Source organism: Listeria grandensis FSL F6-0971, assembly GCF_000525835.1.
Lineage (GTDB): Bacteria > Bacillota > Bacilli > Lactobacillales > Listeriaceae > Listeria_A > Listeria_A grandensis.
Genome location: NZ_AODD01000015.1, coordinates 57,672 through 115,342, shown reverse-complemented (window position 1 = coordinate 115,342; position 57,671 = coordinate 57,672). Strand labels below are relative to the sequence as shown.

At 42.6% G+C, this 57,671-nt stretch carries 52 protein-coding genes, 6 pseudogenes and 1 other annotated feature; of the genes and pseudogenes, 29 read left to right on the top strand and 29 right to left on the bottom strand.

From position 1 onward, the window contains the following. The first annotated feature begins 57 nt into the window (after positions 1 to 57). The 5 genes from PGRAN_RS10395 (at position 58) to trpS (ending at position 3,629) form a co-directional block, all read left to right on the top strand. Entirely contained in the window at positions 58 to 480 is a 423-nt protein-coding gene (locus tag PGRAN_RS10395) for an immunoglobulin-like domain-containing protein (protein ID WP_036066957.1), read from the top strand. Between the two features lie 8 nt (positions 481 to 488). After that, positions 489 to 770 carry an immunoglobulin-like domain-containing protein gene (locus tag PGRAN_RS10390; RefSeq protein ID WP_036066956.1) on the top strand — a complete coding sequence of 94 codons (282 nt, stop codon included), beginning with the start codon at positions 489 to 491 and terminating at the stop codon, positions 768 to 770. Positions 771 to 783: 13 nt separating this feature from the next. Next, the gene (locus PGRAN_RS10385; RefSeq protein ID WP_036066955.1) at positions 784 to 1,608 is read left to right on the top strand and encodes an immunoglobulin-like domain-containing protein; all 825 of its coding nucleotides are present in this window, start codon (positions 784 to 786) and stop codon (positions 1,606 to 1,608) included. A 214-nt stretch (positions 1,609 to 1,822) separates the two neighbouring features. Next, a complete protein-coding gene (locus PGRAN_RS10380) occupies positions 1,823 to 2,185 on the top strand; it encodes a DUF3899 domain-containing protein (protein ID WP_036067022.1) in 363 nt (120 codons plus the stop codon). Between the two features lie 154 nt (positions 2,186 to 2,339). Continuing rightward, positions 2,340 to 2,575: a binding site (T-box leader), on the top strand. 52 nt (positions 2,576 to 2,627) lie between these two features. Next, positions 2,628 to 3,629, top strand: a complete 1,002-nt coding sequence (gene trpS, locus PGRAN_RS10375; protein ID WP_036066953.1) for a tryptophan--tRNA ligase — start codon at positions 2,628 to 2,630, stop codon at positions 3,627 to 3,629. Between the two features lie 55 nt (positions 3,630 to 3,684). Here the strand turns inward: trpS and PGRAN_RS10370 are convergent, their stop codons facing one another. The 4 genes from PGRAN_RS10370 to PGRAN_RS10355 all read right to left on the bottom strand — a co-directional run bounded on the left by PGRAN_RS10370 (position 3,685) and on the right by PGRAN_RS10355 (position 7,066). After that, positions 3,685 to 4,101, bottom strand: a complete 417-nt coding sequence (locus PGRAN_RS10370) for an organic hydroperoxide resistance protein (RefSeq protein WP_036066951.1) — start codon at positions 4,099 to 4,101, stop codon at positions 3,685 to 3,687. Then, positions 4,085 to 4,552, bottom strand: a complete 468-nt coding sequence (locus PGRAN_RS10365) for a MarR family winged helix-turn-helix transcriptional regulator (RefSeq protein WP_036066950.1) — start codon at positions 4,550 to 4,552, stop codon at positions 4,085 to 4,087. Before PGRAN_RS10365 ends, PGRAN_RS10370 begins: the two co-directional genes overlap by 17 nt. Positions 4,553 to 4,666: 114 nt before the next feature. Continuing rightward, positions 4,667 to 5,908, bottom strand: a complete 1,242-nt coding sequence (gene fabF, locus PGRAN_RS10360) for a beta-ketoacyl-ACP synthase II (RefSeq protein WP_036066949.1) — start codon at positions 5,906 to 5,908, stop codon at positions 4,667 to 4,669. Positions 5,909 to 6,127: 219 nt separating this feature from the next. Beyond that, entirely contained in the window at positions 6,128 to 7,066 is a 939-nt protein-coding gene (locus tag PGRAN_RS10355) for a beta-ketoacyl-ACP synthase III (protein ID WP_036066948.1), read from the bottom strand. Between the two features lie 438 nt (positions 7,067 to 7,504). On the opposite strand from PGRAN_RS10355, the gene PGRAN_RS10350 reads away from it, so the two are divergent. Beyond that, positions 7,505 to 7,693: a YjzD family protein gene (locus tag PGRAN_RS10350; RefSeq protein ID WP_036066947.1), complete on the top strand. Its 189-nt coding sequence runs from the start codon at positions 7,505 to 7,507 to the stop codon at positions 7,691 to 7,693. 43 nt (positions 7,694 to 7,736) lie between these two features. On the opposite strand, the gene gpmA is transcribed toward PGRAN_RS10350, so the two are convergent. Both gpmA and clpB read right to left on the bottom strand, forming a co-directional pair. Continuing rightward, positions 7,737 to 8,426: a 2,3-diphosphoglycerate-dependent phosphoglycerate mutase gene (gene gpmA / locus PGRAN_RS10345; RefSeq protein WP_036067021.1), complete on the bottom strand. Its 690-nt coding sequence runs from the start codon at positions 8,424 to 8,426 to the stop codon at positions 7,737 to 7,739. Positions 8,427 to 8,539: 113 nt separating this feature from the next. Next, positions 8,540 to 11,133 (bottom strand): annotated as a pseudogene (gene clpB, locus PGRAN_RS10340) (ATP-dependent chaperone ClpB). Positions 11,134 to 11,366: 233 nt separating this feature from the next. Between clpB and PGRAN_RS10335 the strand changes: the two are divergent. Both PGRAN_RS10335 and PGRAN_RS10330 read left to right on the top strand, forming a co-directional pair. Next, a complete protein-coding gene (locus tag PGRAN_RS10335) occupies positions 11,367 to 13,706 on the top strand; it encodes a helix-turn-helix domain-containing protein (protein WP_036066945.1) in 2,340 nt (779 codons plus the stop codon). A gap of 420 nt (positions 13,707 to 14,126) precedes the next feature. Next, a complete protein-coding gene (locus tag PGRAN_RS10330) occupies positions 14,127 to 15,185 on the top strand; it encodes an acyltransferase family protein (RefSeq protein WP_036066944.1) in 1,059 nt (352 codons plus the stop codon). Between the two features lie 81 nt (positions 15,186 to 15,266). On the opposite strand, the gene PGRAN_RS10325 is transcribed toward PGRAN_RS10330, so the two are convergent. Next, complete coding sequence (locus PGRAN_RS10325; RefSeq protein WP_036066943.1) at positions 15,267 to 16,469, bottom strand: MFS transporter; 1,203 nt, start codon at positions 16,467 to 16,469, stop codon at positions 15,267 to 15,269. Positions 16,470 to 16,749: 280 nt separating this feature from the next. On the opposite strand from PGRAN_RS10325, the gene PGRAN_RS10320 reads away from it, so the two are divergent. From PGRAN_RS10320 to PGRAN_RS10310, 3 genes are all read left to right on the top strand, one after another. Beyond that, complete coding sequence (locus PGRAN_RS10320; protein ID WP_036066941.1) at positions 16,750 to 17,928, top strand: M20 family metallopeptidase; 1,179 nt, start codon at positions 16,750 to 16,752, stop codon at positions 17,926 to 17,928. 28 nt (positions 17,929 to 17,956) lie between these two features. Beyond that, on the top strand, positions 17,957 to 19,129 hold the full coding sequence (locus tag PGRAN_RS10315; RefSeq protein WP_036066940.1) for an amidohydrolase: 1,173 nt from the start codon (positions 17,957 to 17,959) through the stop codon (positions 19,127 to 19,129). A 333-nt stretch (positions 19,130 to 19,462) separates the two neighbouring features. After that, on the top strand, positions 19,463 to 20,155 hold the full coding sequence (locus PGRAN_RS10310; protein ID WP_338151715.1) for an immunoglobulin-like domain-containing protein: 693 nt from the start codon (positions 19,463 to 19,465) through the stop codon (positions 20,153 to 20,155). Between the two features lie 48 nt (positions 20,156 to 20,203). Here PGRAN_RS10310 and PGRAN_RS17800 read toward each other — a convergent pair. Beyond that, positions 20,204 to 20,305: pseudogene (locus PGRAN_RS17800) on the bottom strand (Bax inhibitor-1/YccA family protein); the annotation flags it as partial. Between the two features lie 358 nt (positions 20,306 to 20,663). Between PGRAN_RS17800 and PGRAN_RS10305 the strand changes: the two are divergent. Then, positions 20,664 to 22,250 (top strand): immunoglobulin-like domain-containing protein, encoded by a 1,587-nt coding sequence (locus PGRAN_RS10305; protein WP_036066937.1) that lies wholly within the window; start codon positions 20,664 to 20,666, stop codon positions 22,248 to 22,250. Positions 22,251 to 22,382: 132 nt separating this feature from the next. On the opposite strand, the gene PGRAN_RS10300 is transcribed toward PGRAN_RS10305, so the two are convergent. Both PGRAN_RS10300 and cas6 read right to left on the bottom strand, forming a co-directional pair. After that, on the bottom strand, positions 22,383 to 23,060 hold the full coding sequence (locus PGRAN_RS10300; protein ID WP_420911974.1) for a Bax inhibitor-1 family protein: 678 nt from the start codon (positions 23,058 to 23,060) through the stop codon (positions 22,383 to 22,385). A gap of 154 nt (positions 23,061 to 23,214) precedes the next feature. Beyond that, on the bottom strand, positions 23,215 to 23,937 hold the full coding sequence (cas6, locus tag PGRAN_RS10295; RefSeq protein WP_036066933.1) for a CRISPR-associated endoribonuclease Cas6: 723 nt from the start codon (positions 23,935 to 23,937) through the stop codon (positions 23,215 to 23,217). Between the two features lie 157 nt (positions 23,938 to 24,094). Here cas6 and treR point away from each other — a divergent pair, with 157 nt between their 5' ends. The 7 genes and pseudogenes from treR to PGRAN_RS10260 all read left to right on the top strand — a co-directional run bounded on the left by treR (position 24,095) and on the right by PGRAN_RS10260 (position 32,422). After that, on the top strand, positions 24,095 to 24,814 hold the full coding sequence (gene treR / locus PGRAN_RS10290) for a trehalose operon repressor (protein ID WP_036066932.1): 720 nt from the start codon (positions 24,095 to 24,097) through the stop codon (positions 24,812 to 24,814). Between the two features lie 69 nt (positions 24,815 to 24,883). Beyond that, positions 24,884 to 25,549, top strand: coding sequence for a response regulator transcription factor (locus tag PGRAN_RS10285; protein WP_036066930.1), 666 nt, complete (start codon positions 24,884 to 24,886; stop codon positions 25,547 to 25,549). After that, positions 25,524 to 26,978, top strand: coding sequence for a sensor histidine kinase (locus tag PGRAN_RS10280; protein WP_051998576.1), 1,455 nt, complete (start codon positions 25,524 to 25,526; stop codon positions 26,976 to 26,978). The genes PGRAN_RS10285 and PGRAN_RS10280 overlap by 26 nt, the downstream gene beginning before the upstream one ends. Positions 26,979 to 27,044: 66 nt before the next feature. Beyond that, on the top strand, positions 27,045 to 28,466 hold the full coding sequence (locus tag PGRAN_RS10275) for an ABC transporter permease (protein WP_036066929.1): 1,422 nt from the start codon (positions 27,045 to 27,047) through the stop codon (positions 28,464 to 28,466). 17 nt (positions 28,467 to 28,483) lie between these two features. Continuing rightward, the gene (locus PGRAN_RS10270) at positions 28,484 to 29,161 is read left to right on the top strand and encodes an ABC transporter ATP-binding protein (RefSeq protein WP_036066928.1); all 678 of its coding nucleotides are present in this window, start codon (positions 28,484 to 28,486) and stop codon (positions 29,159 to 29,161) included. Positions 29,162 to 29,320: 159 nt separating this feature from the next. After that, a pseudogene (gene treB / locus PGRAN_RS10265) lies at positions 29,321 to 30,738 on the top strand (PTS trehalose transporter subunit IIBC). 13 nt (positions 30,739 to 30,751) lie between these two features. Then, positions 30,752 to 32,422, top strand: coding sequence for an alpha,alpha-phosphotrehalase (locus PGRAN_RS10260; protein WP_036066927.1), 1,671 nt, complete (start codon positions 30,752 to 30,754; stop codon positions 32,420 to 32,422). Positions 32,423 to 32,679: 257 nt separating this feature from the next. Here the strand turns inward: PGRAN_RS10260 and PGRAN_RS10255 are convergent. The 6 genes and pseudogenes from PGRAN_RS10255 to hemE all read right to left on the bottom strand — a co-directional run bounded on the left by PGRAN_RS10255 (position 32,680) and on the right by hemE (position 37,528). Beyond that, positions 32,680 to 33,451: pseudogene (locus tag PGRAN_RS10255) on the bottom strand (Cof-type HAD-IIB family hydrolase). Between the two features lie 150 nt (positions 33,452 to 33,601). Next, complete coding sequence (locus PGRAN_RS10250) at positions 33,602 to 33,949, bottom strand: hypothetical protein (RefSeq protein WP_051998574.1); 348 nt, start codon at positions 33,947 to 33,949, stop codon at positions 33,602 to 33,604. Positions 33,950 to 34,299: 350 nt separating this feature from the next. Further along, positions 34,300 to 34,938 (bottom strand): protoporphyrinogen oxidase, encoded by a 639-nt coding sequence (gene hemG / locus PGRAN_RS17505; RefSeq protein ID WP_051998573.1) that lies wholly within the window; start codon positions 34,936 to 34,938, stop codon positions 34,300 to 34,302. A gap of 7 nt (positions 34,939 to 34,945) precedes the next feature. After that, positions 34,946 to 35,515, bottom strand: coding sequence for a protoporphyrinogen oxidase (hemG, locus tag PGRAN_RS17500; protein ID WP_051998572.1), 570 nt, complete (start codon positions 35,513 to 35,515; stop codon positions 34,946 to 34,948). 37 nt (positions 35,516 to 35,552) lie between these two features. Continuing rightward, complete coding sequence (hemH, locus tag PGRAN_RS10240) at positions 35,553 to 36,473, bottom strand: ferrochelatase (protein ID WP_036066921.1); 921 nt, start codon at positions 36,471 to 36,473, stop codon at positions 35,553 to 35,555. Next, positions 36,470 to 37,528 (bottom strand): uroporphyrinogen decarboxylase, encoded by a 1,059-nt coding sequence (gene hemE, locus PGRAN_RS10235; protein WP_036066920.1) that lies wholly within the window; start codon positions 37,526 to 37,528, stop codon positions 36,470 to 36,472. Before hemE ends, hemH begins: the two co-directional genes overlap by 4 nt. 213 nt (positions 37,529 to 37,741) lie before the next feature. Here hemE and PGRAN_RS10230 point away from each other — a divergent pair, with 213 nt between their 5' ends. Then, positions 37,742 to 38,245 (top strand): antibiotic biosynthesis monooxygenase family protein, encoded by a 504-nt coding sequence (locus PGRAN_RS10230; protein WP_036066919.1) that lies wholly within the window; start codon positions 37,742 to 37,744, stop codon positions 38,243 to 38,245. A gap of 54 nt (positions 38,246 to 38,299) precedes the next feature. On the opposite strand, the gene PGRAN_RS10225 is transcribed toward PGRAN_RS10230, so the two are convergent. Together PGRAN_RS10225 and PGRAN_RS10220 are read right to left on the bottom strand one after the other, a co-directional pair. Beyond that, positions 38,300 to 39,517 carry an ABC transporter permease gene (locus PGRAN_RS10225; protein ID WP_036066918.1) on the bottom strand — a complete coding sequence of 406 codons (1,218 nt, stop codon included), beginning with the start codon at positions 39,515 to 39,517 and terminating at the stop codon, positions 38,300 to 38,302. Beyond that, positions 39,507 to 40,256, bottom strand: a complete 750-nt coding sequence (locus PGRAN_RS10220) for an ABC transporter ATP-binding protein (RefSeq protein WP_036066916.1) — start codon at positions 40,254 to 40,256, stop codon at positions 39,507 to 39,509. Before PGRAN_RS10220 ends, PGRAN_RS10225 begins: the two co-directional genes overlap by 11 nt. A 163-nt stretch (positions 40,257 to 40,419) precedes the next feature. Between PGRAN_RS10220 and PGRAN_RS10215 the strand changes: the two genes are divergently transcribed. From PGRAN_RS10215 to PGRAN_RS10195, 5 genes and pseudogenes are all read left to right on the top strand, one after another. Then, entirely contained in the window at positions 40,420 to 40,839 is a 420-nt protein-coding gene (locus PGRAN_RS10215) for an HIT family protein (RefSeq protein ID WP_036066914.1), read from the top strand. A gap of 13 nt (positions 40,840 to 40,852) precedes the next feature. Further along, positions 40,853 to 41,226, top strand: a pseudogene (locus tag PGRAN_RS10210) (YtxH domain-containing protein). Positions 41,227 to 41,463: 237 nt separating this feature from the next. Then, on the top strand, positions 41,464 to 42,006 hold the full coding sequence (locus tag PGRAN_RS10205) for a DUF3267 domain-containing protein (protein ID WP_036066912.1): 543 nt from the start codon (positions 41,464 to 41,466) through the stop codon (positions 42,004 to 42,006). A gap of 11 nt (positions 42,007 to 42,017) precedes the next feature. Beyond that, positions 42,018 to 42,206 (top strand): hypothetical protein, encoded by a 189-nt coding sequence (locus PGRAN_RS10200; protein ID WP_036066911.1) that lies wholly within the window; start codon positions 42,018 to 42,020, stop codon positions 42,204 to 42,206. 145 nt (positions 42,207 to 42,351) lie between these two features. Continuing rightward, complete coding sequence (locus PGRAN_RS10195; RefSeq protein WP_036066909.1) at positions 42,352 to 43,233, top strand: peptidylprolyl isomerase; 882 nt, start codon at positions 42,352 to 42,354, stop codon at positions 43,231 to 43,233. A gap of 46 nt (positions 43,234 to 43,279) precedes the next feature. Here the strand turns inward: PGRAN_RS10195 and PGRAN_RS10190 are convergent, their stop codons facing one another. From PGRAN_RS10190 to iolA, 11 genes are all read right to left on the bottom strand, one after another. Beyond that, a complete protein-coding gene (locus tag PGRAN_RS10190) occupies positions 43,280 to 43,660 on the bottom strand; it encodes a VOC family protein (protein ID WP_036066907.1) in 381 nt (126 codons plus the stop codon). Between the two features lie 76 nt (positions 43,661 to 43,736). Beyond that, the gene (gene fba / locus PGRAN_RS10185; RefSeq protein ID WP_036066905.1) at positions 43,737 to 44,606 is read right to left on the bottom strand and encodes a class II fructose-1,6-bisphosphate aldolase; all 870 of its coding nucleotides are present in this window, start codon (positions 44,604 to 44,606) and stop codon (positions 43,737 to 43,739) included. A gap of 65 nt (positions 44,607 to 44,671) precedes the next feature. Next, the gene (gene iolI, locus PGRAN_RS10180; RefSeq protein WP_036066904.1) at positions 44,672 to 45,508 is read right to left on the bottom strand and encodes a 2-keto-myo-inositol isomerase; all 837 of its coding nucleotides are present in this window, start codon (positions 45,506 to 45,508) and stop codon (positions 44,672 to 44,674) included. Positions 45,509 to 45,531: 23 nt separating this feature from the next. Further along, positions 45,532 to 46,398, bottom strand: a complete 867-nt coding sequence (locus PGRAN_RS10175) for a sugar phosphate isomerase/epimerase family protein (RefSeq protein ID WP_036066903.1) — start codon at positions 46,396 to 46,398, stop codon at positions 45,532 to 45,534. Beyond that, the gene (gene iolG / locus PGRAN_RS10170) at positions 46,382 to 47,425 is read right to left on the bottom strand and encodes a bifunctional inositol 2-dehydrogenase/D-chiro-inositol 1-dehydrogenase (protein WP_036066902.1); all 1,044 of its coding nucleotides are present in this window, start codon (positions 47,423 to 47,425) and stop codon (positions 46,382 to 46,384) included. Before iolG ends, PGRAN_RS10175 begins: the two co-directional genes overlap by 17 nt. A gap of 38 nt (positions 47,426 to 47,463) precedes the next feature. Further along, the gene (locus PGRAN_RS10165; RefSeq protein ID WP_051998571.1) at positions 47,464 to 48,900 is read right to left on the bottom strand and encodes a sugar porter family MFS transporter; all 1,437 of its coding nucleotides are present in this window, start codon (positions 48,898 to 48,900) and stop codon (positions 47,464 to 47,466) included. Then, the gene (iolE, locus tag PGRAN_RS10160) at positions 48,897 to 49,796 is read right to left on the bottom strand and encodes a myo-inosose-2 dehydratase (RefSeq protein WP_036066900.1); all 900 of its coding nucleotides are present in this window, start codon (positions 49,794 to 49,796) and stop codon (positions 48,897 to 48,899) included. Before iolE ends, PGRAN_RS10165 begins: the two co-directional genes overlap by 4 nt. Positions 49,797 to 49,817: 21 nt before the next feature. Then, positions 49,818 to 51,728, bottom strand: a complete 1,911-nt coding sequence (iolD, locus tag PGRAN_RS10155) for a 3D-(3,5/4)-trihydroxycyclohexane-1,2-dione acylhydrolase (decyclizing) (RefSeq protein WP_036066898.1) — start codon at positions 51,726 to 51,728, stop codon at positions 49,818 to 49,820. Positions 51,729 to 51,749: 21 nt separating this feature from the next. Continuing rightward, on the bottom strand, positions 51,750 to 52,727 hold the full coding sequence (iolC, locus tag PGRAN_RS10150; RefSeq protein WP_036066897.1) for a 5-dehydro-2-deoxygluconokinase: 978 nt from the start codon (positions 52,725 to 52,727) through the stop codon (positions 51,750 to 51,752). 16 nt (positions 52,728 to 52,743) lie between these two features. Beyond that, positions 52,744 to 53,556, bottom strand: coding sequence for a 5-deoxy-glucuronate isomerase (gene iolB / locus PGRAN_RS10145; protein WP_036066896.1), 813 nt, complete (start codon positions 53,554 to 53,556; stop codon positions 52,744 to 52,746). Between the two features lie 16 nt (positions 53,557 to 53,572). Continuing rightward, positions 53,573 to 55,039 carry a methylmalonate-semialdehyde dehydrogenase gene (iolA, locus tag PGRAN_RS10140; RefSeq protein WP_036066895.1) on the bottom strand — a complete coding sequence of 489 codons (1,467 nt, stop codon included), beginning with the start codon at positions 55,037 to 55,039 and terminating at the stop codon, positions 53,573 to 53,575. Between the two features lie 293 nt (positions 55,040 to 55,332). On the opposite strand from iolA, the pseudogene PGRAN_RS10135 reads away from it, so the two are divergent. The 4 genes and pseudogenes from PGRAN_RS10135 to bla all read left to right on the top strand — a co-directional run bounded on the left by PGRAN_RS10135 (position 55,333) and on the right by bla (position 57,636). Beyond that, a pseudogene (locus PGRAN_RS10135) lies at positions 55,333 to 56,086 on the top strand (DeoR/GlpR family DNA-binding transcription regulator). Positions 56,087 to 56,110: 24 nt separating this feature from the next. Then, entirely contained in the window at positions 56,111 to 56,500 is a 390-nt protein-coding gene (locus PGRAN_RS10130; RefSeq protein WP_036066894.1) for a tautomerase family protein, read from the top strand. A 217-nt stretch (positions 56,501 to 56,717) separates the two neighbouring features. After that, entirely contained in the window at positions 56,718 to 56,945 is a 228-nt protein-coding gene (locus PGRAN_RS16325; RefSeq protein WP_051998570.1) for a hypothetical protein, read from the top strand. Beyond that, positions 56,911 to 57,636, top strand: coding sequence for a class A beta-lactamase (gene bla, locus PGRAN_RS10125; RefSeq protein WP_077914655.1), 726 nt, complete (start codon positions 56,911 to 56,913; stop codon positions 57,634 to 57,636). Before PGRAN_RS16325 ends, bla begins: the two co-directional genes overlap by 35 nt. The last annotated feature ends 35 nt before the right edge of the window (positions 57,637 to 57,671 follow it).

The window sequence follows — 57,671 nt, the reverse complement described above, 5'->3', positions numbered from 1 at the left end:
TTATTTATGGCTCTCAAACCCAAAATAAACAGATAGAATAAAAAGGAGATTAGACAAATGAAAACAATTTTAGCAGTAACATTAGCAGTAAGTTCCATACTTGGCGTACTACTAGGGGTTATTAATCATCACCCTCAACAAGTTTATGCTCAGCACACCACAAATGATAATTGCCTCCATGGCCGGAAAAAAGAGCTCCAACTTGGACTTATAGGAACAGAAGAACTTGAGTCCTCTACATCCCAAAAAGAAAAAAATGGCTATATTTCAAATGAAAATCTGTTTACAATAACAGCTTCACCCTATCAAATTGGGAATAACTATGTTACTGGTACGTACGCTGGAACAGACCTAAGCTCCATCACCAAAGTAATGCTATTAGTCGACGGGGTTATTGTAAAAAATGGGGCTTTCAATCAGACTGAAAAAACATTTCAAATCCATGCCAGTGGCCTTATTACTGATGCTAGTCAAAAGTAGAAGTCGCTTTGTTTAGCGGAAATACGGAATTGAAGCGGGCATCCGTATCTGTGTCTGTGTCACCCGTCAATGACTATGTTTTGACCCCTTCTCCATATCAAATTGGAAACGCCACTGTTACCGGCACTTACTCAGGCACTAACCTAAATGCTATCACCAAAGTGGTACTATTAGTAGATGGCGTTATCGTAAAGAATGGGACTTTCGATCAGACTACAAAAACATTTCAAGCCTCTGTAGACGATCTTGTTACAGATATTTACCGCAAAGTGGAAGTAGCTTTATTCTGAGGGGAATAAAGAATTGAAGCGGGCGCCTGTTTCAATCGTCAGCGATTATAATTTAGCAATTTCACCGTACCAACTTGGAAACGCATCTATTATCGGCACCTATTCTGGAACTAACTTGAATTATATTACAAAAGTAGCATTATTAATTAATGGAGTCGCTGTCAAGGATGGTACTCTGAATATGGCTGCAAAAACGTTTCAAATACCTATAGATGGTCTTATCAAAGATGTGAATCAAAAAGTTGAGGTAGCTTTATTTGCTGGGAATATGGAAGTGAAGCGTGCCACGGTTTCAATCATTGGTAGCAATGATTTGATTGCTTCATCCTATCAAATTGGGCATTCTTACGTCACGGGTACGTATTCCGGTACTGACGCAGATTTAATCACTAAAATAGTACTGTTAATCGATGGCGTTATCGTTAAAAATGGTAGCTTCAATGCTACTGAAAGAACATTTCAAATTTATGCGGGTGGTCTCATCACTAGTAGCAAACAAAAAGTAGAAGTGGCCATGTATATGGGGAATCTGGAGTTGAAACGCGCATCGGTAACCGTGTCAGGCTACGGCGATTATAGTTTGACAGCTTCGCCACATACGATTGGAAATACCTATGTTACTGGCACACAAAGTGGTGCTTCCTTAGACGTCATCACAAAAGTTGTGCTATTTGTTGATGGTGTTATCGTTAAAAATGGAGCCTTCAATCATACTACTAAAACCTTTCAAATCTATGCAAGTAACCTCATCACTAGTGATACAAAAAAAGTAGAGGTGGCTTTGTTTAGTGACAATACAGAATTAAAACGCGCACCTGTAACCATTAATACGAAGTAATCTATATCACCAAAAGACATAAATGAACAAGACACAGGAAAATATCGCCTTTCCTTCCGATGTATTTCAAAACTTCTAAGTAGAGCTTGTCTCAGAGCACCAGATTGATTGCTTCGAGACAAGCTCATTTTTTAAACTTTATTTTGATATGTACAAAAATGTGATGGTCTTTTCGAGCTTTTTATGATAGAGTGAAGTAAGAATTTTGGATTGGATGGTGACATTTTTGCTCAAACGGGTAACAATTTTTGCGGTAATTCAAGAGATTTTGATTTTCTTTATTATGTTGACGTTTTACTGGCAGGTTTCTCTGCTTTATTATATTAATGTTTCGTTTATTGTATCGGCAACTGTCTTTTTGATTGGGTTAATATTATATGTGATGCAGTCTGGTTTCTTTGATTTAATTCATTCTGGGATGCGTAAGGCTTTAAGACGAATGCAGCGTGAAGAAGAGAATGAATTTGCGAATGTCCCGTTATCGGAATTGATGAACGTTGGTTATGTAAGTTTATTGCTTAGTTCTCTAGCAGTGCTTGCTACAAGCTTTATTGCGCTGGCTTTTTACTATAATTAACAAGTAATAGTGGAAAAAATAGTGAGCGTACAGAATTAAAGCGCGTATCAGTAACAGTGAAGTAGGTAGGAATATAAGAAACAATTCCACCAGTACGCTTATGAAAAGCATTGACGCATGACACATTTCTTGCTATTATGAGGATATATATTTGAAATGTGTTAGCAAAAAGATTAGTAAATCTAGGCCTCGCTTCCTCTAGAGAATCTGTGGTTGGTGAAAACAGATAGTGACCTTTTTTGAATGGACTTTTTGGCATCATTTGTGAACGGTGAAGTAGCAAATGGCGGGTTAGACCGTTATCTCTAGAAATGTTGTTACATTTCGCTAAGTGGCTTCTCGTTCGGAGCACTTAGGGTGGTACCGCGGATTTTAACGTTCGTCCCTATTTTTCATGTAGGGATGGGCGTTTTTTTGTAGTTAATTGAAGGAGGAAATGATGATGAAAAAGACAATTTTTTCGGGAATTCAACCGAGCGGTGATCTAACTTTAGGAAATTATATTGGGGCTTTGAAGCAATTTGGGCAGTTTCAGGAGGATTATAATTGTTTCTATTGTATCGTGGATGAGCATGCGATTACTGTCCCGCAAGACCGCTTGAAACTGCGCCAAAGTATTCGTAATTTAGCGGCGCTTTACTTGGCGGTTGGCCTTGATCCAGAGAAATCGACGCTATTCATTCAGTCGGAGGTTCCGGCCCATGCGCAGGCTGCTTGGATTTTGCAGTGTAATGTGTACATTGGTGAGTTGGAACGGATGACGCAATTTAAGGATAAGTCGACTGGTAAGGCTGGTGTGAGCGCTGGTTTGTTGACGTACCCACCTCTGATGGCTGCAGATATTTTGTTATATCAGACAGATCTTGTTCCAGTTGGTGACGATCAGAAACAACATATTGAATTAACGCGTGATTTGGCGGAGCGTTTTAATAAGAAAAATGAGGACGCAGATGTGTTTGTTGTCCCAGATATTTATGTTGCGAAAGCAGGTGCTCGTGTCATGTCACTGCAAGATCCGACACGCAAAATGAGCAAGTCAGATGAGAACAAGAAGAACGCGATTTTCTTGTTAGATCCGCCCAACGTCATCACGAAAAAAATTAAGAGTGCAATGACGGATTCTTCTGGAGTTGTGCAGTTTGATAAAGAGAATAAGCCTGGTATCTCGAACTTGCTTTCCATTTACTCCGCGATGACTGGCGAATCGATCAAGGATCTGGAAGCCAAGTATGATGGTAAAGGATACGGTGATTTCAAATCAGATCTTGCTGAAGTTGTGGTTGCTGAACTGGCGCCTATTCAGGAACGCTATGCGCATTTTTTGAAGTCGCCTGAACTCGATGATATTTTGGATCAAGGCGCAGAGAAAGCCGCTCGTGTCGCTAATAAAACACTGAAAAAGATGGAAAATGCGATCGGTCTAGGTCGTAAAAGAAGAAAATAAGAAGAAATCCCGTCTTGATTTTTCCAATTGGAGAAGCCAAGACGGGATTTTTAGATTAGATAAGGTTTAATTCTACGTCGATGTTACCGCGTGTTGCTTTTGAATACGGACAAACTTGATGTGCTGTTTCTACTAGCTTTTGCGCGGTTTCGGCATCGACGCCTTCGATATGGACGTTTAGAACAACACCGATTTTGAAGCCGTTATCTTCTGGGTCGCTGTACAAAGAAACGGTTCCTTCTACTGTGCTTGCTGCTTCAATTTTTTGTTTTGACATCACAAGTTCTAATGCGCTGTTAAAACATGCCGAGTAGCCAGCTGCAAATAGTTGTTCAGGATTGGAGCCAGAACCACCTTCGCCGCCTAGTTCTTTTGGTGATGAGATGTCTTGAAAAAAGATATTGTCTGGCGAATGTACTTCGCCTTTACGTCCACCTGTGTTGATAACTGTTGTTTCATATAATTTTTTCATGTTTCGTTCCTCCATTATTTTCTTGAATTTTGGTCGTCAGTTCTTGTATTCCCTGCAACATCTGTACGTAATCTTCTTGCGTAAAGGCAAGCTTAGAAATGCAATCATCGACACTTGAGAACACGGCTTGTTTCATATCGATTGCTTTTGTTGTGAGCTCGATGTACACTTTGCGTTCGTCTGCTTTACTACGAGATCGTTTGACTAGGTCCACACCTTCCATTCGCTTCAACATTGGTGTTAAAGTTCCGCTGTCAAGCATTAGGTGGGCACCAAGCTCTTTCACGGTTTGCTTCGGTTCTTCCCAAAGCGCGAGAAGGACTAAATATTGAGGATAAGTAAGGTGAAAAGGATCTAGCGCCTGTCGATAAAATTTCGTAAATTCACGTGAGGCGGTATAAATGGAAAAACATAATTGTTCTTCTAGGATTCGTGTTTGGCTTGCCATGATTCTTCCTCCTATTTAATTTGCGCACAATTTAATTGTAAACCATCATTTTGATAAAGGCTATTTTTTTGCTCAGGAAAAAGGAGACACCTTTAAAATCAGGCATCTCCTTATGATTTATGATTGATATTTCTTAAATACTAATGTCGCGTTGTGTCCGCCAAAACCAAAGGAATTGGACATCGCAACGTCAACGTTCATTTCGCGAGCTACGTTTGGAACATAGTCTAAATCGCAGACTGGATCTGGATTATTTAAATGAATCGTCGGTGGTACAATACTGTCGCGAATCGCAAGTACACTGAAGATCGCTTCGATTCCGCCAGATGCGCCTAGCGTGTGTCCTGTCATTGATTTTGTGGAGCTGATGGCAAGTTTTGGAGCGTTGTCGCCGAATACAGTTTTGATAGCTTGTGTTTCGTAATCGTCATTATACGGTGTACTCGTTCCATGAGCATTGATATAGTCCACCCCATCCACGCCGATTCCAGCGTCATTTAACGCCATCTTCATCGAACGGGCGGCACCTTCTCCACCTGGAGCTGGAGCCGTGATATGATACGCATCACCTGTCGCGCCGTAACCAACGATTTCGGCATAAATTTGGGCACCGCGGGCTTTGGCATGTTCTAATTCTTCTAAAATGAAGATTCCAGCGCCTTCTCCGATGATAAAGCCATCGCGATCAGCATCAAACGGGCGACATGCTGTTTCTGGATCGGGATTTAGTGACAAAGCTTTATTGGCAATGAAACCAGCTACCGACATCTTCGTGATTGGCGCCTCGGCACCACCAGTGATCATGATGTCCGCGTCTCCGCGTTGAATCACTTTGAAAGCATCACCGATTGAGTTTGTCGCAGTCGCGCATGCTGTCACGGTTGCTGAGTTAATGCCTTTTGCGCCGTGGCGAATCGACACTTGACCACTCGCCATGTCTGGAATCATCATCGGTACGAAAAACGGGCTAACACGGCGATGTCCACGATCTAAAAAGACTTCAAATTGTGATTCAAATGTTTCCATTCCACCGATTCCTGAACCGATCCAAACACCAACACGTTCGGCATTGGAGTCATCTATCGTTAAGCCTGCATCTGCAACCGCCATATCAGAACTTGCAATCGCGTAATGCGTAAAGCGGTCCATTTTGCGGGCGTCCTTCTTCTCAAGGTATTTCTCAACATCAAAATCCTTCAGTTCCGCAGCTATTTTGACTGGGTAATCATCTGGATTAAGCCGTGTAAGTTCTGCAACACCGTTGACACCTTTTTTGGCGTTCTCCCAAGCTGTCTGGGCGTCATTACCTATTGGAGTAACGGCACCAACACCTGTTACTACGACACGTTTCTTCTCCATTATTTCATCTCCTCTTCTACAATTATCACACAAAAAATAACTTCCGCTAAATGAACGGCAGTTGGTCATACAAAAAATGCTATTACTAATAACAAAATATAAAAAGACACCTTCATTATATCATAAATAAAATCCGATTTCTTAAAAAGTCGTTATTTGTTCGGCTGATTTAAAAAATAGTCTGGGATCAACTTATGTTATCCCAGACGTGATAGTCGCTTATTTACCCCATTTAAGGATTAGCGCGCCCCATGTTAACCCTCCGCCAAAACCAACGAGCAGGATGTTGTCGTCATCATTAATGCGGCCTTCTTCTACTGCATCGACGAGCGCTAACACGATGGAAGATGCGGAGGTATTACCATATTTGTGTACGGTTTTCATCAGTTTTTCTTCTGGTAAACCTAGGCGCTCGCGTGATGATTCCATAATGCGGATATTTGCTTGATGCGGAATAAGTAAGTCTAAATCTTCTTTTTCCATGCCTGCTTTTTCGAGAACGCGTAAAGATGCTTCGCCCATTTGACGCACTGCAAAACGAAAAACTTCACGACCGTTCATGTATAATTTGCGTTTTTCGTTGAGGTTGAGGTATTTTCCGCCAGACCCATCTGAACCGAGATCAAAGGAAAGCAAACCACGACCGTCAGATACTGGTCCCATAACAACTGCTCCCGCACCATCACCAAATAGAACGGCTGTGCTACGATCATCCCAATCTGTAATTTTGGATAGTTTATCTGCGCCCACAACGACGATATGTTTGTACGCGCCTGTTTGGATGAATTGAGCCGCTGTAACTGTACCAAATGTGAACCCTGCGCAAGCTGCTTCTAAATCCATAGCTGCTGCTTTATTTGCGCCTAAACGGTCTTGAATAATGTTACCCACAGATGGGAAATTAGATTCTTGTGTGACTGTTGCAACAATAATTAAATCGATATCTGCGGGTGTCAATCCAGCATTTTCGATTGCTGCTTTGGCTGCTTCATAAGCCATATCATGTACATATTCATCATCACGTGCAATGCGACGTTCTTCGATTCCAGTTCTTGTGCGAATCCACTCATCGGACGTGTCCATTATTTTTTCTAAATCTGCGTTCGTTACCACGCGTTCTGGTACGTATTTACCTACACCTAAAATACCTGCATTCATTTCGTATTCCTCCAAGAAAAATTAGTTTTGAAACGACTTAACTCGTTTCGGGATATGACATATAAAAAGAATAATTGCTGGTTTTGCGAACTTGTTGGTGGTAATTTCGGGATTTTTGGGCCTCGCGCATTATTCGTGTAGTGAATTGGCGGAGGCTTTTTAATTTTGTAGCTCTTCCCAATCTAGCCTCGCACGCCATCCCCTCGGAAATAGTGGTAAACACGGCAAAAGCCTAAGTGATGGCTTTCACCCTGCTTACCACTATTTCTGTCGGGGATGAACGGGGCGTGTTCGGCTTTTTTATTACCTGGTACTAATTCTAACAGACAATCATCCATTTAACAATATAATTCTCTCCGCAGTTAGACAAATACTTGGTGAATTTGTCGATTTTGTGCTAGAATGGTGGAAGTAAACCTTGAACGGAGGTGTTGTGTCATGCGTTATATCATTACATTTTTCTGGGTGTTTATTTTGGCTCAAATGTCTGAGTATGTTGCGGCTTCGGTTATTGCAACGACTTACGACTTCACAATGGGAACAATTATGGCGGTCGCTATCTCTATCGCGATTTTCCTTATTCCTGTTTTAATGCCGAAAGAAAGCGAAACCTACGATATCAAATAAAAAAGTATGTTGACCAATCCATTTGGCCAACATACTTTTTTTGTTATTCTCCTAAATAATATTTATTTGTTGGTTTTAATTCCGCATCCAATTCGTACACTAATGGTACACCTGTTGGGATCTCGAGTTCCATTATATCATCGTCACTAATGCCTTCGAGGAACTTCACTAGTGCGCGCAAGCTATTACCATGTGCTGCAATGACCACGCGTTTTCCGCTTTTGATTTCTGGGGCAATGGTGTCCATCCAATACGGAATCACACGCTCCAAGGTCACCTTCAAATTTTCGCCTGTTGGGATCGCGCTTGTATCAAGCAACTGGTAACGGCGGTCATTTTTTGCTTGGCGTTCGTCGTTTTCTTCCAACAATGGTGGCAATGTATCGTAGCTCCGACGCCATAATTGAACTTGGTCTGCGCCGTATTTGTCTGCAGTTTCTTGTTTATTTAAACCTTGAAGGGCACCGTAATGTCGTTCGTTCAGACGCCATGATTTATATACTGGTATCCATAGTTGCTCGGAACCTTCTAACGCGTAGTCAAGCGTCTTAATCGCGCGGGTTAGGACGGATGTGAACGCGACATCAAACTGAAGGCCCGCTTCTTTAATGAGCTCTCCTGCTTTTTTTGCTTCTTCCACACCTTGTTCTGATAGGTCAACATCATGCCAGCCTGTAAATAAGTTCAGTTTGTTCCATTCACTTTGCCCATGACGAATCAATACTAATTTCATTTCTTTCATCCTCTCCACGTTTCATTTTCGCTTCCATTTGCTTTTTTCCCTATAAAGTATAGTATAAAACTCCTCACCCAAAAAGCAAATCTGAGTAAGGAGTTTATCAACAATTATTCGCTAACTATCTCAAAATCAAACTGCCCATCTTGTAGTGTAATCGCGACCTCGGAATGTGGCATGATCTTTCCAGCAACGATTTCGCGAGCAAGTGGTGTCTCGATTTGACGCGTGATATAGCGTTTTAGAGGACGTGCACCATACACCGGATCGTATGCTTCCTCAGCGATAAAGCGTTTTGCATCATCAGTCATTGTAATTTTGATTTCTTGACCGGCTAGCCGCACTTGCAACTCAGCAACGACTTTCTCCACAATGCCTTTAATATTCTCAAGGGTTAGCGGTTTGAACAGAATAATATCATCTACCCGATTCAAAAATTCAGGCTTAAATGACGCTTGCAAAACTTCAAGGACATCTTCTTCCAATTTTTCTGAGATCTCACCGTCTACCGTACGTTCTAGCAGCATTGTTGAGCCGATATTGGATGTCATGATAATCACTGTATTTTTGAAATCGATGAGGCGACCTTGTGAATCTGTGATACGCCCGTCATCGAGTACTTGCAACAAAATATTGAACACGTCTGGATGCGCTTTTTCAATTTCATCGAGCAAAATAATCGAGTAGGGGTTGCGTCGCACGGCTTCGGTTAGCTGGCCGCCCTCCTCGTATCCGACGTAACCTGGTGGCGCACCGACAAGCCTGGATACCGCGTGTTTCTCCATGTATTCTGACATGTCAATCCGAATCATATGATCTTCAGAATCAAAAAGATTGAAGGCAAGCGCTTTGGCAAGTTCTGTTTTTCCGACACCAGTTGGGCCTAGGAAAATGAACGAACCGATTGGGCGACGCGGGTCTTTAATGCCGGCACGTGCACGAATCACAGCATCACTGACTAATTGTACCGCGTTCTCTTGACCAATCACCTTTTCTTGTAGTGAATCGGCGAGTTTCAGCAGTTTTTCCCGCTCTCCTTCGACCAATTTCGCTACTGGAATTCCGGTCCATCTGCCGACAATGTCCGCGATCTCATTCTCCGTCACTTCTTCTTGCAAAAGTCGATCCTCATTCGCGGTCTTTTCCCGGTTTTCTTCTTCCAACATCGCCAGTTCCTTTTCTACTTCAGGGATGCGACCGTGGCGAAGTTCAGCAGCTTTATTCAAATCGTAATTGTTCTCTGCTTCTTCTAGTTCATGACGCAAATGGTCAATCTGTTCGCGAACTTCACGAATTTTGCTAATCTCACTTTTCTCAGATTCCCATTTGGATTTCATTTTGTTGGCTTCTTCTTTGTAATCCGCCAATTCTTTTTGGAGCATTTCCAAACGGCGAACACTAGCTGGGTCTTTCTCTTCTTTGAGGGCCGCCTCCTCGATTTCTAACTGCATCACTTTACGCGTTACTTCGTCCAGCTCACTTGGCATCGAATCGATTTCTACGCGAATTGTAGCACAGGCTTCATCGACCAAATCAATCGCCTTATCTGGTAAAAAACGATCCGTGATATAGCGATTAGACAAACTCGCCGCCGCAACCAACGCGTTATCATGAATATTAACCCCATGATGAATCTCAAAACGTTCTTTCAGGCCACGCAAAATGGAAACGGTGTCTTCAACGGTAGGTTCAGGAACGAGTACTTTTTGGAATCGACGTTCTAGAGCAGGGTCTTTTTCGATGTATTGGCGGTATTCATCCAGTGTTGTTGCCCCAATACAATGAAGTTCACCGCGGGCAAGCATCGGTTTTAACATGTTACCTGCATCCATCGCACCGTCCGTTTTTCCAGCTCCAACGATCGTATGAATTTCATCGATAAATAGTAAAATCTCACCGTCACTATCCTTCACTTCTTGCAGGACGGCCTTCAAACGCTCTTCAAATTCCCCCGATATTTCGCGCCGGCAATCAACGAACCGATATCAAGCGAGATGATCGTCTTATCTTTCAAGCCTTCTGGTACATCTTTGCGTACAATTCGTTGCGCTAACCCCTCCACAATCGCGGTTTTACCAACACCTGGCTCCCCGATCAAGACAGGATTATTTTTTGTTTTACGTGATAAAATACGGATGACATTGCGAATTTCGGCGTCACGACCAATGACAGGATCTATTTTTCCGGTTCGCACTTCGGCAACTAAATCGCGACCATATTTTAATAGTGCTTCATATTGCTCTTCTGCATTTTGTGTCGTCACTCGTTTTCCTCCTCTGATTTGTAGTATCGCTTCGTTCAATTGTTTTTTCGAAATCTGAATCGCTTCCGTGATTGGGCTTTTTTTCTGATTCATAACGGCGAGTAAAAGATGTTCCGTTGATACATAGTCATCTTCTAGTTTTTGGCGTTCCTTCTCAGCGTCGGCGATTAGTTCATATAGCGAGCTACTCATTGCCTGTCCGTACTGAACATTACTTCCCGTCACACTCGGTAATTTCTCCATCGCAGCCTTTATAACGCCAAATAACTGTTTCACGTCGACTTCTGCTACCTCATACACCCGTTTGGCAAAATCGCTATGTTCTAGTAGTGCTGCAAATACGTGCAATGTGTCGATTTGTTGTTGCTTGCCTTCTACGGCTAATTGTTGGGCTGACGCGATCGTCTCTTGGACCTGTTGTGTAAATTTCTGCATTTCCATTGGATTAACGCACCTCGTTTCATCATTTTATTTACCTGCTTTTTTTCATTATAAGTGGTCTTATGTGAAAAATCCTCCGCTCTAAGATGGAGTTTTTTCTAATCTGACCTTTACTGACCATATAGTTATTATAGACTTTTTTAACCATTTTGTCCACGGAAAGCGGCTGGAAAACTACGGCTTTTTATTTTTATTTTTTCGCGTATAATAAAAGTAACAGGAGGCGATTTGTGATGGGGAAAAAAGATGATTACAAGATTCAGTTGGAAAACATCGCGCATGTGGCACCGACAATGAATGCTGGAACAACGATTCTCTTTGTGATTCACGGTAAGCTCGTGATTGAAAAGGGGAGCCACGATTTTTCGCTTGTAAAAAATGATTTGATTGTCCTGAATCATAATGAATACTACGCCGCGCGTGGCGATGATGAAACAATCGTCATTCGATTACAGATGACTAGTCCCTTTTTTGCTTCGTATTATGCCGACTACTTCCAGTTTGCTTTTGATTGTGTATCCAATACGATTGATACTGGACGCGAGCGGATGATTGCTCTGCTACGAAAGTATTTGGCGGAAATGATGATTGCCCAATCATACAAAACGGAGAGCAGTCAACTCGAGATACAGAGCGCTATGTTTCAAATCATGCTCCTCCTCACCCGCTTTTTCAAGAAGGAGTTGGTACTAAAAGAAGGTGCCACTGTTCACGATACTCGAATTACGCGAATTACACAGCAGTTGGAGCAGCGCTTTGACGAGCAGATAACGTTGCAAGATATCGCAGAACAGGAATTCTTGTCGGTCTCCTATTTATCGCGTTATTTCAAAAAAGTGACAGGACTCGGATTTTTGCAATATTTGACGCAGATTCGCTTGAAGCATAGTTTGGATGATTTACGCGCAAGTTCGGCTAACATTTCACAAATTGCACAGAAAAACGGTTTTTCCTCTCCTAAAAATTTTACGACATCCTTCAAAGCCTACTATGGAAAAACACCTGCTACGTATCGTCAAGAGGCGTTAACCAGCCAAGCCTCGCCGGAAAAAACGGAGGCAGCTTCGACGCAGACAAAACAAATCGCGCAATCACCTGATATTTTAGTGCAACTCGCGCAATACCGCCAAGCTGCGGAGCAAGTCAGTCTTGTCGATGAGGCTCCTTTTGAGAAAAAAGTCATTTCTTTATCTGCTAATAAAGCGACAACTGCGATTCCTGACCCGCTACATATTTTGATGATTGGTGAGCTAAAAGAAGCCTTGAAAGAGAATGTGCAGACACAACTCATGCTAGCAAAAGCGGAACTTCGCGTGCGCTATGTCGGAATCAGGCATTTAATTGGAGGCACGACGCTACTTCCTGACAAGGAAACCGATGAGAAATTACCAACCTCTTCACCGTATGCCAACGCTGATTTGGCAATTGCCTATTTACAAAAACTCGATTTGCGGTTGTTCATCCGAATGGAATACCAGGAAACGATTGCTAATGAACCGCTTTATTTTCAAAAATTAGAGCAGTTTATGCGCCATGTTATGCAGGTTTTTGGGCGTGGTTTTGTTAGCAGTTGGCACTTCATGTACTTTGAGCCGCATCGAACGGCGGTTCCAAAAAAAGAGTTGCAGCGTGTTTACTTGAAATTACAACAATTATTGAAAAGCTTTGATGCGCGAATCCAAGTTGGCAGTTATTTATCTTTTTCCGAGCGACGGGAAATGCCGCTACCCAGTCATGAATGGATGGTCGAGACGGCGGACGCCATCGATTTTGTGGCGTTTAATGCAAACCAGAACGAGGCGGTTGATTTCAGTAAAAGTGCCAATGAAGATTTCTTCGTGACGCAAGATTATGTTTTGTCAAAAACAAAAAAATTGAAGCAGTATTTGAAGCAACATCAGATCGATAAACCCTTAATCCTAGCCAACTGGAACACTTTAACTGGGAACACGCGTTATACTAATGGCACTTTTTTTCGGGGCGCTTTAATTTTTCAAACTGTGCTTGCTGTGAGTTCAGAGGTGGCAGGACTTGGTTTTTGGATCAATACAGAGCTTTATGAGGAGGAATTGCGCGAACATACGATTCGGCTTGATGGACTCGAATTATTCCACTTCTTCAACGGGAAGCGCCCTGCTTTTTACGCGCTACAATTCAAAGAACGTTTGCGAGGAGAAATCATAGCTCATGGAGAAGATTTTGTATTGACTGCGTTTGAGGACGGGTATCAGTTAGTTTTGCTAAACTGCACACATTTTAACCCGCTTTATTCTGTGGAGGATTCATTTTTGCGAGCACATCGGAAGGAATGGTATATTCGATTGCACGGATTTTTGGCTGGGCATTATCAATTACGGACATTCCAGTTTGATCGCGATAACGGGGCGCTGTATTCGAAGTATTGGGAACTTAACAGTAAGTATGGCTGGGATCAGGAAATGATGAATTATGTTATCCAGGCTTCCAGGCCAACGCTTTCGGTAAGTGATGAGGATATCAGCGATGATTGGTCCTTTTATGCTTACTTGGATATGAACGCGATTCATTTTTATGAATTTAGGCGTACAATATAGCAAATAATGAGCCTAGTACAAGAAGCTTTCAAATGAAAAATAGTGATACAAAATCCCAGTTGTAGATTTTGTATCACTATTTTTGTGATGCCAGCGCTCGATTTGCGCGTAGCAGGATCCACGTCCTACCCGAAAAAATGGGTCTCGTGATTACTGCCTATTTTGTCTCGGCCTACTTAGTTCTATACCCTTTCTCCCTCTCCATCTCTGCACACCATCCTATAAATATTTATGAAAGCTTTAAGAAATCTTTGCTTCATATTAGATTTAGTCCGCTATACTTTTAGCATGCAGGAAATTCACTCTTCTTGTATTGTCGTTACGAACAGGGGATAAAATAATTGAAACTAGCTATTTCAATCGTGGAGGTGTCATTATCATAGGAAGAAATATCAAACACAAAAAAGAAGGGGTTGAAATATGATGAAAAGAACACAAATATATAAAGAAATAGATACATTCAGACTTGTAGCCGCTTTACTGGTCATCGCTATTCATACCTATCCATTTCTATCATTCAGTCCAGCGTTCGAAGTTATGTTTAGTCGCGTATTTGCTCGGGTTGCCGTGCCTTTCTTCCTGATGGTATCGGGCTACCTCCTAATCGGTCCATTTGTGAACAAGCCTTTTTATCCAAACCTTTCACGAATTAAAAACTTTTTGAAAAGAACATCTTATGTTTACTGTATTGCGATTCTTCTTTATCTTCCATTATCTGTTTACACTAATAAAATTTCTTTTGACACTTCTATTGTAAGCACCTTGAAAATGATTTTTTTCAGCGGGACTTTCTATCATTTATGGTATTTTCCGGCGACGATTTTAGCCATTGCTTGGATCACTTTTTTATTAAAAAACATCTCGTTTACGTCAGTATTTGTCATTAGTATTGTATTGTACGTGATAGGGCTTGGTGGCGACAACTATTACAACTTTATTCGAGTATATCCTGTGATGGAGGGCTTTTATAATATAATTTTCCAAATTTTTGGGAACACTCGCAATGGATTATTTTTTGCCCCACTGTTTATCATGTTGGGCGCACTAGCTTACAAAAACATGCAGGTAGAACAACGAAGTATGAAGCGATCGGAAATTATTTTATTCGTATGTAGCTTGCTGATGCTGATGCTAGAGGGCGCATACATACATTATTTAACAAAGCCAGCGTATGATGATATGTACATTTTCTTAGTACCTACCTCTTATTTATTATTTAGGTGGCTAATGACCATACGCTTACCAGCTATTAGATATGCACGACCATTATCTTTACTACTTTTCTTATTGCATCCAATTGGGATTCTAATCGTCCGAGCTATTGCTAAAATACTCCACTTTGAAGTATTCCTTATCCACCACAGCATGCTACATTACATAGCAGTTGTCCTCATCACACTTGCTTTATCCTATATGTGCTTGTGGGTAAGTAGCAGTAGATTTTGGAAGCATGCCAAACAAATCTTAAACCCTCAATAGGCTTGGCGCAAATGTGCTTCACCATATAAGAAGTCAGATGGAAGACCCCCTGTTTTTAAACCAATGAATCTTCCATCTTCTTTATGCTTTTACTGTCTGTTTCATGTTCGGAAGGAAGGCCACGATGACACATGTGAAAGTGGCGGCTACGGCGATCGCTATGAAAACCGTTTGGTAGCTTCCAAATGTGCCGACTAGTTGCGCAACAATCATCGGGGCAAAGACGCCGCCAAGTGTTGCGCCTGTATTGACGACGCCGGTTGCTGTTCCAACAATGGATTCGTGTAGCCGTTTGAGCGGCAAGGTGAACATCGTTGAAAAAATCATGACGGAACACATGTAGCATAGGAAAAGCCAGAATGTTAGCACGGCAATACTTTCGGAGCTGTAGACAAGAAGCGCTGCGCCCGCTGTAATGATCGATAGGACAAAAATGACGCGTTTTTCGCGATGTTGGAAGTATCGACCGACAATGTAGGCTGTTCCAAAACTGCCGAGTAAGCTACCCAGCCCAGCGATAGCCACGATGACGGAAATCATGATGAGGGAAACACCGCGCTCATCTGCTAAGTACGTTGGCGTCCAATTAGCAATCGTATAGAGCACGATATTGATACTACACATCGCGATAAATAATAAAACAACGACGGGATTGGTAAGCACTTTCCAAAATGGCATGGAGGCTTTTTGCTTTGGTGCACTGCTCTGTTGCTTTTCTTTATGCATATTAGGCAGTTTCCAGATGACTAGAATAAGTGCTAAGACGAACAGAAAAGCGATACAAAATACGGCGCCACGCCACCCAAATGCTCCGATAACAATCGGGATAAGTAGCGGTCCGATAATCGATGCGATTCCTGACGTGGAGATCAATATCGACTGAGCCCATGTTCTTTTTTCCATAGGATACGTGTCTGTGACGGTTCTTGCTGAGGACGTTGGATAACCCGCGTGACCAATTCCTGCGAAAAATCGCGCGGCAACTAAGGCTATCAGCGTCGAAGCGGAACCAAAGACGATTGATGCTATTGTAATGATGGATAGCGAAATAATAAGAACAAATTTGGAGCCTAATTTATCATTTAAATAACCAAATGGGATTTGCATGATTGAATAACCAATGAAAAAGGCCGAGAAAATATAGCTCTTTTCGTCAAGGCTCAAATTCAATTGCTCTGCAAGTGGTACCGCGATAACTCCAATTACTAGTTTATCGATGTAAATCGCGATGTACCCTAGAAATAAGATGGGCAATATCCCTTTTCTTTGTTGCGTTTTTTCCATGTCTCTCTCCTCCGATTTTTATTAATATGATTTATTTGAGGGAACTCTTTTTGGTAGAACGCTTTCATTTTTATTATAGCACCTGGATTTAATAGAACAAGGAGTTTTCTAAAAATTTGAAATATAGTTAAAAAACATGCCCCTTTTTTATGCTTCGTCTTTTTTTAGAACGGATCGAGGACAAAAATTAACCGTTTTCATAGCAAAAATTCTCTTATATATTACAAGCCATCTGACTATAATGGCATGGAGGGAACCTTTTACATGAGGAGGAGAATGGATGAAACAGGAATTGTTAGAGAAATTGACGCAAAAGCAGGAACGAATAATCGAGATACGGCGTTATTTACATGCGCATCCTGAGCTTTCTTTTCAAGAGGAGAATACGGCGAAATATATCGCTGCTTTTTATGCAGACAAAGCCTGTGATGTACAGACAAATGTTGGTGGGCACGGTATTGTAGCCACCATCGATAGCGGGAAACCTGGCCGAACCTTAGCAATTAGAGCAGATTTCGATGCCTTGCCGATTCAGGAAGAAACAGGACTTCCCTTTGCTTCTCAAAATTTCGGTGTGATGCATGCGTGTGGGCACGATGGACACACAGCGTACATGCTTATTTTGGCAGAGACATTGATCGAAATGAAGGACCAGTTCACTGGGAAAGTTGTTGTTTTGCATCAGCCAGCAGAAGAAACGCCTCCTGGTGGTGCCATCGGGATGATTCGAGATGGTTGTTTGGATGGCGTCGATCATGTGCTTGGCATTCATGTCATGTCTACCATGCCAACCGGTGAAATTGCGTATCGCGAGGGTGCTATTCAGACTGGCAGGGCCTCTTTTAAAGTGAAAATTACGGGGCGCGGTGGACATGGTTCCTCGCCACACATGGCAAATGACGCGATCGTTGCAGCAAGCGAGTTCATCGTTGCCCTGCAGACGATTATTAGTCGCCGGCTCAATCCTTTTGATGTTGGTTCCATCACGGTTGGCTCATTTGACGGGAAGGGTAGTTTTAATGTGATTAAAGATGCGGTGGTGCTTGAGGGTGATGTGCGTGCAATGACGGAAGCAACGCGTACCTTGATTGAAAAAGAAATACGGCGCCTCTTAGATGGACTCGCTGTAATGTTTGGCATCACCTATGACCTTGATTATGAGAATGATTACCCTGTACTCGTGAACGATGTAGCGTTGACGGAATTTGTGGCAAAGGCGTTGCAGGAAGCGGCAATGGACGAAGTGACCACGATTACACGCTGCGAGCCACAGCCTCCTTCTGAGGATTTCGCCTACTACGCGAAAGAACGGCCAAGTTGCTTTTTCTATGTTGGTGCAATGCCGGCTGATGGTATTTTCTATCCGCATCATCACCCAAAATTCGATATCAATGAAGCATCGCTACTCATTGCAGCCAAAGCGATGGGTACACTTGTCGCCGACTACACACAAAAATAAGGAGGAGAACTACTATGCGTGAAAATTAATGAATATGATCGAGGAACGGACAGAGGAGATGATTGCAATCAGACGCCATCTCCATGCGCATCCAGAATTATCGTTTCATGAACAGGCAACAGCCGACTATGTAGCTAAGTTTTACGAAGGTAAAGATGTCGTTGTGGAGCGTGAAGTCGGAAATGGGCACGGAATCATCGTCACGATTAATGGCGGCAAACAAGGAAAAACATTAGGCTTACGCGCTGATTTCGATGCACTTCCGATTCAAGAAGAAACCGGACTCCCCTTTGCTTCACAGCATCCTGGCGTCATGCATGCGTGTGGACATGATGGGCATACCGCTTACCTACTCATCCTTGCTGACTGCCTGATTCAACTGAAAGACGAGCTCCCTGGCACTATCAAAATGATTCACCAACATGCAGAAGAAACACCACCTGGAGGCGCCAAAAGCATGATGGAATCAGGACTTTTAGACGATGTCGATGCTATTTACGGTATTCATGTCTTCCCTTTTTTCAATGCTGGGGAAATCGGATATCGTAGCGGATTTGCGATGGCTGGTCGGAGTTATTTCAAACTCGGCATCCAAGGAACTGGCGGACACGGCTCCTCTCCACATATGGCCAACGACGCGATTGTAGCCGCATCCTATTTTGTCACCGCGATTCAAACCATCGTCAGCCGTCGCCTCAATCCTTTTGATACTGGTGTCGTAACGGTCGGTTCCTTCGATGGCAAAGGTAGTTTTAACGTGATTAAGGATTACGTCGAGCTTGAGGGCGATGTTCGCTATATGACGAGTGCAACTCGCAAGCTGATTGACAAGGAGATTCGCCGTATCGTGACAGGTTTGGAAGCGATGTATGGCATCACCACGATGCTCACTTACACCGACGACTATCCCCCACTTTACAACAATCCCGAAGCAACGAGCGATGCCGTGAACTACTTGCAAAAAGGGATTGGTGACTATCTCACATCCGTATCCGAAGCTGAAATGCTCTCTGGTTCAGAAGATTTCGCCTACTATCTCGAAAAAATCCCTGGCGCATTCCTCTATGTCGGAGCAAAACCGAAAGGCGTCGACAAACCGTATTTCAACCACCATCCAAAATTTGATATTGATGAAGATTCGCTTCCAGTTGCAGCGAAATCCGTCGCGGAGATTGTGTTGGGGTATTATAACCTGAGTTGAGTTCACCATCACTTTTGTTTGCCTACAGTCCCAATATACCTATGAAAAACTTTTCCAAATTTTTTTGGAGAAGTTTTTTTACTTATACATTTTGTTATTTTTTTATCGTCACATTTTCCACGTATTTGTATGATAGATAATAAAGATGTAGCTATTATGAATCTTTGGTGACAACTCACTATATGAGCTATTATTATTTCTTCCACCATGCTAAAATACTTTGGTAATTGATTTTTAAATTAATCAGAAAAGAGGAGTCGACAGCAAAGTATCATATAAACACCTTTATCCATCATAAAATAGTAGGTGTTGTGAAGGCGATGGGAACACTGCATACAGAAGGAACCTGTAGAAGGAGTTAAAGTTGCTGTCACACCATCCGCTCTTAAATACTACGCAAAAACCGCCATTCTTAAAGACACTGACAACGTGACGTTAACCGCTTTTGACAAAAATGGTAAAATACTTGGCACCAAAGCAGTCACCGTCGAAAAACAACAGGTCACAACTGGAGCTATCACTTCCATCAATCCGTTTAAGATTGGTACAGATAACTATATTACCGGAAAATACTCTGGTGACGTGGCGAAAATCAGTCTCACTGTCAACGGTGTAGAAGGCGTTAAAGTTGGTGTCACTCCACCAGATCTTAAATACTACGCAAAAAATGTCATCTTAAAAGACACAGACAACGTGAAATTAACAGCATACGATGCCACTGGTAAAGTACTCGACACAGAAACCGTCACTATCGCAAAAAAAGCGGGCGTAAGTGGAGCTATCACTTCCATTGCACCATTTAAGATTGGCACAGATCACTATATTACCGGAAAATACTCTGGTGACGTAGCGAAAATCAGCCTCACTGTCAACGGTGTAGAAGGCGTTAAAGTTGGTGTCACTCCACCAGATCTTAAATACTATGCAAAAACGGTCATTCTCCATACAACAGATACAGCGGTACTAACCGCATACGATATCAATGGTAGAATACTCGACACAAAAAATATCAGCGCAACAAAATAATAATTTCTAATGAAAAAAAGAAGAAATTCTTCTTTTTTCATTACGAAATCAGCGTCGCCCTGTAATCAAATGTAACAAGAATAAATTCAAGACATCCAGATACAGACTAAGCACCAATATTAGCACATCCTTCATCGTCACATCGCGAAGATGGTTTGCCTTGAATACAGCGGTGATTGAGTTCACGATCATTTTATTTTTCCACAAGGTTCCAATATGCCTACTCATCTTAGCATGTTTATGAATTTTGTTGTTTTTTTATCGTCACATTTTCCACGTGTTTGTATAGTAGTTAAAAAAACAGACGATATCCTGAATCTTTAGTGACAAATGACCGTATTAGCTACTATTCTCTATCGTACCATGCTAAAATGCTTTGGTGGTTTATTTTTAAAAATCATCATGCTAAAGAGGTATGTACAGCAAATTAAAATAAATCTTTTGTGTATAGGCACACAGATTTTCGTAGCAAGTAATAAAAAACAAAAATGAAAGAGGTTATAACAAAATGAAAAATCCAGTGAAGAAAATAGTCAGCGTATTGACTGTAACATCCATATTAGGAACAAGTATCGTCACACCATTCAACGTATTTTCCGAAACACCAGTAAAAGCGGCATCTGTCAGCTCTAAAATAGCAACTGATGCCGTACTCGCACTTTTCGCAAACAATAACCCGAGCACCAATGTTCTTAAACTGACTACGGATCAGCAGGCAATTGATGCTGCGCAACAATTAGTAAACGTAGCTGTAGATATAACTGAAACTGTAAGAGGGAACATGCATGCATCTATAAATCAAGCAAAAGATTTATTGAAAATAAGAAATACACCAGTAGACTATAGCCTTTTCGCGGAGGATGCAGATATAACATCAGCAGCCATTACAGGAATAATGGGTCAAGGCATTACAAGTGTGCGCCTACTTATAGATGGTGTTGTGAAGGCAAACGGGACACTGAATACAGACGGAACCTACAGCATTCCCACAAATGATTTCATCACACAAGGCTCCAAAGTCGAAGTAGCCGGATATAACGGTACAACCGAAGTAGCACGAAAAACAGTAAAAGTCAGCAATAATCAAAAACCGCTCGTACCTGGATCAAATGAAACCTTAGCAAAGACCATGGCATCGAATGCAGTGTTGGCTCTGTTCAAAGATAACCCTAAATCAAACGAACTCAACCCGATGACGGCTCAAAAAACCATTGATTTTGCCCAAAATATGATTAATGTGGTTCAAACTCCATCCGCAAAGGCAAGTTTGCAACAAGATTTAGACAAAGCACAGAGCTTACTCAATGCATCACTCAATTTGGGTTTAACCGTGGTTCCATTTAAAATCGGTACAGACAACTATGTTACTGGACAATATTCTGGTGACGTAGCGAAAATCAGCCTCACTGTCAATGGTGTAGAAGGTGTTAAAGTTCCTGTTACACCGTCAATCCTTAAATACTATGCAAAAGGCGTCATTCTGAAAGATACAGACAACGTGACGTTAACCGCTTTTAACAAAAATGGTACAGTACTTGGCACCAAAGCCGTTACCATCGAAAAACAACAAGTCACAACTGGAGCTATCACTTCCATCAACCCGTTTAAGATTGGTACAGATAACTATATTACCGGAAAATACTCTGGTGACGTGGCAAAAATTAGCCTCACTGTCAACGGCGTAGAAGGTGTTAAAGTTGGTGTCACTCCACCAGATCTTAAATACTACGCGAAAAATGTCATCCTAAAAGACACGGATAACGTGACGTTAACAGCATACGACACTAATGGTAGAGTACTCGACACAGAAACTGTAACCCTCGCAAAACAAGTGGTCACAACTGGTTCTATCACTTCTATCGCCCCATTTGTAATTGATACAGAAAACTATATCACTGGACAATACTCTGGTGATGTGGCGAAAATCAGCCTCACTGTCGATGGTGTAGAGGGCGTTAAAGTTCCCGTTACCCCACCAGCTCTTAAATATTATGCAAAAACGGCCATTCTTAACACAACAGATAACGCGATATTAACCGCATACGACATCAATGGCAAAGTACTCGACACGAAAACAGTTAGTTTAAAAAAATAATAACACCTTAATAAAAACAGAAAGATTTTCATATCCCGCTGAGGAGAAAGTCTTCTGTTTTTTTGACTATTGAGTATTTAGCAGGTGATTTCATTCGTACACTCGAAGTTTATTCAAGGCTAATTCCCTTTATCAACTACGTCCCGTAAACAAACGCAACAAGAACAAGAATAAATTCAAGAAATCCAAATACAGACTAAGCGCTAAAACTGGCACATCTTGCATCGTCACATCGCGTTTCATGATTTGATTGAAATCAAACAAGGTATACAGCGAGAACAATAACGTCCCTGCCCCTGCGAAAATCGTTGACATCAGAGAACTCAGCGGGAAAAAGATCGAGATCAGCGAAATAACAACGACAATCAGTAGCGCTGCGAACAATCCTTTAGCCATGAACGATAGATCGGTTTTCATTTTTGCGCCAACAAATCCGAGTACTGTGAAAGTAACGGTTGCCGTCGCAAACGCCATCAAGACAGCATTTCCAGCTCCCGCATCTAAATAATATTGTAATGTTGGCGCCAATACTAGCCCTGTCACAAAGGCAAAAGCTAATAATAAGCCGTATCCTATTTTGGACGCGCTCTTACTTTTACGCACGAAAATCATCGCAATTAGTAAGGCGAACTCCAACACAACAAGCGGGATGTAGAACGTCATCGGAATACCTCTCCCAATCACCGTTCCAAGGGTCGCCATCACTAAAGATATCACGAACCAGTTCAGTACTTTCTGCATAATTTCGGCTTTCGTCGCGCCTGTCACCGTGTGTTCAACACTTCTATATGTTTCACTCATTATATTCACTCCTATCCAATTCTTCCGTTAGTATACCATGTGCCATTGTCTTTGGAAATAGCTTCAACTAAGAAAACACCACCAAATAACACTCCTTCCAAAATATTGAAACAGCGCTTCTTCTTTATTTAGCTTGCTTTCATGTTGATTAGATTAAGCTCTTCTATATGACTTCAATCATACCAAAACCCATACCACGCATAGATCCTATACCACCTTGAACAAAATGATTCAATAAATATGGCTTTCCAACGAGCTCAAACTTACCGAGCGAGCAGGCAACGTGAAGATTATAACAAATGACGACAGTTTTCTTAATCGCGACTTCGCGAAATTCTAACGCTTCGATATCTGATTTCACATATTCTCCGAACTTATCACGCAACTGAAAATATAAATTCCGTTTTAATATGGCTTCAAAATCGTCCTCTTCCCACCAATAAAACCAATCTTTCTTCGTTTCCTTATTATGATCGCGGCACACAATTGGTGATAAAGTTTTAAAAGCCATTCGTTCAGTGACAATCTGTTCTTCTTTTACAATCTGAATGTTGGTCACTCGAATCTGGTTCATCGTTGAAAATGGTAGTAGCTTATCTCTTACATTCATTAATGCGTTGTAATAATTAATACCTAATTCAGCGTCCGCAGTCGCGAAATTGATCACGATCTTCTTTTTTTCTAACTCAATAACTGCCCCGTTAAACTTTGGTTTTGGAAGGTATACAGAGAAAGTAAAATTTTTTTGTTTATTTCCGCTGTACATCTCTTTGTACTTGGCTTCATTTGATTTCGATAGGCCTGCTTTCATCACGCTGACAACTTTGCGCCTATAGTCTGCAGGAATTTTATTGGAAGCCAGCTCGCAACTAATTTTCAGTCTCATCCCAATCCTCCTCTTGATTGTTTCCACCCAATACTAATATATCACCATTTGGCATATACATCCAATGATAACCATCCCTTTCTTTCTCAAACTATTTTTAGTACAATTAAATGAAGAAAGCTGTTTAAACAAGTCAGCAAAATCGGAGGGAAAGATATTGGGGAAAGCTGTATATCATGATATTTATGTAGAATTAAAAAAGGATATTGATAATGAGCGATACGCCTTCAAAGAAATGTTACCTACAGAACATGCTCTTGCGGGACGCTTTGATTGTAGCCGAAATACGGTTCGTCGTGCCATTTCAGAATTAGTGAAAGATGGCTACGTGCAAAGTGTCCGAGGGAAAGGTGTCATGGTCATTCACCAACACGAGTCTATTGAATTCATGTTTGGCGGCGTGGAGAGTATGAAGGAGTCTCTGATTCGCAATCATAAAACGTTTCAAACAAAGGTGGTTCATTTCGAGGAACTGGAGGTAGACGCAGCATTATCCGCAAAAACGTGGTTGCCAGTTGGAACTCAAGTTTACTATATCAAGCGGCTACGTTTCGTCGAAAATGAGGCGTTGATTCTTGATGTGAACTATTTTGATCGTAACGTGGTGCGTAATTTGACACCTGAACGGGCGGCTGAATCTATCTATGAATACATCGAAGAGGAGCTCCGCGTCAGAATTGTGACTTCCAAGCGGTATATTGTCGTTGAAAAAGCGTTAGCTGATGATAAACAATATCTCGATTTAGCAGGCTATGATTGTTTGGCAGTCGTGAAGAATTACGCCTATGATGCGAACGGCACAATGTTCGAATACACCGAATCACGCCATCGCCCGGATCGCTTTGTGTTCTTTGACTCGGCTCAACGATTAAAATAAAACACTCCACCTAAACTCCACTTTCACGCGTTATAATAGAGTAAATCGTGTTCTTTTAAGGAGGTTTTTATGAAGAAAATATTAGTTGTAGAAGACGATCCCAATATTTTAGAAGTCACCAGTGCCTTTTTGCTTTCCGAAGGCTATGAAGTTGTGCCTTCGGAAAACGGTATGGAGGCTTATGGTATATTTGAGTCACAAACATTTGACCTGATTATTATGGATATTATGATGCCCAAAATGGATGGCTATACATTATGCGAGCTAATTCGCACGAAATCTGATGCACCGATTTTGATGCTCACAGCTCTTGGTGAAGAAGATTCCGAATTAAAAGGTTTCGAGCTTGGCGCTGACGACTATATTCAAAAACCCTTTTCCTATAAAGTGTTGCTAAAACGTGTGGAATCATTGTTGCGTCGCGTTTCACCTGATACAACGGATGGCTCGATTCTATTGGAGATCGCTGAAATCAGCCTAAACACAGAAACCTTCCAAGTAACAGCAAGCGGCGATCCGGTCGAGCTAACCCGCAAAGAATTCGACATTTTGCGATTGTTAATGAAAAATCCAGGCCGTGTCTTCACACGTGAAATGCTACTTGACCAAGCTTGGGATTATGAATACATTGTCGACACCAAGATTATTAACACACATATCAAAAACTTGCGCAAAAAACTAGCTACCGACAAAATCCAAACCGTGAGGGGTGCTGGCTATAAAATGGATTACTAAAATTCGCGCCAAAATCAGTGCCAAGATTTTTTTCATCACGTTAGCACTACTACTTGTCTTCACGGTACTTATTTACGCAATGTTGCTCTGGTTCCTACCTAATTTTTATTATGATTATAAGAAGCAAAAGCTAGATGATGGTGCGGAACTTGTCGTGAAAGCTTCTAAAACCGGCTCGCTTCAGGACGTAGAAGCTGCGATGGACGATTTTGCAGCGGCAAATAATATTTCACCATTTTTACTGAATAGCATGAATCAAATTGTGTATATTCCATATGTTGAGGTTCAAAGTGGTTTAATGACAACGAGCATAACCGCCTCTGTACCTGTGGCCACCACCGATGCTTCAGATAGTAGCACTAGCATCGAAAAAAGCATGACCATCGATAATGTGCCCTACACGTTACGCTACTTTATCAATATCCAACCACTCACAGATATTTCTTCCGTATTGCTGCTTTTTGCGCCCTATTTCTTGATTTTTGTGGTTGTTTTAAGCTTTATTTCCGCTTACTTCTTCTCAAAAAGAACAGTGAAACCACTCCTTCGCATGAATAATGTTGCGAACAAAATGGCTCGACTCGACTTTTCTGAGGAGTTACCAGTCAAATCCACTGATGAAATTGGGCAATTATCTCATCACTTGAACGATATGGCGCGCGAATTAGAAGGTACACTGATCGATTTGCAGAAGGTCAATGTACGGTTGGAGGCAGAAATTGCGAAAGAACGTGCACAAGAAGAGACGCGCAAACAGTTCATAACCGCTGTTTCGCATGAATTAAAATCTCCAATCGCTTCCGTGATGGGACAACTCGAGGCGATGATTCACCGCATTGGACCTTACAGTGATCGCGATACGTATTTGAAACGTTCCTATGAGACGATGGAGCAAATGTCTGCGCTCGTGCAAGACATGCTAGAAATTTCGCGCGTGGATAGCGCTGATTTCGAAACGAGCAAGACGACATTTAACCTCTCAAGCTTTATCACAGACTGCATCCAACAGGAGAAATGGCATCCAGAAGCTGCCCATCGACAAATCCAAAACAATATAGCACCTGATGTATTCATCCACGCCAATCAAAAACTAGTAGAAAAAGCATTCACAAATGTGATTCACAATGCTTTTCAATACTCACAAAATGTGGATACGATCGAGATTTCTCTAAAAAGCTCCCAACAAGGTTGGTATTTTTCCATCTATAATGATTCCCCAACCATTCCTGATGAGGAACTCAGTAAACTATTTGATGCCTTCTATCGCCTCGAGAAATCTGGTAATAAGACGACAGGAGGAAGTGGGATTGGCCTATTTATCACTGCCACATTCTTGGAGAAATCAAAACTTTGCTATCGGATCGACAATAAAGAGCACGGCGTTCAATTTAGCATCTGGCAAGACGAATCCATCAAAACTACACTTTAGATCCACCATATCTCCATTTTCTTTGTGTAAAGTTAGTCTTATCAAAGAAATTGGAGGTTTTTTTATATGGATTTTATCAGAAGAGCATGCATCAGCATTTGGGCTAAGAAAGGAAAATCGCTCCTAATGCTCATCCTACTATTTGTACTATGTAGCCTCGTATTCGCAGGATTCGCGATTCAGTCGGCTACCGAAAAAAGCACGGACATTGCCCGAAAAAAATTAGGTGGTGATGTGACATTAAACTTAAACATGGATAAGTTAATGAAAGAAATGGAAGCCGGCAAACAACCTGACGAAGTTCCTATCCTGAAAATAGAGGATATCGAAAAAGTAAAGAACTTAAAACAAGTAGCAAGCCATCAATATGTGGTGGATGCCTCCGCGGCCAAAGTCGATAAGGGACCCATCAAGTCACCGAAAAAAGACGATTCAGAAGGTGGCGGTCAGATAGCAATGGCTAGTGGCTCCGATGGTAAAACACCAGACATGCCCGACTTCATGATCAGTGGGACAAACAGCACAGATGGCGTCGCTAAATTTAAAAATGGTAAAGAGAAAATCGTCTCTGGAAAAGGTATCACCGACAAAGATAAGGGTAATATCGCAGTGATTGAAAAACGATTCGCTGACCAAAACAAACTCAAAGTCGGTGATAAATTTAAACTCAAAGAAATGAAGACAGGTAAGCCTATCGAATTTACAGTCCAAGGTATTTACACGAGCAGTGAAGCCACTGGCTCACAGCAATTCCCTGTTGATTTCATGGAACCCGCAAACAAAATATATGTCCCTATCGACGCAGCTATGCCCTTTACACATGATGGTTCGTTGACTTCTGCCACTTACACCATGACCGATCCACAGCTGATCAACACCTTCAAAAAAGAAGCCATTAAGATAAGTAACGTAGACAAAGACTTCTACAAATGGGATGCTAACGACGAAGCTTACAAGAAAATGATTACCCCCATTCAAAATGTCGCATCGTTCGCCAATGTTATCGTCGTGATTACCGCACTCGCTGGAGGACTTATTTTAGCGCTACTCGTCTTGTTATCCATCCGCGAGCGCCGTTTCGAAATGGGTGTCTTGCTCTCACTCGGTGAAAATAAAACCAAACTAATTGGGCAATTCCTTGTCGAAGTCATCATTATCGGTATGATCGCTTTCTCTGTCGCCTGCTTCACTAGTCAACCAATCGGTCAAGCAGTCACCAATCAAATGCTCGCAAAAGAAGTCGAGCAAGCAAAAGATGACGAAGCTGATCCATCCCAATCGGGCGCTATGGTCACCTCGTTTGCTGGATCTGGTGAAGAAGATAAACCAAAAGGAGAAGCCATTGATTCCGTCAATGTCGATATTTCCAGACAAGATATGGTAGAAGTCGGCGGTATCGGTCTACTCGTAGTCATCGTCGCAACCCTACTCCCTTGCCTGTTTATCATCAGGCTCCAACCAAAAATGATCTTATCAAAAAATGATTAAAGGACAGGTGAACCTATATGGAAAAAATTCTAAGTTTAAATAATATCTCATACAAATATCAATCTGGTGGCAAAAGCCAAACCATTTTACTAGACGCATCTTATGACTTCAACGCCGGCACGTTCTACACTATTCTAGGCCCATCCGGATCAGGAAAAACAACGATGCTCTCCATCTCATCCGGCCTCGACGTGCCAAGCGCTGGCCAAGTTCTTTTTCAAAAACAGAGCATCGGCGGCTCCCTCTCTTTACAAAAATATCGAAAGAATCATTGCGCCATCATTTTTCAAGCTTACAATCTGATCCCTTACATGACTGCATTACAAAACGTCATCACCGCGATCGGTATCCAACATCCAAGCATAAAAAATAAACGCGCCCATGCGATCAACGTTTTAACTGAGGTCGGATTAACCGAAGATCAAATGAAGCGCCCCGTCTTACAGCTCAGTGGTGGGCAGCAACAACGTGTCACCATCGCTCGTGCCCTTTCTGGTAGCGCCCAAATCATCTTTGCCGATGAGCCTACAGGTAACCTTGATGGTGAAACCGCTGAGAAAATCATCTACTTGTTCAAAGCTCTCGCACATCAAAAAGGAAAATGTATCATCATGGTGACGCATGACAAATCCATCGCCAAACAATCCGATATCACATTAACCTTGAAAAGTAAGCAACTAGTAGAAACAATGTAACACCAAACCCTCGCTTTTGCGGGGGTTTTTCTACCTCTCTAAAAATTTGTTTAAACAAATTTTTGAAAAACGCTTGCATAAGTTGTTTAAACAACTTATAATAAACCTAATGAAATCGATTACATTTTGAGATTTAGCTTAGAAAGAGGGGAATTTAAGATGGCAAAGGTGACAAAAAAGAATGTCGCAGCGATTATTGCGGCAATTGGTGGCGAAGATAATATTAACATGGCAACACATTGTATCTCCCGCCTCCGCTTTCAGCTCAAAGATGAATCTATCGTAGATGAAGCCGCATTAAAGGAGATCGATATCGTTCGTGGAAATTTCAGTTCTAATGGACAATATCAAGTTGTTATCGGACAAGGTACCGTCGACAAAGCTTATGAAGAACTCGTTCGCCAGACCAATGTCAAAGAAGTGACAACTGCCGAACTCAAAGAAGAAAACGCAAAAAAACTCAACCCACTTCAAAAAATCGTGAAAATGCTGGCTGATGTTTTCATTCCTATTTTGCCGGCGATTGTTGCCAGTGGTCTTTTACTCGGAATTAATAATGTCCTCGTCGGTGTTGGGATTTTTGTAGAAGGTAAATCGCTTGTAGATATGTATCCGAACCTTGCTGGTATTGCTGGTATGATCAGTATGATTGCCGGAACTGCTTTTGCATTCTTGCCGGCGCTTGTCGGTTGGTCAGCCGTAAAATATTTCGGTGGAAACCCGCTGATGGGGATTGTTTTGGGTCTTGTGCTCGTCAATCCAGCCTGATGAGTGCCTATGATATCGGCGTGAAAGAACCACATTATTGGAATTTTTTCGGGCTTGAAGTCGCACAAATTGGCTATCAAGGTCAAGTATTGCCTGTTCTCGTGGCCGCTTGGGTATACGCTTCCATTGAGAAAGCGTTACGCCGCGTTATTCCCGATGCGTTCCAGCTTTTGATTGTCGCACCAGTTACATTGCTCGTCACAAGTGCGCTATCCTTGATTGCGATTGGACCGATCACCTTATGGATTTCCAATTGGATTACAGACGGCATCGTTAGCTTGTCGAGCGTCTCGCCGATCATTACTGGTGTCCTATTTGGTGGGTGTTTCGCTCTGCTTGTTATTACCGGCATGCATCACGCCTTCCTCGCTGTCAATTTACAACTGATTTCGACGACCGGCAGAACGATGTTTTGGCCAATTCAGGCGCTTTCCGATACGGCTCAAGGCTCGGCGGCACTGGCGATGGCTTTCGTAACCCGTGATAAAAAGAACCGCAGTATCGCGCTCACATCCGCGCTTTCAGCCTATCTTGGCATTACCGAACCCGCGATGTTCGGGGTCAATTTACGCGCCAAGTACGCCTTTATTTGCTCGATGATTGGCGCTGGGCTTGCCGGTGGATTCATCGCTTATAATGGTGTTATCTCCCAATCAATCGGTGTCAGCGGACTGTTCTCGATCCTATCCATTACACGCGCTGGCTGGGGAGCTTATGCGATCGGCATGCTCATCGCAATCGGCGTACCATTTGTATTAACAATAATTATCGGACTCGCAAGACGAAAACAAGGAAATGCAGGATTTTAGGAGGATTTTTAGGATGAATAACGAATGGTGGCAAAAAGGAACGGTATACCAGATTTACCCGCGCAGTTTTAACGATACAAATGGAGACGGTATCGGCGACATTCGCGGCATTATTGAAAAACTAGATTACTTAGCAAAACTCGGCATCGACCTGCTGTGGCTTACGCCAATGTATGTATCCCCACAGCGCGACAACGGCTATGATATTGCAGACTACTTCGCGATCGATCCACAATACGGAACTATGGCTGATTTTGACGAACTTTTGAAGGAAGCACATGATCGTGGTTTGAAAATCATGATGGATATGGTCGTCAATCACACGTCCTATCAGCACCATTGGTTTCAAGAAGCGTTAAAAGGCAAAGATAATCCGTATCGCGATTATTATATTTGGAAAGACCCTGCGGCAGATGGCGGGCCTCCAAATAATTGGCTTTCTAAGTTCAGCGGATCCGCTTGGGAACTTGACGAAGCATCCGGTCAATATTACCTGCATCTTTATGAGGTCAGCATGCCCGATTTAAATTGGGAGAATCCAAAATTGCAAGAAGAAATCTATAGCATGATGGCTTGGTGGGGTGAAAAAGGCATCGACGGATTCCGTTTGGATGTTATCAATAATATCTCCAAAAACCCTGATTTCCCGAATGATTCGCTGGCAACAGCACAAGATGACGGGCGTAAATTTTATGTAGATGGACCGCATGTACATGAATATTTGCATCAAATGAACCGTCGTATTTTTGATAAGTATGGTCTGGTGACAGTTGGTGAAATGTCGTCAACTACGCCAGAGCAATGTATTAAGTATACAAATCCTGATCGGCAAGAGCTTTCCATGGTATTTAATTTCCATCATATGAAAGTGGACTACCCAGACGGGAAAAAATGGGCGAGCGCCAAATATCGTTTGACCGACTTGAAACGCGTGATGGCGGAATGGCAACTAAAAATGGCAGATGGTGGCGGTTGGAACGCGTTGTTTTGGACCAATCATGATCAGCCGCGGGCGCTGGCTCGTTTTGCAGATGATCAGGTTTACCGTGAACAGAGCGCGAAGCTACTAGCCATTATCTTGTTTGGCTTACAAGGCACGACTTACGTGTATCAAGGCGAAGAAATCGCGATGACCGATGCGAATTTTACTAATATTTCGCAGTACGACGACGCGGAATCTCGCAATGCCTACAAGCAGATGCTAACAGACGGGATTTCCGAGGAAGATGCATTACAGATCTTACGCCTGAAATCACGTGAAAATGCTCGGATTCCAATGCAGTGGAACGATGACCTTCATCACGGCTTCACAGACGGAAAACCTTGGTTGGCGCCCATTCATGCAGATACATGGACGGCTGAGAAAGCACTCGCGAATCCTGATTCTATTTTTTACACCTATCAACGCCTCATTGCAATGCGTCGCGATCAGGCTATTTTTACAAATGGTGATTTCACATTGCTCGACGCAGATAGTGAAACGATTTACGATTATGAGCGCCATTGGAACGGAGAGACACTACTCGTTGTTGGTAATTTTAGCGCAGAGGAGCATGTTTGGACTCTACCCGAGCGTTACCAAGATAAAAACTGCCAAATTTTAGAATCAAATTATCCACATGAGACGATGACAAATAAGATTGTATTGCAACCTTACGAAGCACTGATGCTACACATAAAGTAGAGCCAAACCTCATAGCTTCTGAGCAAATGCTAGTATCGACACGGAGAAGCTCTAATTCCCTTCACTGCACAATGCCACAACAAAAATAAAGCTTTACATTCGTCGTAGCGCGTGGTAAGATTACTTCATGCGATGAGCCTACAAGCAGTGTGAGATATCACTGCCAACCCCTTAAACATCAATGCTTTGTGGAAGGCAGTTTAAGGGCGCTATAAAAAGCCAGATGATTTTATCATCTGGCTTTTTCATGCCTTTATTTAAAGTAAGCCGCACAGTTGCAACCCCTTTTCGATACCATCGCTATTATTATCTGTAGTAATAAACTCCGCCTTTTCCTTTAGAGCTGGCACTGCATTCTCCATCGCAATCGCGTGATCTACAACCTCAAACATCTCCAAATCATTCATGCCATCTCCAAACGCATAGGTTGGAACGTCCCCAAAATCCATCACTTCAAGCAATTTTGCAATCCCGCGAGCCTTCGAGCCACCTGTTGGCACCACATCATTACTAAACGGCGTATTCCTGACAAACTGAAAATATGGAAAGCGATCCGGGAAATAATCATCCCCTTTTTCTAAAAGTAATAATAACATATAGACTGGTTCCTTCAAGTAAAGCGCTCCATCTACTTCTGGTGGTGCCTCACCCAAATACCGATAATGCTTCTCCATCACTTCATTTTGGGCTGTTCCACGAATTTTTGCCTCCGTATAGAAAGCCATTTCCACTCCTTGCGATTTTGCCCCTTGGTGTAGTGTTCTAATCTCCTCGACATCAATCGGATTCGTATAAACTGCTTGTCCATCGTACATAACATACTGACCATTCATCGCAATCACAGAAGTCATTCCTGTTGCAGCTAACACATGCTCAATCTCGCAAAGCGTTCTCCCCGTAGCTATAATTGGCATGATATTCTTTGCCCTCAACGCCTCAAGAGCCATCACAGAACTCTGCGCCACTTCCGAATCACTCATTAATAAAGTCCCATCCAAATCAAAAAAAACAAATCGCAGCTGGTTTCAAAAAATCAAATCCCTTCTTCTAAACAATGCATACTTCCACCATAACATAAGTTTGCTCGTCGCGTATGAGAAAAAACTCCGCTGCAAATTGTATCTCATTTTCAAATAAAAAACGATCCCTGTCCATTTTGCTGGACACGAATCGTTTTTATTACAAATTAGTATAATAGACATCGCCAATTTTTAGCATTGCACTAATTGTATTGTATTTTTCATCACCGATATGAATTTTTTCTTCTTCCTCTTGATAATGAATCGGCATAGATAAGAGCGTTTCCTTATCCTGTTTAAAATAATGAGTATCCAAACCTAGCTTTTCAGTTATCTTCACTATGTATTTATTGAATTTCGCATTACTTATAACCTTGCCATTCAAAATCGCTTCCGCCGTGCCTTGAGAAAAATTAGTAGCTTTCGCAAAAGAGCGTTTCGTAAAACCGTTTAACCTTATATATAAATTAATATTCTCTGCAATTCGTTTCTTTTCTAATTTATTCATTATTTTTTTCCTCCCGTAGTGGTCTGTCTATAATGATATTATGCCCGAGGAAAATGAGAATAAGATTAAAACTGGGTAGTATTATGGTAATAATTTCGAAAAGCAAAAAAGGGAGCTAGATCTGAAAACAAAGATACCCAGATAAACAGCGCATTCCCGCTCGCTTAACCCTCCAGATAATCCAAAATCCACTGCACGCTATTTTTACCCTGCCTCACACATTCCGAAAGTTCTACACCCTCAAACGACGCACCACCGGCAAAAATTCCTGGATATTCGGCTTGAAACTTTGCGTAAATCGCTTCTTTTCGTTGTACATGCCCAACCGTATATTGTGGTATACTATTCCGCTAACGTGTGATCATCGTGAACTCCGGTGCCTGATTGATCTTCATAATCCGGTTCAAATCGCTCAAAACCGTTTCTTCAATCGCCTTATCGGCAAGCTCTACAATCGATTCTTCTTTTCTACGTCCAAGATAGGCGCGCAGTAATATTTTATCCTCTGGAACAGTATGTGGCCATTTCTTATGAATCCAAGAACACGCCGTCATTGAAAAATCCTCATTCCGTGACACAACAAAGCCGCTTCCCTTAATATCTTTTTCAATCGCATTTTTTGGAAAAATCATCGCGACTGTCGCTACACTCGCAGATGGAATCTCACCAATTTCCTCAAAAATCGCGTCTTCTCCGAACAACGGAATGATTTCATGATACGGCAAAGCGATGAAAATACTGTCTGCCTGAATCTTCTCTTGATTCGATACGGTCAATTCATAGCCATGAGCCTGCTTAGAAATTTTCTGTACACGCTTGCCTTTTTTTATAATTTTAGCAGACAGCTCTCGTTCCAGCGCCTCGACGATCGTCATCAAACCATAGCGCATGGTCAAAAAGGTAGACTCCGAACTTTGCTTAGCCGTCGCCTCGTCGTACATCGCGCGAATTCCTTTAATCAGACTACCATGACGCCTCTCAATCTCCAAAAATCGCTCACCCCGTTGCCTCAGCACTCATCTCATCCAAATCACCCGCATAGATGCCTGACATCAACGGTTCTAAAATATGATCGACCATTTCATCACCAACACGCGCTCGCAAAAACGCACCAAGCGACATATCCTCCTCTTCCACTTGTTGCTTTCCCAAAAATAAGTCTCCGAGCACGCGTAACTTTCCACTTGCCGAGAGTAAGCCACTCTTAAAAAACGGACGGTATCGTGCCGGAATCCCCATAATCGAGCTCTTAGGAATCGCATGCAATCCTTGCTTTGCGAGCACGTAATTCTCTCCCGTCGCGTCCTCCACTAGCTGATCTTTCATACCAAGATCCATCACCAAATCTTGCATTTCTGATTTTCGTCTTAAAAACGAATCCGGTCCGCGCTCAATAATGTAACCATCACGCTTCACCGTCTCGATCTTTCCCCAAAATTTTGTGCCTGCTTCAAGTAAAACCAGTTCGTAATCCAAGCCTTGCTTCTCAAGCTCCCTTTTTAAGTAAAATGTGCTTGATAGTCCTGTAATGCCTCCGCCAATGACAACGATCTTCTTTTTAACCACAGGAAACACTCACCTTTTTATTTAAACTTCTATATATTTACTCCCAATTTTTCCAAACAACTGTGGCTAGTACGTCTAAAAATTCCTTATCATCGTTTGGCATCGGCGGGCGATGATAGACCGCTCCGATCTCATCCGTCACGACTTTACATTCGTAATCATTATCATAAAGCACTTCCAAATGCTCCGCCACAAAGCCAACCGGTGTATAAATAAAGTGTTTGTAGCCGTGCTCCTCAAATAAAGCACGCGTCAAATCTTGAACATCCGGCCCAAGCCAAGGTGTTCCAGTCTTTCCTTCACTCTGCCATCCTAAGGCATAGTGCGGCACATCAACTCGATCAAAAATCAGTTCCGCCGTTTCCGCCAACTGCTCTGGATACGGGTCGCCATGTTCCTTGATTTTCTCTGGTAAACTGTGCGCTGAAACCACAAGCACCGCCTGATCTAGCTCCTCTTTTGGAATTGCCACATCATTAATCCGTTTTGCCCACATGTCGATAAATTTCGGCTCGTCATACCAGCTATCAATCGTCTTAATCGATGGACCACCAATCTCTTCCGTCTTCTTCAAAGCACGACCATTATATTCTTTCACGCTAAAGCTCGAATAATGTGGCGCCAAAATAATGGAGATTGCTTCCTCGATACCATCATTTTTCATTTCCTGCACCGCGTCCTCAATAAATGGCTCGATATGCTTCAATCCAATGTATGTTTTAAATTCAATATCCGATTGCATGCTATTTAGCGTCTCCGCCAACCCGTAGCTTTGCGCCTGTGTAATTTTAGCAAGCGGTGAAAGCCCTCCAATCGCATGATAGCGCGAACGAAGATCATCAATCAATTCCTGACTCGGCGTGCGACCGTGCCGAATATCCGTATAATAACGCTCAATATCCTCATCTTTATACGGCGTACCATATGCCATTACCAACAATCCAACCTTTTTACTCACTTGTCTCCACCCCTTAGTAAAATTGCACTTCTTTCATGTACAAATGTCGTCAATTCCTTCAACATTTCAGGTGATACTTCTGGAAAAACGCCGTGTCCTAAATTGAAAATAAAGCCCAGTTCTTGCGTCCCCTCTTCTAAAATAAGTTCCGCTTGCGCTAAGCATTTATCACGTGCCAAAAGTAGCGACGGATCCAAATTCCCTTGTAATGCCATGCCGCCAGCTCTTGTTCTTGCCTCCATAATCGACATCCGCCAATCTACACCAACAACGTCGACACCGAGATCTTGCCACTCCGGCAACAAATGCGTCGCGCCAACCGCTTGCATAATGACTGGTGTAGCAGGACTGTGTTTTTTAACAGTCCCCACAATTTGCACGATCGCCGGTTTAATATATGTACGGTAATCCGCCGCACTAAGCGCCCCAACCCATGAATCAAAAATTTGCACAGCACTAGCTCCAGCCTTAATTTGCGCTAACAAATAATCCGCCGTCATCACCGCTAGTTTTTGCATCAATAAATGCCATTCAGCCTCATGCGTATACATAAAAGCTTTCGTTTGGTGATAACTCTTAGAAGGGCCACCTTCTATCATATAACTCGCAAGCGTGAACGGTGCACCAGCAAAGCCAATCAACGGTACACTAAGTTGCTCTTCTGTCAATAATCGAATGGTATCTAGCACATACGGTACATGTTGGTCTGCTTGAAATAGCGACAACTGTTCCACATCTTTTGCCGTGCGTATTGGGTTGGCAATCACCGGCCCAATTCCACTCTTAATCTCCACATCCACACCCATTCCAGGCAGCGGCGTCATAATATCTTTATACAGAATCGCCGCATCAACACCATATTGTTCCACAGGAAGACGCGTCACATAAGCACATAGCTCCGGCTGATGCGTGATTTCAAATAATGAGTACTTTTCCTTTAGTTTGCGATACTCTGGCTGTGAGCGCCCTGCTTGCCGCATATACCAAACCGGGATCCTGTCCACAGCTTCTTTTCTAGCGGCACGTAAAAATAAGTCATTCTCCAACTTCTTCATAACAAAACCCCTTCATTGTTCATTAAAGCACATAAAAAACGTGCACACTTTATAATTATTACAATCTACAGCATACCAAAAAACAGACTTAAAAACCAGATAAGTAGCTCCATAACGTTTTATTTTTGCAGAAAGAGGAAAATAGTTGTAGTATCTACTTATGGAATCTATTATCCTTGCACTACATACCATTTTAGAAAGAAGGCTATTATTATGAAATATGCGTATATCACTAGCGGAACCGAACATTATCTTCGTCAAATTCTTTCCGACAATCCGACCCGCGACATTACACTACTACAAAATTTCGGTGACTCCATTTTGCTCGAAGAAACAGCTGAGCCAACCGTTTTCAAAGAAGGAACAGCTTACCGCATCAACCAAAGCTTTGGCGAAATTAAAGGCCATGGGACCGTAACATTTGAGTATTTATACTTACGCTCAGAAGAAATTCCTATTTTCCAGAAATTATACCAATCTATTGCTTTAACATTGCACGAAGCACGCGGTTTACAATGCATGCAACTACTACAATCCAAAACAGAGAACAAATATTTGATCATCACATTTTGGAACAGCGGCGACGACTACCAACACTGGAAAACTGGCGCAGCACACAATAAAATCATGGATCTTATCCGTAGCAATAGTTCACAAAGCGGCTTTTCACATGTGGATGTGTTCCACTTCCCTGAATACTTTCATGATGAGAAATAAAGCCGTTAAAAAATACGTTGTTGAAGCAAGATGTCAACAACGTATTTTTCTTGTTTACTGATATATCTTTTTAACACGATACGGCACATACATAAACGTGAACACCGCCACAAAGGCCAAATTCACCGCTAGTATAATCACCCCACCAATCGATCCATTCTGTGCGATGCCTACGATACCAAACAGCAATGCTTGCGCCACAAGCAGAATCCGCAAGAAATGGATGAACGAACGCCGTCTGAAATGATCATCAATCGGATACAGTTTCAGCATCACTTGCCCATCAAAATGCCGTAACATCGGGATGAACTGGAATCCGGTCAAATAAATAAACAGCAATGAAAAGATGATATTGAGATAAAATCCTTGAACGAAAACGAGTAACAAGAACGCAATCACCGTTAAGCGTGCATACAGACCCATAAACTCATTCGTTCTCACAAACGTACGGCTCCACAAATAGGCAAATGTTTTTTCTTTCGCATATGGAATCGGGTGATACAAGAAATCCAAGTAAGCACGACGGCGCACGGTTCCCTTTAAATGAGGGACATCGGTAAATAGGTTCGCCAAACGATAAAAGCGATTCATCCGCGCCTCCTCTTTATCGATCAAATATTCCCACTTAATCGTCAGCCCCACCGTTTTGCGTTTCATCCATAGATAGCTTGCAAGTAATATCCCAAGCACCACTGGAATCGACCAGATTAAGTTGAATGCCAACACCAAATAAATCAGTGCAGCACTCACGATAATTCGAACAAATAGCCACGTCGTATCCGTATTTTCAAGCTTCATCGTCTCCCACTGGAAATATACATTCCACAGTTTAATCAGAAGCATTACAATCAACAATGGGAAAAATCGTGAAAAACTGAACCCTGTCACCGCAGCATACATGGGCATACACGCAGCTAAAACCAAAATAAAGATATAAATCTGCATCCAAAAACTAGTCGCATTTGCCTTTTTGAAATACTGATCCATTGCTTTTTCTTGGACGATTAAATAAACCGCATCCGGCCGTTTAAGCAACGTATTAATCGTCGTCACCGCAATCGCCGCCGTGAGTAAAATCACCATCAAAGCCACTGCTGGAAAAGCTGGCGTCAACGTCTTCACCCATCCGGAATACGAGTAAACGAAAGCTCCAACACCGATAATCAGCACAAACAGCAGGTGGTCATTCAGCATGTAGCGCATATACCTGCTAACTTCCTCCATATAACTGCCAAAACGCTTCTTAAATAAATCTACCGCATCAAACTTCATCGGCCTGCTCTTCTTCCCTTGTTAATTGTACGTAAATCTCATCAAGCGATGCTCCAGGCATTTCAAAATCGGCTTGCAAATCGGCAAGTGTCCCTTGTGCGCGAATAATTCCGTCATGCAAAATAATGAAGCTATCACAATATTTCTCCGCCGTTGCCAAAATATGCGTCGACATCAATATACTCGCGCCTGTATCTTTCATCTCCTCAATCCACTGCAATAAAGACTGAATGCCAAGCGGATCAAGCCCAACAAAAGGTTCATCAATGATGTACAAGTTCGGTTCAATCAAAAAAGCCGACATAATCATGACCTTTTGCTTCATCCCTTTCGAAAAATGCGCAGGGAACCAGTTTAACTTTTTCTCCAAGCGGAATTCTTTTAACAGCGGTGTCATACGCGTCTTCAATTCCTCTTCTGTTAGCCCGTAAGCCATCGCTGTCAGTTCCAAATGTTCTTTTAGCGTTAACTCTTCATATAATACGGGCGTTTCTGGAATATAGGCGAACTGCTTTCGATACTCTTCCGTATTTTCCGTTAATGTATGACCATTGATCGTGATCGTGCCTTTTTTCTGTTGCATCAGACCGGTAATATGTTTGATCGTTGTACTTTTACCAGCGCCGTTTAAACCGATAAGACCGACGATTTGACGCTCCTCAATTTCAAAAGAAATATCTTTTAAAACCGGGCGTTTCGTGTAGCCACCAGTTAAGTTATGAACCTCTACTAAAGCCATGTTATCACTCCTATTATCCAACTTATTGAACTAATAATAGCACAGTTGAGACCATTTTTGCCATACATTCACTATTTTTACTTCGTTTCAGACATGCGTTTTGCATACTTTTATGGTACATTAGATACAATGAGAGTTAATTTTTTCGGAGGTGTATCTATCAATGGATGATTGTATTTTCTGCAAAATAGTAAACGGCGAGATTCCTTCTGCTAAGGTTTACGAAGACGACCACGTCTATGCTTTCTTAGATTTGGGACAGGTAACAGAGGGGCATACGCTTGTAGTTCCGAAGCAACATGCGCGCAATATTTTTGACTTGCCAGAAGACGTGGCCGCCGAAATTTTTAGACGTGTTCCAAAGATCGCTGCGGGTCTGAAAAAAGCCTTGCCGTTAAAGGGACTTAATATTTTGAATAACAATGAAGAAATCGCCTCACAGAGCGTTTTTCATTACCATATTCACCTGATCCCGCGCTATACAAATAAAGATGATTTCGGCTTGAAATGGGCGGACAATGCCAACTGGTATTCGAAAGAGGCCTTCCAAGAACTCGCCGACAAAATTGCAAAAGAAGTCTAAAGGAGTGATTAATATGAATACAAAATCCGTATTACTCGGTATACTTATCGGTGGTATAACAAGCGCTGCAACAGCCATTATTTTAGCACCTAAGTCTGGACGCGAACTGCGCCACGACATCGCTTCAAAATCTGGTGAAGCAAGCGTCATTCTGAAAGAACTTGCCTACAACGCGACAGACCTACTACAATCTGTTCAAGTTCTAGGTACAGAAGGCACAACCTTACTAAAAGATTTGTCAACGGACATCAAAGAATCTGTTGCTAACTGGAACGAGGAAATGGAGCCTGAAAAAGCTCGCCTCAAAGATGAAATCAAAGATATGCAAAAAACGATTTCCGAATTTAGAAAAAAACGCTAAAAAAAGACAAAAAAGAAAGCAATTAATAGAAAAGGTGCAAACTGTTCTCCCGCAGTCCGTTTGCACTTTTTTTTAATTGTAAAAAAAGCTACATTTGTCACATATTATTCACAGCGATATAAATATTCCTGAAAAAGGGTTGAAAAAAAGCGTCACAGGGACTACAATACTAAGGTGATCAGTGAGGCTATTTACGTAAATAATCTTTCTTAATAAGCAGACTGAGCGTCACATATTTCTTTGTAATGGAGGATTAGTTATCCATGCGTTGTTTAAAGACAATCAATGTGGAACGAAAAGATGAGTATAATCGTGTCTTTTTTAAATCCAGTCTAGTGTCCCTCGCGGTCATGTGCGTTTTATTTTTAATCGAAAATCTGGTTTTTCCAGGGCAGTTTGTCATGGTCTTTGAACTACCGACGTTTATCGCCCTGCTCACGCTCTACCCGATCCACAAAGGACTGCATTTACTTGCATTACTGCGATATCGTGATGGCGTACAAATGCGATTTAAGCGCCATTTCTATATATTGCCCTGTTTACAAGTAAGAGTCCGACGCGTCATCCCAAAATGGCGCTACATCGCATCACTGGCATTACCATTTTTTCTGATTTCAGCGGTATTGCTCGTTGCTATGTTTACAACACCCGTACTTCATTCCCCGCTCTTTCTTATTTTGATTGCGGTGCATGTAGGTATGTGCTATCCAGATTTCATGCATACTAGAAACATTCTCGGAACACCAAAACATACTTTTGTAGAAGATGCTGATCGTGGCTTTTCGGTGCTTGTTTCAGAAGAGTAAGGAGGAATACAGTGTTACTTTACGTCTTGTACACCGTTTTTGGAGTAGTCGCTTTACTTTCTTTTAATTTGCTAGTTGAGCGATATGCAACAAAACAAGAGTTCAATCCGAAACAATGTCAATTATTTTATCGCATCGTGAATATTGCTGTACTGCTATTGCTATTTTCAGCAACGCTTGAAGGATTTGTGTTATCTTGAGCAAAAGAGTATGCGATCTAAAACATACAAAATTAGAAATAGATTAGATTTTTGACATTTTACTTTATTATCACCTATTTTGTGGTATGATGAAAGGGTAGTTAAGCAGAACTTATTTAAAACTTTGAGGAGCGTGTATTAATTAATGAAGAAGAAATTAGTATTAGGTATGGTATCAATGATGGGTCTATTCAGCTTAGCAGCTTGTGGTAACTCAGCGAACGATGCTGTTGTAGAAACAAAAGCAGGTGACGTAACGCAACAAGAGCTTTACGATGCCATGAAAGCTAAAGTTGGGGATCAGTATATCTCTCAACTTACAATGACTAAAATTTTAGAAGACAAATACAAAGTATCAGATAAAGACATCGATGCAGCATTCCAGACTTTCAAAGATCAATATGGTGAACAACTTTCAACCATGTTACAACAAAGTGGTTATACGGAGAAAACATTTAAATCTGATTACCTTAAATTCGATCTTCTAAGCACGAAAGCAGTAGAAGCTTCTGTTGATACTAGCGATAAAGCATTAGAAGCATATTACAAAACTTGGCAACCAAACATCACGGTAGAACACATCCTAGTTACTGATAAAGCGAAAGCAGATGAGCTTCACAAGAAAGTAACATCTGGTGGTAACTTTGAAGAATTAGCAAAAGCTAACTCTACAGATACAGGTTCTGCTACACAAGGTGGTAAACTAGCTCCATTCGGTCCTGGTAAAATGTTACCTCAATTCGAAAAAGCAGCTTACGCACTTAAAAACAAGGGTGACATCAGCCCAGTTGTTAAAACAGATGCTGGTTACCACATCATCAAAATGTTAGACCACCCAGCAAAAACTACTTTTGAGAAAGACAAAGCACAAGTGAAGAAAGACTACTTGGCATCAAAAGTAACTGCTGAAGCAAAAACGGCAGCATTACAAAAACTATACAAAAAAGCTGACGTTAAGATCGATGATAAAGATTTGAAAGATGCGTTTACACAATACGACGGATCTGCAACTGATTCATCTAAATAAGCATTAAAGAAAGGCATGAAATCTTCACGGATTTCATGCCTTTTTCTTATTTTTGAAGGATTGCGAAATAGTTGTTTTCGGGATCAGCGAAGTTGAAGACGCGACCCATGTTTGGTATGTCTACAAGGGCGCCAACTGTGATGCCTTTTGCTTTGAAGTCTTCATACATAGCATCTAGGTTATCGCCATAGAGCAAAATAGATGGTGTTCCTAGGTTCATTTCTGGTTGTGCTTTGGCTACTGCTACTTTGTCTTGAAGGACAAATGTTGTTGCGGCATCTTTTGTTGGTGCGATTTCAATCCAGCGCTCTGCAGCATTTGGTTCGTTCTCAGATTTGATTACAAAACCTACTTTTTCTGTCCAAAATTTTGCTGCCGCATCTTGGTCGTTGACGTAAATCATCACTTGTCCGATTTTATTAATCATCATTATTCCCCATTTCTAAAAGTTGTGCATATCAAGTTCGATTGCCTGTTTAGTATAACAAGATTTCTAGCGGGATTCAAAAATTAAGTGTGGGCCATGCTTTACCAACGGAGCCAAATTCGCGGATTTTGGATTGGACGGTTTGTGTGATAGCTTCGCGCCCACTTTCTAAGATGATTTGGGGTTCGTGTGTGCTTAGATTGGCCGCGAGTGCTTGACGGGTGGCTTCGAGCCAAGCTTTGTTGGATTCGGTGTTGACGTTGATTTTGGCGTGTCCAAGTGTGATGGCCCGATCGATTTTGGCGGTTGGGATTCCTGATGTGCCGTGGAGGACGAGCGGGATCGCGACGGCTTGCTGGATAGCAGCCATTTCTTGAAAGCCAAGCGTTGGTTCGCCTTGATAATTGCCGTGGACGGAACCTAGTGCTGCGGCTAAGGCATCGATGTGAGTTGCTTGGACAAGGTCGACGCATTCTTCGAGTGAGGCGTAGTGGATATTGCCAATGATGCCGTCTTCATTGCCGCCGACCGTGCCGACTTCTGCTTCGACATTGACGCCGCGCGCGTGGGCGTAATCGGTGACTTCTTTCGTGCGTCGGATATTCTCGGCGATTGGGAGTTTAGAGCCATCATACATAACAGAGCTGAATCCGGCATCTACGGCTTGCTTGCAGCGTGTGACGGTGGTTCCATGATCGAGATGAAGCACGACTGGGATCGTGATGTGGTACTCGGTGATTAGCTTTTTAACCATGGATGTGATGATTTCGAATCCGCCAAGAAAATCAACCATGCGATCGGATGCTGCGACGATGACAGGTGATGATTCTTTTTGGGCGGCGATTAAGATGCCATGAATCCACGATAAACCGTTAATATTGAATTGTCCGACGGCATATTTTTCGCGGTATGCTTTTGTTATGACCTCATTTAGGGATACTAACATGGGTTTTCCTCCTCTTTGTTAAGACGCAGAATCCACGAGTGTTTGCGTGCCACTCGTGGATTTTTTTATATATTGAAATGTTTCGATATGACGCTGACAGTGGTTTCTTTCGCTTTTTGAATGGTTTCTTCGGGCGTTAATTTGTAATACTCTGGTCGGAAAAGTTCCACGGAAACAACGTCTCTATAACCGATTTTTTTGAGGGTTGCGATATGGGCATCGAGATCAATCGTGCCTTGACCTGGCCAAACGCGATCATCGTCTGTAAGAAGTCCAATTTGGAAATCTTCGGTATCATCGATATGGAAGATGAAGATTTTCGAGCCGTCTGCATTTTTTAGATCCTCGATATTAGAACCCATCGCATGGAAATGGAAGGAGTCAAAAACGAGACCGACATTATCACGATCGACGGTTTGCACGATGTCATAGGCATCTCGGAAGGTATTCACGGTGCACTCTGGATGGCCGATGAATTCAACAGCAATCTTGACGCCATGTGGTTTCGCGATATCGGACAGTTCTTCAAGTACCGCGATGCTGTTCGCTTTAATATCTTTTTTCAAAATTTTATCGGTCGTGACAAGTGGAACTGCAACGACGTATTTAGCTCCAATTTTATCACAGACGGTCATCATTTCTTGGAATTCCTGAATGATAGCGTCATGCCCTTCTTTGTCGCGATTGTTGAAAAACTCGAGCGCGTTTAGAGCCAATGGTTTTATGTGATGTGCCCTGAAATAGTCTGCAAGATCGTCCAATGTTTGTGTTTCTAAGTATTCTGGTAGCTTATCGGTCGTTCGAATCTCGATATAATCGTAGCCGTGTGCCTCGCAGATTTCTAAATCCTTCTCCAAATTGGAGTTTTCAAGTGTGGTTGCTTCGTTAAAACATAACTTCATCGTTGTATCCCCTCTTTTCTTTTTTAGCTCAGGCCTAGACCTTTTTTCATCGTTTGGAGCATGAAATCACTGGATTCTTCGGCTTTATCTGCCCAAGCAAAAACGGCATTTGTCGCAATTCCGTCGAATTTCATCTCACGCATTTTACGGAAAATCGTCTCGAAATCGACTTCGCCTTGCCCAATATTGAGATGTTGGTGAATCGTTACTTCGGCGTCGGGCGGGTTCACGATGTAGCGCAAGCCGTAAGCCGCTTTATGGTTAAACGTATCAGCGAACAGGACTTGGTCGAGTAGGTCGCCTGCCTCATCTAGCATTTTTTCAACATCACCAATGCCATCATCGTAAAAGAACGTGTGGGCCGTCGAGTATACAAGTTTAATCCAATCTTTATCCAATGCGCGAATCATATCGATAGCACCCGTATTCGTCTCGATAAAATCAAGCGGATGCGCCTGCAAATTTAGACGTACGCCTTCTTTTTCGAAAACGGGCATCAACTCATCCATAGACTTCACGAATTTCTCTTCGCAAACGACAGGATTGTATTTCGTCCCACTGAACTCACTGTTCATAAGATCTACATCTAATTCGACCGCGATTTCGATGGCGCGTTTCCAATTCCGAACCGCAGCCACGCGACGCGCTTCATCCGGTCCTGCCCAGTTGTAAAGCGGTAACAAAGATGATATTTCTAGACCTGTATCTCGTAAGCATTTTTTCACGAGTTTTATTTTGGCTTTATCGACTTTCGGATATTTATAAAAAGGACAGAAATCCTCGCGTGGACTCAGCTCGATGTATTTATAACCAAGCTCAGCAGTTTTGTAAATCATTTGTTCAATGCTCATGCTATCGCGAAACATGCTTGGATCAAGCGCTAACTTCATTCTTTCTCGCCCCTTCATCGTAGAATGCTGGTCGTTCATCAAGTTCGATCGGCTCCGTCACACCAGATTCTTGCGCTTTGACACAAGCTGCAGCGGTTACCGAGGCCACGTAGCCATCCCACGATGTTGGACCTTGTGGCGCCCCATTTTTACGAATCGAATCGATGAAGTCTTGAATCTCAGCATCATACGCATCTAGGAATCGGTCTTTCCAATCCATCAAGATATCTTGGCTCAACTTGCCGCTTTTACGCGTCACAATATTCGAGAACTCCGGCAATTTCACGATGCCTTCTTCGCCGATCACTTCGCACTGAATATCGTAGCCGTACTGACAATTCACGAAAATCTCTGCCGTAATCGAGATGCCGCCTTTCGTTTCGATCATCACGATTTGTGGATCGCGTAAATGCGACAACGCGTGCTTCGTTTTCCTCGGATACATGACTTGAACGCTCGCATAATCGTCATCCACAAGCCAATGTAAAACGTCAATTTCGTGGATCAGTGTGTCCGTAATCGCCATATCGGTCGAATACGTTTCTGGTACGGTTGGATTACGATGAGCGCAACGAATCATCAGTGGCTCACCGATTTCATTCGCATCAATTGCCTCTTTCAATTTGACGTAACCATGATCGTATCGGCGCATAAAACCCACTTGGACGAGTCGCTTTCCGTATTTCATTTCAGCATCGACAATCCGACGCGCGCCTTCTGCCGTTGTTGCTAGCGGTTTTTCACAGAAGATATACTTTCCAGCTTCAATTCCTGCGAGCACGCTTTCCTCATGTGCTGGTCCCCAACTGGAAACGAGAATCGCATCGACGTCTTTTGCCGCGATTAGCGCTTTATCATCTGGATACACGTTTGCGTCTAGGTTGAAATTTTCAATGGCTTGCTGGGCTGCCGCTTGGTTGACATCGGTGACAGCAACGACCTCCGCACCTGCTAGTGTTTGGCTAATCCGTTTAATATGTTCGCGCCCAATCGCGCCTGTTCCTATAACTCCAAATCGTACATTCATCTTTTTTTCCTCCAATTCTCTGCTTTATAGCGCTTTCATTATTTAAATTTGATATAGTTTCGGAAGTAGTATTCAATCTGCTCGAGCGTGTGCCCTTTTGTTTCGGGTAAGTATCTTTTGACGAAAAGAATTGCGAAGACACCAAGTATTGCGAACATGAAGAAAGTGATGGATAGCCCCACGTTTGCTAGTAAGATCGGAAATGAAAAGCCGACTAGGAAGTTCGTAATCCAGAGGCAAAATACGGTTGTTCCCATCCCAATGCCGCGCAATCGTTGCGGGAAAATTTCAGAGAGCATGAGCCACGTAACCGGTGAGATCGCGCCTTGTTGGAACGCAAGAAAAGTGACGGTTAAACTCAGTACCACATATGGTAGCGCGGTCGTGCCTTGTAATAACATCGATAAAATACCGATCAAAAGCAGTGCGCAAGTTGTGCCGATGAGCCCTGTAATCAACATTGGTCGCCGCCCGACTTTTCCGAGTAAGTAAATACCGACGAAAGTCGCGAGCACAGAGATAACACCGTTTGCAATATTTCCAATTAATGCAGCTTCGGTTCCAAAACCGGCATCACGCAAGATTTCGGTTCCGTAATACATGATCGAGTTGACACCAGTGATTTGCTGGACAACCGCAATTCCGATCCCAATAAAGAGGATTCGCCGTACCCAAGTGACGCTCAAATCTTGAAATGTTGCTTTTTCGATCTCTTGTTCGGCGGCAATGTTGTCTTTAATTTCTGTGAGTTCCTTGTTGGCTTCATTTTGTTCGCGAATTTGTTGTAGTACGCGCAAAGCATCGCCAATTTTGCCTTTAGAAGCGAGCCAACGCGGACTTTCTGGTAAAATTAGCATGCCGAACCAAAGAATCACGGCTGGAATCGTTGCGATAACTAACATGTAACGCCACACGTTGCCGTCTTCACCTAATGTTGTTCCGATGACGGCATTGAATGTGAACGCCAATAACTGCCCGGTCACAATCATTAATTCATTTTGTGTTACCATCCGTCCACGTCTATGCGCTGGAGACATTTCTGCTAAGTATGTCGGTACGGTTACGGAAGCCCCACCGACTGCAAGCCCTAATAAGACTCGAAAAATAACCATGACAGCCATGCTAGGTGCGAATGTACAACCAAGTGTTGCCACGAAAAAAATGACAGCTAGTGTCAAAAGATTGCGTCTACGTCCACTCCGATCCGACAATCGCCCACCAAATATCGCGCCGAATGCAGCTCCAAATAGGAGCGAACTCGCGACAATACCTTCTCCAGCAGGCGTTAAATTGAGTTGCCCTGCCTGTGACATATAAGGCAAGGCTCCATTGATAACCCCCGTATCATAACCGAATAGCAAGCCACCAAAAGTCGAAATAATCGTGATTAAGCGTAAATAAGCTTTCGGCGTTCGCTTATTCGCCGGTGCCTGTTCTAAAACCAACTCTGGGCCATCTTGTTCTGGACTTTTCATAACGATCGCTCCCCTACTCTAGCTTGTAGCAAGTTTTCATCAATGTATTTTCTGGCCATTAAGGCGTATTCTAACGGATTCGCAATCGCGGGATCTTGTTCCGCCTCCACAACAATCCAACCGCTATACTCTGCAGCCAATAAGCGCTGATACACTTCACAAAAATCAATGCAACCATCGCCTGGCACCGTAAACATCCCTTTTAAAAAGGATTGCAGGAAGGACAGCTGCTCTTTTTCACAGGCAATCATCACGTCATTTCTGACATCTTTGAAATGAATGTGCGCAATGCGGTCGAAATGCTTTTCAAGAAGTGCCATATAATCTCCTTCTGCCACATAAATATGACCAGTATCATAAAGCAAGTGCACCCGCGTAGGGTCCGTCCCAGCCATCAGTTGATCTATCTCAGCAACCGTTTCGACACCCGTTCCTAAATGATGGTGATAGACAAGCTTCAAATTATGCACGTTAGCAATCTCACCAAGCTGGTTGAGCCCCTCGCACAGAAGTTCCCATTCTTGCGCAGTAAAATGTGGTTTCTCCGTGAATACATTCTTGGTAAGCCCTTGAATGCTATACGTTTGCTCCGAAACAACTGCTACATTTGCATTCACTTTTTGCAAGTAGGTACAGTGCTTCGTGAATGCCTGTTTTGCCGACTCCACACCATCTCGAATGATAAAACTGCTAAACCATTGCCCAGCGACTCTTAACTGACGAAGCGCGAGTTCCTTATTTAAAATGTCCGCCGCGGGAAAAAATCCTCCGACTTCTGTTCCTTCAAATCCAGCGACTACGATATCGCTCAGTAGATGCTGCAACGTGTTTCCTGCTCCAATTTCTGGTATATCATCATTGCGCCAGCCAATCGGCGCGATTCCCCATGTGATCATGAGCAAATACCTCCTGTGCTTCTAGTATTTTTTAGCTTTCTCCAATTTTTTTGCAATTGCCTCATGCGCTTTTTGGATACTCTCTTTCGTGGAAACTTCTGAAACGCCAACGTGCCACCATGCATCATAGCCATCCGACATCGTTTTCGGTAAAACTTTCATTTCGATTAGCGTGGAAACCGTTTGCTTTTTGGCATCTTCTAGTGCAGCTTTTAGTTCTGGAATCGTGTTTGCCCGGTAGGTTTTTGTGCCATACCCTTCTGCAACTTTGGCGTAATCAATGTTCATAATTTGATTATCTGCCGTTCTGAACTCACAAAAATAACTATCGCTACCGTGCTCCATTTGCAGGTTGTTAATACAGCCAAAACCAGCGTTATCGAACAGCAAAATATTAATTTTATGGTTATATTGCAATGCCGTAATTAACTCCGAATGTAGCATGAGAAAGCTACCATCTCCTGCCATTGCGTAAACTTCTTGATTTGGCGCCGCTAATTTTGCACCGAGTGAACCGGAAATTTCATACCCCATGCAAGAATAACCGTATTCGAGATGGAACGTATTTGGTACTTGTGGATTCCAAAGTCGTTGCAAATCGCCTGGTAACGAACCAGCTGCCCCAACCACAATACTATCTTCGGCAACCGTCTCATTAATCGCGAGAAAAGCCGCTGTTTGTGAGAGCTCCGTATTGAGAGCATCTGCATATTCATTCAACGTTTCTTGAGCGAATTGGTTCTTGATTTCTGGGTTAAAGTTGGCGCGATCAAACCTCACATTTGCTAAGCGACCCCGCTCTATGAGCCATGTAGCTTTGAGCTTTTCAAGTTCCTCACCATATGACGTTTCGTAGTCTCCTAGGCGTTCAGCAAGCCCTTTAAGTGTTATTTTTGCATCTGCGACGACTTGAAATGCATCGAGTTTGTAGGCTTGAGGACGGCTAATATTAATGTTTAAAAAGCGCGTTTTGTCCCAGTTGAAAGCCGTTTTAGAGGAGGTCGTGAAGTCCGTGTAACGCGTGCCGACGCCGATCACCAAATCCGCCGTGCGAATCACTGCGTTTGCTGCACTCGTGCCGAGAATCCCCGTCCCGCCTAGATTATTCTTAAATTGACATTCGACCGTTGACTTCCCTGCATGCGTCTCCACAAGCGGAATATTGTGCTGTTCAGAAATCGCGATCAACGCCTCACGTGCCTCTGAATACTTGGCACCACCGCCAACAATAATGACGGGGCGTTTACTTTCCTTGATTCGTGCCACCGCCCCGCTAAGCTCGCGATCACTCGGTATTTTTCGGTCCATATAGTGAATCCGTTTCTCAAAAAAAGCCTCATCATAATCATACGCTTCGCCTTCTGCATCCTGCGAAATACAGATCGCTACCGGCCCAGCCGTCGCAGGATTTGTCATCACTTCAAACGCCCGCAGTAAACTACTCATCAACTGCTCTGGACGCGTAATCCGATCCCAATATCGCGAAACTGGCTTGAGCGCATCATTCGTCGTCACCGCCGCACTATAATCCTGCTCTAACTGCTGCAAAACCGGATCAGGTTGACGCGACGCAAACGTATCTGCCGGCAAAAGCAAAACTGGAATATTATTCGCAAAAGCCGTCCCAGCCGCCGCAACAAGATTCGCTGCTCCCGGTCCAGCCGACGTTGAGACTGCATAAATTTTCTTCCTCAAATTCTGTTTCGCAAAAGCAATCGCCGCATGCGTCATGCCCTGCTCATTCTTGCCCTGAATCACCTTCAAATGCTCCGGATCTTCTTCAAGTGCTTGCCCGATCCCGAGCACATTCCCATGCCCAAAAACTTGAAACATCCCTTCCACAAATGGCGTAATATGTCCATCAATCGCGACATACTGCTGATTTATAAATTTTATCAAAGCTTGCGCCGTCGTTAGGCGAATCGTTCCCATACCTCATTCCACCTCCTCTTTTTAAACTTGTGCTGCAATCAAATCCTCAATTTCTAACACGGTTGGCATTGCTTCTGATGAGCTGTGTTTGCTAACGACAATCGAGGCCGAAGCACTTCCGAATTTTAGCGCGGTTTCAATCGATTCACCTTTGATAAGCGCATACAAGAACGCCGACGCATAGGAATCTCCCGCACCAAAAGTTTTCAAAACCTTCGTCATGTAGGCCTTACCGCGGAATGTTTCACCCGATTTCGTGTATGCAAAAGAGCCCTCGACGCCGTGTTTAATCACAATCAGTTCTGGCGCATGTCGGAAAAGTGCTACAACCGTCGCTGTGTTTTCACCATTCCCCCTATTTTCCAGCATATCGAATTCGTCACGCGTACCAATAACAATATTCGCCTGTTCCGCGACTAATTGATAATAAACCGCCGTTTCCTCCGCTGATTTCCACGTATAGGGACGATAATCGAGTTCAAAAACAATCGTTACATCGTGCTTTCGCGCCAATTGCACCGACTTTAAAATCGCTTCCCGCGACGGGCTTTGCGACAACGCCGTACCCGAAATCACGAGCGCTTTTGTTTTCTTCAAATAAGCCTCATTAATCTCGTTCGGCTCCAAATAAAGATCCGCCACTTGATCCCGATACATTAAAATACTGCATTCCTCCGGGCTTTTAATCTCCGTAAAAGCAAGCCCCGTCTTGTGCCCATCCTGATCCGTCACCATTTGTGTCGTATCCACACCAACCTCACGCATATACTGCTCAATAAAACGACCATGCTGATCATCCGGAATTTTGCCGATAAAACCGACCTTCAGTCCTAATTTTGCCGTCCCAATCGCAATATTCGCAGGCGAACCACCTACATATTTTGAAAAAGTCATCGTCTCTTCCATCGGACGATTATACTCCACCGCGTTCAAATCGATACAAGCCCGCCCAACCGCGATCACATCATATTTTTTCGTTTCATCAAATGGATATTTCATCTCGCAACATTCCCCCTTATTTTCGATCCAAAATCCACGCATGCGCTGGGTCATTATGAAAATTCCACGTCCGTGTTGGCCCAGCCATCACATTCAAATAGTATGATGTATACCCATCAGGCACACCAACTGGATGATAACCCGCCGGAACTAGTACCACATCGCGATTTTCTACAGTCATCGTCTCGTCAATCGACCGATCATCCGTATACACCCGTTGAAAAACAAAGCCCTGCGCTGGATTCATCTCATGATAATACGACTCCTCCAAAAATGACTCCGCCGGCAAATTGTCCTGATCATGCTTATGCGGCGGATAACTCGACCAATTGCCACCTTCCGTATAAACCTCCACGACTAACAAACTATTCGCTGTATCAACCGAATCCGGTAAAATATTGTGCACCGTCCGCTGATTATTATACTTACCACGCTGCTCCATTCCATTTGCTTCAGCCGGAATCAGCATCGTCTTCAACTGCTTATCAGAAGGCGCATAGCATAACGCCACACACGCGTCATCTGACTCCGCTATCACCCGAAATGATCGGTCATTCGAAATATACACACTATCCGTCGGAATCCGCTCAAACACACTCGCCCGCCGTCCAATATTCAAAAATGTCTGCTCCAAATCAGTCACTGTAATCCGTCCAGTCAAGGCAACGATACACACTTCCAGCTTCCCCAGCGACTCCTCATATGCTTCTCCTTTTGCCAAATCCAGCATCTTAAAACCAACATAGTCAAGCGGTGAATTCCCATCACCAAGCCTCACATCTTGCACAACTTGTTCCCGTAATTTCGGCTTCCGAAGTAATTTTCCCATCCTTCCAACATCTCCTCTAGTCTTCAAAATTCGGTTTCGGATACCGCGCCGTTACGACTTTTTTACGCGTATAAAAATCGACACTATCCTTCCCGTTCGCGTGCAACGTCCCAAAAAATGATGATTTCCAGCCGAAGAAAGGGAAAAACGCCATCGGAGCAGGTACACCTAGGTTCACGCCAAGCATTCCCGCATCTATGTTCTCCCGGAAATACCGAATCGCCGACGCATTCGTCGAAAACAAACAAGCACCATTGGCAAATTCAGACTCGTTCGCAATTTGGATTCCTTCTTTCAAGTTTTTCACCCGAATCACCGACAACACCGGCGCAAAAATTTCATCCTTCCAAATCGTCATATCCGTCGTAACTTCGTCAAAGATCGTTGGTCCCACAAAATAACCGTCATCTAGCCCGTCACTTCTGCCGTCATAAACAAGGTTTGCCCCTTCCGCAATGCCCTTCTCAATATAAGCAAGCGTCCGCTCTTTGTTCTCCGCCCGAATCACCGGACCTAAGAAAACGCCGTCGTCCAAGCCGTTCCCAATCTTGATCTGACTCGCACGTTCCGTCAGTTTCGCCATAAATTCATCCGCAATCGCCTCTTCCACCGTCACAACCGCACACGCCATACACCGTTCCCCAGCAGAACCAAACGCCGCAGCAATAATGTTCGTTAGCGCATCATCAAGGTCCGCATCCGCAAGCACGATCGTATGGTTTTTCGCACCGGTCAGCGCCTGAACTCGCTTCAAGTTCTCGCTTCCTTTTTTAAAAACGTACTCTCCAACAGGCTTCGAGCCAACAAACGAAACCGCTTTAATTTCCGGATGTTCCAAAATCCCATTGACCACATCATGCGCCCCGTAAACCACATTGAAGACCCCATCCGGCAATCCCGCTTCCGTAAACAGTTCGACAATTTTCTCCGTCAAAAGCGGCGTCCGTTCCGAGGGCTTCAAAATAAACGTATTTCCAACCGCAATCGCCATCGGGAACATCCAACAAGGCACCATCATCGGGAAGTTAAATGGAGCAATCCCACCAACGACACCAATCGGATAACGATAGTTTGTCGCCTCAACATCCGTCGCAATCGAAGCAAGCGAATCCCCCATCATCAGCGTTGGTGCCCCTGCTGCAAACTCCACATTCTCAATCCCACGTTGCACCTCACCAAGCGCCTCCGTCAAATTCTTCCCATTCTCAATCGTAATCAGGCGCGCCAACTCTTCCTTATTCTGGAGTAGCAATTGCTGATAATTAAATAAAATTCGCGCCCGTCTAGGAACCGCAATATTCCGCCATTTCTTAAAAGCCCTGGCTGCTACATCCGCCGCATAATCAAAATCCGCACGCGTCGAAATCGGTACCAACGCCACAACTTCCTTCGTTGCCGGATTAATCACATCCTCATAAACCGCCGTCTCGCTAGCTACCCACTCCCCATTAATAAAATTTTTCAACTTTCTAACCTCTGTCATTCCATTTCCTCCTCGTATATAAACGCTTTCATAATTCCCAACCTCATAAAATCTAGCAAAGCACCGGAAGATAACCGTCCAAAAGTTATCTTTTGGTCACATCTTGATTACATTCTATACTTCCAATGAGTAAATGTCAATCTGTAATTTCCAATTACAAATCAAAACATAGCCAAAACTTTTTAAAATCGCTATATAAAACAAGATAACCGCCTATTTTTGTTACATGTTGATTAACTTTTGAATATGTGTTAAAATTTAGGCAAGTTATTGATGGATAGGAGAATGAGCAAATGAAGGAGAAGCGACTACAATTAGTAGAAAAATTCATACACGAAAAAGGCACAACATCTCTGGACGAATTATGTGAGCATTTTGATGTCTCAAAGAACACCATTCGTCGCGATATTAACAAAATCCTCGAAAATGGCACAATTCAAAAAGTGTATGGTGGGGTCAGAACGACATCAGAACGGCTGATTCCATTTGAAAATCGCGACCATGCAAACCAAGAAGAAAAACAAATCATCGGTGAAATTGCCGCCACATATGTAGAAGAAGATGAGATTATCTTCATTGATTCCGGTACGACAACGCGTAATATGATGGCGTTTTTGCCTAGGAATATCAATGTGACACTTTTAACAAATAATTTGGATGTGATTAACGCCGCAGCAACGATGGAAAACATTAACTTAATCATCATTGGTAATAACTACAAACGCAAAACCAAGTCCTTTGTTGGCACAGATGACTCAAATACGATCGAGAAATACAATGTCAATAAAGCATTCATGGCAGCAACAGGTGTCTCCATTACCCACGGTTTGACGAATTCAGACCTCCTGGAATATGAGATTAAAAAAACGAATCGTTGCAAAAGCAGAAAAAGTCTTTCTACTTGCCGACCATTCCAAATATGAAAAATCCACCCTGCTCACCTACTGCGCACTAGAAGAAGTAAGTGTGATTGTTACATCTCAACCACTATCCGAAGAATACAGAGCCTTTTGCGGGCAAAATAATATCTGGATCGCGAGTAAATAATCTGAAATTAGAGGAGTTTTGAAAATGCCATTATTGCGCTTTGATTTGATAAAAGGACGCAAACCTGAGGAGATTAAAAAGCTTGTGGATACGGCACATGAAGCGATGGTAGAAGCGTTTGAAGTGCCCTCAAGTGATCGATACCAAATCGTCCACCAACACGAACCTTACGAAATGATCATACAAGATACAGGACTAGGATTCACACGTACAAAAAGCTTTGTCTTACTGAGCATTGTGAGCAAAAAGCGTACTAGCGAACAAAAACAACGGCTGTACGCCCTAACAGCAGAACGACTAGACTTGATCTGCGGGATTACCTCCACCGATTTGATGATTTCGATTACAGAGAATGACAATGACGATTGGAGCTTCGGATTGGGAGAAGCCCAGTTCCTCACCGGGAAATTGTAAATAAAACAGTGATTCTTCCGCCCAACAAAAGCAGAAGAATCACTTTTTTATTGTTAAATATTAAACTTTTATGTCTTATCTAATTTCTTTTATAATAAAGACAATATTTTCAGTATTAATAAAATGTTAAGGTTTTCTTTCTTTTTTCTATAGATTATCTTTAATTTTGTAACGTAAAGTGAGCTTTGTAATAAAATAGACATAGGAGGTAATGAAAATGAATCTTAAAAGAATGCTAGTAGGTCTAACGTTTATTATTGCAATGTCCACTTTAGTAGCCTGTGATACACCGAATGCTTCCAGTAAAGACGAGACAAAGCCAGAAAAAACGGAAAAAGCTGCCGCATCCCTAAAATCAGACCTTCAAAAACTAGAAAAAAAAATACGGTGCAACATTAGGAGTCCATGGTATCGATACCGCTTCCAACAAAACAATTGGCTATAACGACCAGGAAAGATTCGCCTATTGCTCTAGTTTCAAAGCCATCGCTGGTGGTATTTTACTTAAAAATTTAACACTTGAACAATTGAATAAGCGCATCCATTTCAAAAAAGAAGACTTAATCGATCATTCACCCATTACAGAAAAACATACGGAAGACGGTATGACCCTGAAGGAAATTATCAATGCAGCTATGACTTACAGCGATAATACCGCAGCCAATCTAATGCTCCATGAATTAGGTGGACCTAAAGCCTATCAAAAAGAGTTGGTAAAAATAGGAGATACGGTCACGCAATCCGATCGATATGAACCAGAGCTAAACTCGGCTGTACCAGGAGACAAACGGGATACAACAACGCCCGAAGCAATGGCGAAAAACCTGGCGTTTCTAGTGAAGAAGGGAAACATGCCAACAGATAACTTCAACTATTTCAAGCAAACGCTGATTGATAATACAACAGGAGATAAACTAATTCGTGCTGGTGTTCCAGAAGGCTATATTGTTGGTGATAAGACCGGATCAGGTTCATATGGTACACGAAACGATATCGCAGTGATTTATCCAAAAGATAAAGACACAAAACCACTAGTTTGGGTTATCTACTCTAAAAAAGATACGGAAGACGCAGAGTATGACGACCAATTGATAGCAGATGCAGCAAAGGTACTTAGTAAGTATTTTGCATTGTAAAACTAGGAAAGAACACTTGTTGATTTTTCAGATCA

Coding starts and splice junctions, on each gene's coding strand:
- iolE (WP_036066900.1), bottom strand. CDS start 49,796: ATGATCACATGGGGAATCGCGCCGATTGGCTGGCGCAATGATGATATA.
- PGRAN_RS16325 (WP_051998570.1), top strand. CDS start 56,718: ATGAATCTTAAAAGAATGCTAGTAGGTCTAACGTTTATTATTGCAATG.
- iolI (WP_036066904.1), bottom strand. CDS start 45,508: ATGAAGTTATGTTTTAACGAAGCAACCACACTTGAAAACTCCAATTTG.
- PGRAN_RS10275 (WP_036066929.1), top strand. CDS start 27,045: ATGGATTTTATCAGAAGAGCATGCATCAGCATTTGGGCTAAGAAAGGA.
- iolG (WP_036066902.1), bottom strand. CDS start 47,425: ATGAATGTACGATTTGGAGTTATAGGAACAGGCGCGATTGGGCGCGAA.
- PGRAN_RS10220 (WP_036066916.1), bottom strand. CDS start 40,256: ATGGCTTTAGTAGAGGTTCATAACTTAACTGGTGGCTACACGAAACGC.
- PGRAN_RS10355 (WP_036066948.1), bottom strand. CDS start 7,066: ATGAATGCAGGTATTTTAGGTGTAGGTAAATACGTACCAGAACGCGTG.
- PGRAN_RS10190 (WP_036066907.1), bottom strand. CDS start 43,660: ATGATTAATAAAATCGGACAAGTGATGATTTACGTCAACGACCAAGAT.
- iolD (WP_036066898.1), bottom strand. CDS start 51,728: ATGGGAACGATTCGCCTAACGACGGCGCAAGCTTTGATAAAATTTATA.
- iolC (WP_036066897.1), bottom strand. CDS start 52,727: ATGAAATATCCATTTGATGAAACGAAAAAATATGATGTGATCGCGGTT.
- PGRAN_RS10260 (WP_036066927.1), top strand. CDS start 30,752: ATGAATAACGAATGGTGGCAAAAAGGAACGGTATACCAGATTTACCCG.
- PGRAN_RS10320 (WP_036066941.1), top strand. CDS start 16,750: ATGAAACAGGAATTGTTAGAGAAATTGACGCAAAAGCAGGAACGAATA.
- PGRAN_RS10175 (WP_036066903.1), bottom strand. CDS start 46,398: ATGAAGTTAGCGCTTGATCCAAGCATGTTTCGCGATAGCATGAGCATT.
- PGRAN_RS10165 (WP_051998571.1), bottom strand. CDS start 48,900: ATGAAAAGTCCAGAACAAGATGGCCCAGAGTTGGTTTTAGAACAGGCA.
- iolA (WP_036066895.1), bottom strand. CDS start 55,039: ATGACAGAGGTTAGAAAGTTGAAAAATTTTATTAATGGGGAGTGGGTA.
- PGRAN_RS10230 (WP_036066919.1), top strand. CDS start 37,742: ATGAAATATGCGTATATCACTAGCGGAACCGAACATTATCTTCGTCAA.
- PGRAN_RS10205 (WP_036066912.1), top strand. CDS start 41,464: ATGCGTTGTTTAAAGACAATCAATGTGGAACGAAAAGATGAGTATAAT.
- gpmA (WP_036067021.1), bottom strand. CDS start 8,426: ATGAAATTAGTATTGATTCGTCATGGGCAAAGTGAATGGAACAAACTG.
- hemE (WP_036066920.1), bottom strand. CDS start 37,528: ATGAAGAAGTTGGAGAATGACTTATTTTTACGTGCCGCTAGAAAAGAA.
- PGRAN_RS10130 (WP_036066894.1), top strand. CDS start 56,111: ATGCCATTATTGCGCTTTGATTTGATAAAAGGACGCAAACCTGAGGAG.
- fba (WP_036066905.1), bottom strand. CDS start 44,606: ATGTTAGTATCCCTAAATGAGGTCATAACAAAAGCATACCGCGAAAAA.
- PGRAN_RS10380 (WP_036067022.1), top strand. CDS start 1,823: ATGGTGACATTTTTGCTCAAACGGGTAACAATTTTTGCGGTAATTCAA.
- trpS (WP_036066953.1), top strand. CDS start 2,628: ATGAAAAAGACAATTTTTTCGGGAATTCAACCGAGCGGTGATCTAACT.
- PGRAN_RS10335 (WP_036066945.1), top strand. CDS start 11,367: ATGGGGAAAAAAGATGATTACAAGATTCAGTTGGAAAACATCGCGCAT.
- fabF (WP_036066949.1), bottom strand. CDS start 5,908: ATGGAGAAGAAACGTGTCGTAGTAACAGGTGTTGGTGCCGTTACTCCA.
- PGRAN_RS10270 (WP_036066928.1), top strand. CDS start 28,484: ATGGAAAAAATTCTAAGTTTAAATAATATCTCATACAAATATCAATCT.
- PGRAN_RS10395 (WP_036066957.1), top strand. CDS start 58: ATGAAAACAATTTTAGCAGTAACATTAGCAGTAAGTTCCATACTTGGC.
- PGRAN_RS10370 (WP_036066951.1), bottom strand. CDS start 4,101: ATGAAAAAATTATATGAAACAACAGTTATCAACACAGGTGGACGTAAA.
- PGRAN_RS10325 (WP_036066943.1), bottom strand. CDS start 16,469: ATGGAAAAAACGCAACAAAGAAAAGGGATATTGCCCATCTTATTTCTA.
- iolB (WP_036066896.1), bottom strand. CDS start 53,556: ATGGGAAAATTACTTCGGAAGCCGAAATTACGGGAACAAGTTGTGCAA.
- PGRAN_RS10305 (WP_036066937.1), top strand. CDS start 20,664: ATGAAAAATCCAGTGAAGAAAATAGTCAGCGTATTGACTGTAACATCC.
- PGRAN_RS10215 (WP_036066914.1), top strand. CDS start 40,420: ATGGATGATTGTATTTTCTGCAAAATAGTAAACGGCGAGATTCCTTCT.
- cas6 (WP_036066933.1), bottom strand. CDS start 23,937: ATGAGACTGAAAATTAGTTGCGAGCTGGCTTCCAATAAAATTCCTGCA.
- PGRAN_RS10250 (WP_051998574.1), bottom strand. CDS start 33,949: ATGAATAAATTAGAAAAGAAACGAATTGCAGAGAATATTAATTTATAT.
- PGRAN_RS10195 (WP_036066909.1), top strand. CDS start 42,352: ATGAAGAAGAAATTAGTATTAGGTATGGTATCAATGATGGGTCTATTC.
- PGRAN_RS10315 (WP_036066940.1), top strand. CDS start 17,957: ATGAATATGATCGAGGAACGGACAGAGGAGATGATTGCAATCAGACGC.
- PGRAN_RS10285 (WP_036066930.1), top strand. CDS start 24,884: ATGAAGAAAATATTAGTTGTAGAAGACGATCCCAATATTTTAGAAGTC.
- PGRAN_RS10225 (WP_036066918.1), bottom strand. CDS start 39,517: ATGAAGTTTGATGCGGTAGATTTATTTAAGAAGCGTTTTGGCAGTTAT.
- PGRAN_RS10350 (WP_036066947.1), top strand. CDS start 7,505: ATGCGTTATATCATTACATTTTTCTGGGTGTTTATTTTGGCTCAAATG.
- PGRAN_RS10330 (WP_036066944.1), top strand. CDS start 14,127: ATGATGAAAAGAACACAAATATATAAAGAAATAGATACATTCAGACTT.